Source organism: Pseudomonas sp. Root401 (assembly GCF_001425105.1).
Lineage (GTDB): Bacteria > Pseudomonadota > Gammaproteobacteria > Pseudomonadales > Pseudomonadaceae > Aquipseudomonas > Aquipseudomonas brassicacearum.
This window is the reverse complement of record NZ_LMDO01000015.1, coordinates 57,672-98,473: the sequence shown is the minus strand read 5'-3', so window position 1 is coordinate 98,473 and position 40,802 is coordinate 57,672. Positions and strand designations below refer to the sequence as shown.

Below are 40,802 nucleotides of genomic sequence, written 5' to 3'. Positions count from 1 at the left end.
CGGCAATAGCTACTTTGTTCATGGCAATGGTCTCCGATAGGCCCCCTGCGAAAGCTTAGTGGGCAATCGCAGGGGGCGGCGGGGGTAGCCATTTCATTAGGGGATCTGCGGCGCTTGCAAAAATGACTTTTCTAGCCTGAATGTGAGTCGCTCCCGATTCTTGATGTCGATCAATTGCAACCCTGCCTTTTGCCCGTACTCTCCACTGCATATTGTGTTTGAAGCTATCAAAAAGCCTATATGTAGTGTCTGGAGCCAAAATGCAGAGCACGTTGATCTCAGTAGGGTGTAACCGCTTGCACAAGCGCGATGGCAGTGTGGTTGCCTTTGATGCGGACAAGATCCGCCAGGCGCTGATCGCCGCCGGCAAGGCCACTGGCGAATATGCCGAAGTCGAGGCCGAGGCGTTGCTCGAGGCGGTGTTGGCGCGGTTGGAAGGGCAGACGCGGTTGAACGTCGAGCAGATCCAGGACCGTGTCGAACGGGTACTGATGGACGCCGGTTTCTTTCTCTCCATGCGTGCCTATATCGTCTATCGCGAGCAACACGGACGCCTGCGTCGGGATCGTCGCACACTGGTGGAAGTCGCCACGTCGATGAACGAATACCTGGATCGCGAAGACTGGCGTGTGCAGGCCAACGCCAACCAGGGGTATTCCCTTGGCGGGTTGATCCTCAACGTATCGGGCAAGGTCACCGCCAACTACTGGCTCGACGAAGTCTACAGCCAGGCCATCGGCGAGGCGCACCGCGAGGCTGACCTGCATATCCACGACCTGGACATGCTCGCCGGCTACTGTGCCGGTTGGTCCTTGCGCACCCTGTTGCACGAAGGCCTCAACGGCGTGCCAGGGCGGGTCGAGGCCGGGCCGCCCAAGCACCTGAGCAGTGCCTTGGGACAGATGGTGAATTTCCTCGGTACCCTGCAGAACGAATGGGCCGGCGCCCAGGCGTTCAGCTCGTTCGACACTTATCTCGCGCCCTATGTGCGCAAGGACCAGCTCAGCTACGACGAGGTCCGCCAGTCGTTGCAGGAGTTCATCTACAACCTCAACGTGCCGTCGCGCTGGGGCACGCAAACCCCGTTCACCAACCTGACGTTCGACTGGGTCTGCCCACAGGATCTGCGCGAACAGATCCCGATCATCGGCGGCGAAGAGATGCCGTTCGCCTACGGTGACCTGCAAGCGGAAATGGAGCTGATCAACCGCGCCTACATCGAGGTGATGCAGGCCGGCGATGCGAAAGGCCGAGTGTTCACCTTCCCGATCCCGACCTACAACATCACCCACGACTTCCCATGGGACAGCGAGAACGCCGACCGGCTGTTCGAAATGACCGCCCGCTACGGCTTGCCGTATTTCCAGAACTTCCTCAACTCGGACATGCAACCCAATCAGGTGCGGTCGATGTGCTGCCGCCTGCAACTGGACGTACGTGAGCTGCTCAAGCGCGGTGGCGGCCTGTTCGGCTCGGCGGAACAGACCGGTTCCCTGGGCGTGGTGACGATCAACTGCGCCCGCCTGGGCTATCTGTACAAGGGCGACACCAGTGCGTTGCTGCAACGCATCGATACCCTGATGGAACTGGCGAAAGAGAGCCTGGAGGTCAAGCGCAAGGTCATCCAGCATCACATGGATGCCGGCTTGTACCCTTACACCAAGCGCTACCTGGGCACCTTGCGCAATCACTTCTCCACCATCGGCGTGAATGGCCTGCACGAAATGCTGCGCAATTTCACCGATGACCAGCAAGGCCTGCACACCGAGCAAGGCCGGGAATTCGCCCTGAAACTGTTGGATCACGTGCGGGCCACGCTGTTGCGATTCCAGGAGGAAACCGGCCACCTCTACAACCTCGAAGCCACGCCTGCCGAGGGCACCACGTACCGCTTCGCCAAGGAAGACCTCAAGCGCTACCCGGACATCTTGCAGGCCGGCAGCCCGGTCGCACCCTACTACACCAACTCGTCGCAACTGCCGGTGGGCTTCACCGAAGATCCGTTCGAAGCCCTGGAGCTGCAAGACGAACTGCAATGCAAATACACCGGCGGCACCGTGTTGCACCTGTACATGGCCGAGCAGATTTCCTCCACGCAGGCCTGCAAGCAGTTGGTGCGCAAGGCCCTGGGACGTTTCCGCCTGCCGTACCTGACCATCACGCCGACCTTTTCCATCTGTCCGGTGCACGGCTACCTGGCCGGCGAACACGAGTTTTGCCCCAAATGCGACGAGGCCTTGCTGCTGCAACAACAGCGCCAGGGCAGCGTTCACTGATCCGATCCATCGACCGCAAGGAGCTTCACCCATGAATGCATCGCAAAGCCTTCCCCAAGCACAGCGTCAACGTTGCGAAGTCTGGACCCGAGTGATGGGTTATCACCGCCCGGTGGCGGCCTTCAACCCAGGCAAGCAGTCCGAGCATCGCGAGCGGGTGCACTTCACCGAACGCGCGGCCGGGCGTCCATGAGTCGAGTGCTACGGGTCGGGGGCATGGTGCCCCTGACCACTCTCGATTATCCGGGCCAACTGGCGTGCGTACTGTTTTGCCAGGGCTGTGCCTGGCGTTGTCGTTATTGCCATAACCCGCAACTGATCCCGCCGCGTGGTAGCGAGGAGGTGGAGTGGTGCCGGGTATTGGCCTTCCTGCAGCGCCGTCAGGATCTGCTCGACGCTGTGGTGTTCAGCGGCGGCGAGCCAACCTTGCAGGACGGCCTGGCGCCGGCCATGGAGGAAGTGCGGCAGATGGGCTTTCGCATCGGCCTGCACAGCGCCGGCATCAAGCCGGCGGCCTTCGCCAAAGTGGTCGGGCTTGCCGACTGGGTGGGTTTCGACGTCAAGGCCTTGCCCGAGGATGCCCTGGACGTGACCCGTGTCGAAGGCAGCGGTGCCGCCAACTGGCGCAGTCTCGACCACCTGCTGGCCAGCGGCGTGGATTATGAATGTCGCACAACGGTGCACTGGCATCTGTTCGACCCCGAGCGGTTGCTGACCCTGGCCCGACGCTTGAGCGAACGCGGCGTCACGCGGTTCGCCGTGCAACTGGTGCGCACTGCGCGGATGCTCGACCCCCACCTTTCCAGCGTTTCGGCACAAGCCTTGCAGCCTGAGCTGTGGGCCGCCATGCGCGAGTTGTTCCCCTCGTTCGTCTTACGCAGTTGAGCGAGCGCCGGGATGAACGACCGACAGCGGCCCGGGATGACCGGGCCACACTTTTTCAAGGTTTTCAAATGCGCTGCCAACCGGCAGGTAGTTGAACAGGGAGCATTTGATATGACCAGACTCACCACCGCCCAACGCATCGTGATCGGCTTTGCCATCGCGCCACTGGCCTTGATTGCCTTGGCGCTTTACGCCTTGAGCGACCTGGCGATGCTGCGCGACCAGGCCGAGCAGATCGTCAGGCAGGATTGGCCGAAGATCGACCCGATCATGGTGATCGCCACGGGCGTGCGCGATAACGCCAGGAATACCCGGGATTTGTTGATCGACAAGAACAACACGCAAGTCCAGCAATCCATCGACGCCACCCGACAACGGATTACCCAGGCCTTCGCCACGCTGGAGCCGCTGTTCGATCAGCCTGAAGGCAAGGCCGCCTATGCCGAGTTGAAAAAGCGTCGCGAGGCCTATGTGGCGGCTTTCGTCCAGGTGCAGGCGTTGATCCGCCAGGGCGCGACGGACGAGGCGATGACGCAGCTCAAGCAGGGCGTGATTCCGGCGGAGCTTGAGGTATACAAAAGCCTCGACGGGATGATGGCGATGCAGGGCAAGGTCTTTGTCGAACGTGAACAGTTGGCCCAGGCGCGCTACAACGATGCGCGGCGCAACATGCTGGCGTTGGTGCTGGCTTGCCTGGCCCTGGTAACGACCGTGGCGGTCCTGGTGACCCGCAGCGTGACCCGTCCCCTGGGTGGTGAACCCAATGACGCGGCGCGGGTGCTTAACCTCATCGCCCAGGGCGATCTGACGATCAGCGTGCCCGTGGGTGTCGGCGCCAATGACAGCGTGATGAGCAACATGCACGACATGCAGCAGAGTCTCAACAGCATGGTCCGGCACATTGCGGCCTCGGTGGATCGGGTGGCCAGTTCCTCCGAAGAACTGAGCGCGGTGAGCAGCCAGACCAGCAGCACGTTGCAGTTGCAAGGGCATGAAATCGAACAGGCTGCCGCGGCCGTGAACCAGATGACCGCCGCAGTGGACGAAGTGGCGCGCAATGCGGTGAGCACCAGCGAAGCCTCGCGAGTGTCCGAGCAAACGGCCCAGCGTGGTCGTGAACAGGTCCAGGAAACGGTGGCTTCCATTACCGCGCTGGCCGAAGGTGTGACAGACAGTTCCGGGCGAATCCAGCAATTGGCCGGACGGGTACAGGACATCAGCTCGGTGCTGGATGTGATCCGCAGCATTGCCGAGCAGACCAATCTCCTGGCCCTGAACGCCGCCATCGAAGCCGCCCGTGCCGGCGATGCCGGGCGTGGCTTTGCGGTGGTGGCCGATGAAGTCCGGGCGCTGGCTCATCGGACCCAGGATTCGACTCGGGAAATCGAGGGCATGATCGGTAACATCCGCCTGGACAGCGGGCATGCGGTGAGCTCCATGCAGCACAACAGCGAACTGGTGCAAGCCACGCTGCTAGTGGCCCAACGCTCCGGCGATGCCCTGGATGAAATCGCCCATTCGATCTCGCAGATCAACGAGCGCAACCTGATGATCGCCAGCGCCACGGAACAGCAGGCGCTGGTGGCGCGAGAGGTGGACCGTAACCTGGTGGGTATTCGCAACCTGTCCGAACAGGTCATGCTGGGCGCCCGGCATACTGATACAGCGGGCCAGGACCTGGCGCAGATGGCCGGCTCACTGCATGAGACGGTGGCGCGGTTCAAGGTCTAGATCGCTTATTGCGGGGCGAGATGTCCCTGGAAAAGATGGCTAAATAAATCATCCAAGACAGTTGCTCCCACAAGGACCTTGTATCGTGTCCGGATGCTGTGAGCCCCCACAATCCCCTGTGGAAGCGAGCCTGCTCGCGAAAGCGTTGGGTCAGCGTGTGGTGATGTGCAGTGCTGGCGTCATCGCGAGCAAACTCGCTCCCTCAGAGGAAACGCGGTCCTACCAAGAACCAGGTCGGCTATAAGGCCGCCTCGGGGTGGACGTTGATCTCGGGCGCCCCGTTAACCACGCTGGCCGAACGCAGGCATGCCGAGCCTAGGCGAGGCACCAAGTGGTGGGGCTGAAGCGCTTTGGTTACTTTCAACTGGGCCGGCTTCCGGGCTTTTCGAAAGTGACCCGCCGCTGGGTGGAACCATAAGCAGCGGTGACCTAAATAACGGATATTCACCCCAAGTCAGGAATGCTCCACAACCGGATTCGTAGCCCTCAACCGCGGCCCGACCGAACGACGAACCACACTAAGAACAGCCAACGTCGCAACCACCAACCCAGGCGAAGTCGCCAACAATACGGCCGTGGTCCCACCCCCAGCCGCCAGGATCTGCCCGGCAGCCAGAGGCCCGGCCACCGACCCCAGGCGTCCGATGGCCACCGCCGCACCAACCCCCGTCGCACGTACGGCCGTAGGGTAGGAGGGCGGCGCCAAGGCGTAGAGGACCAATTGCGCAGCCATGACAAACAACCCAGCGGCGAACCCGGCAATGGCCATCGGCACAATACCGACCGACAACCCGACCCCGGCCAGGGCGCTCAGCAGGCCGGCATAGACGAACAGCACCACCTTGATGCCATTGCAACGGTCCAGCAACAGGCCGCCGAGCAACGAGCCAAGCGCTCCGCCGATGTTGAACAGCATTTGCACCAGGCCGGCCTGGGGTTTGCTGAAGCCCTGTTCCAGCAGCAACGATGGCAGCCAGTTGAGCAACATGTACATCACCGTCAGGGTGAAGAAATAACTCAGCCACAGCGCCAAGGTGGTGCGGCCACGACCTTCACCGAACAGCGCCTGGGCGGTGGAGCCGCGCGATGAGCCGCCATCCTGCGCCTGGCGAAAGGCGCTTGATTCGGGGAGCCACAGGAGCATCAGCGGGACCACCAGCAAGGGCGCCAACCCACCGATGAAAAACGTCATCTGCCAGTGCTCGCCAAACAACATGGCGACCACTGCCGCCAACGCACCACCCAACGGAACGCCGGCATACATCACGCTGATGGCCGTGCCCCGGCGCTGCTCGCCCACGGCTTCGGCGCACAGGGCAATGAGGTTGGGCAGGGCGGCGCCCAAGCCCAGGCCGGTCATGAAACGCACCAGCAAGAGGCTGGAGAAGTGTTCGACATAAGCGGTGCTGAGGGAAAACACGCCGAACAGCAAGACCGCGGCGACGAGGATTTTCTTGCGACCGATGCGATCAGCGATCCAGCCACCGAAGAACGCACCTGGCAACAGCCCGATGATCCCGGCGCTGAATACCCAACCCATCATTTTCGGGTCGAGGGCAAACGTCTGTCGCAGCCCTGCGGCTGCGGTACCGGCTGACTGAAGGTCGAAACCCTCGATCAGCGCGACGATAAAACACAAGGCGATGGTCAGCGTCGCACGACGCGCCGGACGGTTCATGGCAAATCCTCTTATTGTTTTTGTGAGGGACACCGGCTCTGAGGATAACCGGCAGCTGCATTTAAGATTAACAAAGCTAACTAAAAAATGAATGATGCCGATGCGGAGTCATAAACTGGCCAGATCATTATAAAAATCAGGGGCTTGGTACGAATCTTCAAGTCAGTTGGTAAATTAGTTAATGATATTAATGTTCGATTATCGGTCATTGTTGATTGACGAAGCCCCCGTGCGGTTTCCATTCTTGGTTCCCACGGCCCTCAGCACCAAGGTTGGGCCGAACAAAACAACAATAAGTGGATATCGAACATGCCAAACCTTGCTAGGGCCGCCCTGACGGCGCGCCCTGTTTCATCGCTCGTTCATCTGCTGGCCTGTCTCGGGCTGAGCCTGGGGGCTGCCGCCTTGCGGGCGGAGGGCTTCATCGACGACAGCCACGGCACCCTGACTCTGCGCAATTACTACATGGACCGCGACTACAAGGACGACGGCGCCAAGACCGCGGCCAGGGAGTGGGCTCAAGGTGTGTTCATGAACGTCGAGTCGGGGTTTACCCCCGGGGCGGTTGGGTTCGGCCTCGACGTGAGGGGATTGCTGGGCATCAAGCTCGACTCGTCGCCTGACCGAAGCGGCACCGAACTGTTGCCGGTGTCGAGCAGCGACAAGCGCGCGGCGGATGAGTATTCGCGCCTGGGCGTGACCGGCAAGCTGCGTTTCGCGCAAACCACGGTGAAGACCGGTGATGTGTCGATCTTCCTGCCGTTTGCCTTTGCCAGCCCATCGCGGCTGCTGCCGCAGACCTTTCGCGGGACGACCCTCAGTTCCAAGGACATCGACGGCTTGACGTTGAACACCGGTTATATCGATCGCATCGCCCGGCGCGATTCCACCGACTACCAACCGATGAGCATCGCCTCGCCCAACCGTCGTTTCAACGGTGCGGCGACGTCTTCCCATATGGCGTACGTGGGCGGCGACTACCAGGTCAACAAAGACCTCAGCCTGCGGGCTTATCACGCCGAAGTGGCGGATTTGTATCAACAGAACACCCTGGCGTTATTGCATAACCTGCCCTTGGGCGATGGCGTCCTGACCACCGACCTGCGCAGTTTTTTCAGCGACGAAGACGGCGCGGCCAAGGCCGGCAAGGTGGATAACCGCAATGTCTCGGCGCTGGTCGGCTATCGCCTGGGTGGCCATCGCGTGAGCCTGGGCTACATGCATTCCAGTGGCGATACGGCCACGCCTTATGTGTCCGGCACCGAGCTGATGGGCTTGAGCGAAATGACCATGAGCTCGGACTTCCTCAATGCCAAGGAACGCACCTGGCAGGCGATCCATGACTACGACTTTGCCGCCGTGGGCGTGCCGGGCCTGCGGAGTCGGCTGCGTTATGTGCGTGGCGATCACATCGAACTGGCGGCCCTCAATGCCGAGGATCGCAAGGAGCGCGAGTTCCAGATGGAGCTGGGGTACGTGATCCAGGGCGGCCCGCTGAAAAACGTCGGGCTGCTGGCGCGCAAATCGATCTATCGCAACGACTTCCCGGGTACGGCGGCGTTTCGCGACGAGAACCAGACCCGATTCCTGGTGACGTACAGCGTGCCGATCTGGTGAGTTTACAGGTGCCAGGCTTGCTCTTGTGGGAGCAAGGCTTGCCCGCGATGAAAGCGCTGCGGTTTTTCAGGAATCGAGGTGCCTTCGTCGCGAGCAAGCTTTGCTCCCACATAGCGGGAGCAAGCTCCCTCGCCACAGGGGAGCGGTGTCCTTTATTGGTAAACCTTCTTCAACAACCGCAGCAACTCCTCACGCTCAGCTCCTGAAAGGGTCGCCGTGGAGTCAAGGTCACTCTGCGCGGCGATTTGTTTCAGTTCCTTGAGCAAGGTTTCGCCAGTCTTGCTCAGGAAAATCCCGTAGGAGCGTTTATCCGGCTTGCACCGCACACGCACGGCCAGGGCCCGGCTTTCCAACTTGTTCAGCAGCGGCACCACTTGCGGCGGTTCGATCGTCAGGGCCTTGGCCAGGTCGGCCTGCATCAGGCCGGGATTCTGGTCGATGATCGCCAGGGCCGAGAACTGGGCAGGGCGCAGATCGTGGACGGCAAGCCGGCCAATCAGGTTCTGGAACAGTTTCAACTGGGCGCGACGCAGGGCGTAACCGATCAGGTCGTCCAGCGCGGAGTCCAGCGGCGCTTGCGCGTCGGTACCAGCGGCCAGGGGCTCGGCGGGTTCGGCAAGCTTGGAAGACTTGGCCATCGAAGTGAACTTCCTCAAGGTAAGTGGTTAACAAGGCTATCCAGTTTGCCGGGGTTGCGGCGCCCTGGCTATGGGCTCGCGCATATTCGAGATTTGTAACCCTCGATCCAGGCCCGGAAAAATACAGATAAATCGATTAATAGTTAATTGACATAACTAATTTTCCGGTTTAGTTTTTGATCATCTTCAGCCAAGAACAAGAGAGCACGCATCATGAGCAATTACGAAGGTCGCTGGAAAACCGTCAAGGTCGATATCGAGGAGGGCATCGCCTGGGTCACCCTCAATCGCCCGGAAAAACGCAACGCCATGAGCCCGACCCTCAACCGCGAGATGATCGACGTGCTCGAGACGCTGGAGCAGGATCCGGCCGCTGGCGTATTGGTGCTGACCGGGGCCGGTGATGCCTGGACCGCCGGCATGGACCTCAAGGAGTATTTCCGCGAAGTGGATGCCGGGCCGGAAATCCTCCAGGAGAAAATCCGTCGCGAAGCCTCGCAATGGCAATGGAAGCTGCTGCGCATGTACGCCAAGCCAACCATCGCCATGGTCAACGGCTGGTGCTTTGGTGGCGGTTTCAGTCCGCTGGTGGCGTGCGACCTGGCGATCTGCGCCGACGAAGCGACCTTCGGTCTCTCGGAAATCAACTGGGGCATCCCGCCGGGCAACCTCGTCAGCAAGGCCATGGCCGATACCGTGGGCCATCGCCAATCGCTGTACTACATCATGACCGGCAAGACCTTCGGCGGGCAGAAAGCCGCCGAGATGGGCCTGGTCAACGAAAGCGTGCCCCTGGCGCAGCTGCGTGAAGTCACGGTGGAGCTGGCGCGCAACCTGCTGGAGAAGAACCCGGTGGTGCTGCGGGCCGCCAAGCATGGTTTCAAGCGCTGCCGCGAACTGACCTGGGAGCAGAACGAGGATTACCTGTACGCCAAGCTCGACCAGTCGCGCCTGCTCGACACCGAAGGTGGCCGCGAGCAGGGCATGAAGCAGTTCCTGGACGACAAGAGCATCAAGCCGGGCTTGCAAACCTATAAGCGCTGAAACGATAGGCGAATGGCAGGCCGCATCCCGCTGTTCGCTGCGTCGCCCTGGCGTTACTGTTACACCGCTGCGATGTATTCCCGATAAAGACAATAAAGAGGAATCACCATGCTGGACGTGCCCCTGTTGATTGGCGGCCAGTCGTGCCCGGCCCGTGACGGCCGGACCTTCGAACGCTGCAACCCGGTGACGGGTGAGGTGGTGTCTCGCGTGGCCGCCGCCACCCTGGAAGATGCCGACGCCGCGGTAGCTGCTGCCCAAGCGGCGTTTCCCGCCTGGGCCGCACTGGCGCCCAACGAACGCCGGACGCGGCTGTTGCGCGCCGCCGAGCAGTTGCAAGCCCGCAGCAGTGAATTTGTCGCCGCTGCCGGCGAAACCGGTGCCATGGCCAACTGGTACGGTTTCAACGTGCACCTGGCGGCGAACATGCTGCGCGAAGCCGCTTCCATGACCACCCAGATCAATGGCGAAATCATTCCTTCGGACGTGCCTGGCAGTTTCGCCATGGCCCTGCGTCAGCCTTGCGGCGTGGTGCTGGGCATCGCCCCCTGGAACGCTCCGGTGATTCTCGCCACCCGCGCCATCGCCATGCCCCTGGCCTGCGGTAACACCGTGGTGCTCAAGGCTTCCGAGATAAGCCCGGCGGTGCACCGGCTGATCGGCCAGGTCTTGCAAGACGCCGGGCTGGGGGACGGTGTGGTCAACGTGATCTGTAACGCACCTGCCGATGCGCCGGCCATTGTCGAGCGGTTGATCGCCAACCCGGCGGTGCGCCGGGTCAATTTCACCGGTTCGACCCACGTCGGGCGCATCGTCGGCGAACTGTCGGCGCGCCACCTCAAGCCGGCCTTGCTGGAGCTGGGCGGCAAGGCTCCGCTGCTGGTGCTGGACGACGCCGACCTGGACGCCGCGGTGCAAGCGGCGGCCTTCGGCGCCTACTTCAACCAGGGCCAGATCTGCATGTCCACCGAGCGACTGATCGTCGATGCCCGTGTGGCGGATGAGTTCATCACCCGCTTGACCGCCAAGATCGCCACCCTGCGCGCCGGCGATCCGACGGCCGCTGATTCGGTGTTGGGCTCGTTGGTCGACGTCAGTGCCGGCCAGCGCATCAAGGGGCTGATCGACGATGCCCTGGCCAAAGGTGCAACGCTGGTCACGGGTGGACAGTTGGAAGGCAGCATCCTGCAACCAACCTTGCTCGACGGCGTCACTGCGCAGATGCGCCTGTACCGCGAAGAGTCCTTCGGGCCGGTGGCGGTGCTTCTGCGCGGTGAAGGCGATGAAGAGCTGCTGCGCCTGGCCAACGATTCCGAGTTCGGCCTGTCGGCCGCTATCTTCAGTCGCGACACGAGCCGTGCTCTAGCCTTGGCCCAGCGGGTCGAGTCGGGCATTTGCCACATCAACGGGCCGACCGTGCACGATGAGGCGCAGATGCCCTTCGGCGGGGTCAAGTCCAGCGGTTACGGCAGCTTTGGCGGCAAGGCGTCCATCGAGCATTTCACCCAGCTGCGTTGGGTGACCTTGCAGAACGGTCCCCGGCATTACCCGATCTGAAACCCGTCGCATCGCGGGCGGTCGAGCCTTGAACGCCGTCGCCCCTGATGCAGGCCAGAATAATAATGACAAGGCCGCAGCCTAGTGCTGCCACGCTCCGCTCGCATCGCGACCCGAGTGTGCCTTGGTGGAGGAAATGTACGTGAGTTCCGAGTCCAGATCGTCCTCCCGACCCGAGGCCGGGCGGTATCGCCAGGTGTCGATTGGTCATCCTGCCGTCGAAGTCCGGGAAGAGCGTGGCATCTTGCACATGCGTTCCCTGGAGCCCCTGGCCCCGCTGCCGACGCGATTGCTCGAGCGCCTGGTGCACTGGGCCGAGGTGCGCCCGGAGCAGACGTTTATCGCCGCCCGTGAAGCCGGCGGTGACTGGCGTCGCGTCAGTTATGCCCAAATGCTCGACAGTGTCCGGGCCATCGCCCAAAGCCTGCTCGGTTACGGTTTGTCGGCGGAAAAACCCTTGGCGCTGCTCTCCGGCAACGACATCGAGCACCTGCAAATGGCCCTCGGCGCGATGTACGCCGGTATTCCCTATTGCCCGGTATCGCCGGCCTATTCATTGCTGTCCCAGGATTTCGCCAAGCTGCGTCACGTCTGCGATCTGTTGCAACCGGGGCTGGTATTTGTCAGCGAAGCCGCACCGTTCGATCGGGCAATCACTGCCGTATTGCCGGCGGACGTGCCCTTGATCACGGTGCGTGGCGAGATAGCTGGCCGGTCGAGGACAAGCTTCGCCAGCCTGCTGGCCCAACCCGGTGGCGTGGAGGCCGAGCAGGCGTTCGCCGCCACCGGCCCGGACAGCATCGCCAAGTTCCTGTTTACCTCGGGCTCCACCAAACTGCCCAAGGCCGTGATCACCACCCAGCGTATGCTTTGCGCCAATCAGCAGATGCTGCTGCAGACCTTTCCGGTGTTCGGCGAGGCGCCGCCGGTGCTGGTGGACTGGTTGCCGTGGAACCACACGTTCGGTGGCAGCCACAACGTTGGCATCGTGCTGTACAACGGCGGGACGTTCTACCTGGATGACGGCAAGCCCACCGCCCAAGGCTTCGCCGAAACCCTGCGCAACCTCAAGGAAATTTCACCGACCGCCTACCTGACCGTGCCCAAGGGTTGGGAGGAGTTGGTCAGCGCCCTGGAGCGGGACGGTGAGTTGCGCGAGCGCTTTTTCAAGCGCATCAGCCTGTTCTTCTTTGCGGCGGCTGGCTTGTCCCAAAGCACCTGGGACCGGCTCGACAAGGTCGCCGAACAGCATTGCGGCGAGCGTATCCGCATGATGGCGGGCCTGGGCATGACCGAGGCGGCGCCGTCCTGCACCTTCACCACCGGGCCGTTGTCCATGGCCGGCTACATTGGCCTTCCAGCGCCTGGCTGCGAGGTGCGGCTGGTGCCGGTGGATGGCAAGTTTGAAGGGCGTTTTCGCGGGCCGCACATCATGCCCGGCTACTGGCGCTCGCCGCAGCAGACTGCCGAAGTGTTCGACGAGGACGGTTTCTATTGTTCGGGGGATGCGATCAAGTTGGCCGATGCCAGCAATCCGCAACTGGGGTTGATGTTCGATGGGCGGATCGCCGAGGATTTCAAATTGTCTTCCGGTGTCTTCGTCAGCGTCGGGCCGTTGCGCAACCGGGCGGTGCTGGAGGGCACGCCCTACGTCCAGGACCTGGTGATTACCGCCCCGGATCGCGAGTGCCTGGGGGCGCTGGTGTTCCCACGGCTTGCTGAATGCCGGCGCTTGTCAGGCCTGGGCGCGGACGCCAGCGACGCCCAAGTCCTCGCCAGCCCGCCTGTGCGCCAATGGTTCGCCGACTGGCTGCAACGCCTGAACCGCGAAGCCAGCGGCAACGCCAGTCGCGTGGAGTGGATCGCCTTGCTCGATGAACCGGCGTCCATCGACCGCGGTGAAATCACCGACAAGGGCTCGATCAACCAGCGGGCGGTGTTGCAGTGGCGGGCGGGGAAGGTCGAGGCGCTGTATCGCGGGGAGGATGTGTCGATCCTGCGGGCGGGACCTGTGGCTTAAAGCAAGACCTTGTGGATGTTCATAAGTGGCAGGCTCATCCACAAACTCCTGTGGGAGCAAGCTTGCTCGCGATAGCGGTGGTGCAGCAGCAGAGATGTTGCCTGACACACCGCCATCGCGAGCAAGCTCGCTCCCACATGAGGTCTGGGGCTGGTTTGTGATATTTAACGCCGTCCTAGCAACAAACCCACCACCAGCCCGAAACCGGCGGAAATCGCCACGGTCTGCCAGGGGTGGCCGCCAATATAGACTTCAGTGGCGTCGACCATGGGGCGGGTGCGCTCCCGTGCGCTGGCGACCGAATCAAGCGCTTGTTGCAGTTTCTGGGAGATCTGGCCGCGCAGGTCGTCAGCTTCTTCACCCACCAGTGAGGCACTGCTTTTGAGCAGCTTCTCCGATTCTTCGATCAACGCCTTCAGTTCGCTGAAGGCTTGATCCTTGATTTGCTCTCCATTCGCTTGCACGGTGCTTTTACGGGCCATTGAAGTACTCCTTGCTGATGATGGCATTGATCAATGGAGTGCTGCGCTTGTGCAAAAGTTGCAACGTTTGGCCTTGTCGGCGCAGCCCACCACAAATCGTGGTTAAGACGTTTCCCTCCAAGGTGTAAGATGGCGCCTATTTACGCAACAGGTAATTTCCATGAGCTTCAATCTGGCTGACAAGCCCCTGGCCGAGCGCGCCGCGCTGGAAGACGAAAAATCCCGACTTTTTGAACTGTGGCAAAACAACCTGGGCAAAGCCAAGGGCGATGCTGCCCGCTTGTTCGGCGAACGCTCCAAACGCAAGGGCAAGTGGGCCGAGTGGGTGCGTGCCGAACTGGACGGCATGTCGCCGCCGGAGTACGCCAACATGGTGCGCAGTGAGGTCAATCGACTGATGGCTGCCAACAAGTAAGCCTCAGGCGAATGTTGCCGTAATGGCCTCGCGAACCTTGAGCATTGTCGGCTCCATTTGCGTGTGGGTTCGCCATCCCAGTTCGATGGGGTAGCGGGGCAATGCCAGGGGGCAGGGCAGCAAGGCCAGGCCGCTGAGGTCGGCGATGGCCCGGGCGGCATGGGTCGGGATGGTCGCCACGGCTTGGCTGCCCTTGAGCAGGAACGGCAACGCGGCAAAGTGGGTGGTCGAGGCGCAGACTCGCCGACTCAGGCCAAGCCCGGCCAGCCCTTCGTCGGTGATGCCGATGAAACCACCCGAAGACACCAGCAGATGTTCTCGGGCCACGAACGCCTCCAGGCTGAGGGATTGTTGGCCCTGCGCCAGGCTCGCCGGGTCCAGGAGGCAGGCGTAATCGCCTTCGCCCAACACCTGGCGGCTGAGCAACCGCTGGGCGAAACCGCCCGCTGTGATCGCCAGGTCAAGGTCACGCTCCATCAGGGCCCGGCCGACGATCTGACTGTGGGTCTGGCGGAAAATCAAGCGCAGGCCCGGCGCGCGGTGGGCCACTTCTTCGATCAGGCGTCGCCCATGGGCAATCTCGAAATCATCCGACAGGCCGACGATGACCGAGCGGCCTTCGTAATGGCTGGCATCCGGGTCGACCATCGCCAGGCTCTGGCGGCATTTATCCAGTGCTTCGCTGATCACCGGCTTCAGTTGGTTGGCCCGCAGCGTCGGCGCCAGGCCCCGGCCGGTGCGCACGAATAATTGATCGTCATACAAACCGCGAAGCCTGCGCAGCGCTGCGCTGATGGCCGACTGGGTCACGCCCAGGCGCACGGCGGCGCGGCTGGCGCTGGATTCGTCATGCAGGGCTTCGAAGGTCTTGAGCAGATTGAGGTCGATGTCGGCGATATTTATAAGGCTCATATCATTTAGCAGCATTCGGGGCTTTATTCATGATCGGCCGCTGCTTGAGAATCAGCAACACCTGATGATCAAGGAGTTGAAAAACCATGCCCAAATCCATTGTGGCTGCCCTGCAGATCGGCTCGTTGCCTGGCGGCAAGGGCGAGACCCTGGCACAGATCCTTTCCTACGAAGAGGCCATTCGCGAGGCTGGCGCGCGCTTGGTGGTGATGCCTGAAGCGCTGTTGGGTGGCTATCCCAAGGGCGAGGGGTTCGGGACTCAACTGGGTTACCGGTTGCCGGAGGGGCGCGAGGCGTTTGCCCGCTATTTTGCCAATGCCATTGACGTTCCCGGCGTTGAAACCGAAGCGCTGGCCGGGCTGTCGGCGCGTACGGGGGCGAGCCTGGTGCTGGGCGTCATCGAGCGTGTCGGCAGCACCCTGTACTGCACCGCGCTGTATTTCGAACCCGATGCAGGCTTGGTGGCCCGGCACCGCAAGTTGATGCCCACCGGCACCGAGCGGCTGATCTGGGGCAAGGGCGATGGTTCGACCTTGCCCGTGATCGACAGCCAGGTCGGTCGGGTCGGCGCGGCGGTGTGCTGGGAAAACATGATGCCGCTGCTGCGCACCGCGATGTACGCCAAAGGCGTGGAAGTCTGGTGTGCGCCGACGGTGGATGAGCGGGAGATGTGGCAGGTGACCATGCGCCATATCGCCCACGAAGGTCGCTGCTTTGTGGTCAGTGCCTGTCAGGTCCAGGCCTCGCCGCAGGCCCTGGGTATCGAGGTTGCGCATTGGCCGGCCGAGCGGCCGTTGATTGCCGGTGGCAGCGTGATTGTCGGGCCCATGGGCGATGTGCTGGCCGGGCCGCTGAAAGACACGGCGGGGTTACTGACCGCTGAAATCGACACCGATGAACTGGTGCGGGCGCGCTACGACTATGACGTGGTGGGGCATTACGCCAGGCCGGATGTGTTCGAGTTGGTGGTGGATGAGCGCGCCAAGCCCGGCGTGCGCTTCACGGCATGATTCACCAGCTGGCGGCGGAACCCGGCAGGTCGAGGGTTCCACGGTCAACGAAGCGCAGGGTGCCGAATACGCCGCCGGCGAGCTTGCCCTTGAGCACATAGGGCAGGTTGTCCAGGCTTTGGGTCTGGCTCAGGCCCAAGGTCTGGCGCAACACCGAAAACGCCGAAATGCTCACCGGGACACTGAGGATCGCCTCGGAAAAGCGCGGGATCGAACCGCTCTGGTCACTGACCCCCGTCGCCAGCGTACGGTCGTTGACCTCCAGGTCCAGCGCCACTCCGTTGTAGTCGATGGCGGTTTCGTTGGGGTTCTGCACGCGCAGTTTCACAGCGAAACGCACCTCCAGGCCCTCGTTGGGCAAGGGTTCGATGCCGACCACGTTGATGTTCAGCGGGTCACGGTGCGGGAAGAGGGCGCAGGCGCTCAGGCTGAGCAGTATCAGGAAAATGGAAAAGCCGAGGATTCTGCGCATGGATAGACTCTCAAGAAAGGAAAAAACTCGGAAACGATTGACTACGATAACCCACAGCGGCCCATGACAACGGCAAGCCACCCTGTGGGAGCAAGGCTTGCCCGCGATGAAGGCGATGCGGTCTTTCAGGAACCGAGGTGTCTGTTTCGCGAGCAAGCTTTGCTCCCACAGCCTTGCGGGGGCAAATTCCACCTTGCTCTGGGTCCAAACAAGGATCATGGCTCCTGACAGTTTCTGACACCAGCCTCTGCTAATCTGCGTCATCTTTTTCTTTGCGGACTGTCCATCGTGTCGCGTACCACACGTCTGCTCACTTTGCTGCAAGTCCTGCGCGGCAAGCGTTGCCCGGTCACCGCTGCGACGTTGGCGGGCGAACTGAACGTCTCCGAGCGCACCTTGTACCGCGACATTGCCGAACTCACCGCCCTCGGCGCGCCGATCCAGGGCGAGGCGGGCATCGGTTATGTCTTGCGCAGCGGCCTGTTCCTGCCGCCACTGATGTTCACCGCCGATGAAATCGAGGCCATTGTGCTGGGCTTGCGCTACGTCGACCAGCGCGCCGACGAGGTGCTGGGCAAGGCCGCCGCCGACGCCCTGGCGAAGGTCGCCGCAGTGCTGGCCCCCGATGTGCGAGACGCCTTGCGCAACCCCACGGTACTGCCGGGCCCACCGGGTTATGGCTATCCGCAGAACACGGTGGAACTGAATGTGTACCGCCAGGCCATTCGCGCCCAGGCCAAGCTGCATATCGATTACGCCGACGTGAACAAGACCCCGAGCCAACGCTTGATCTGGCCGCTGGCCCTGGGCTTTTTCAATGAAGCGCGGGTGGTGGTGGCCTGGTGTGAATTGCGCAGCGCCTATCGGACTTTTCGCACGGACCGGATTGCCTCTGCCACTGAGCAAGGCGAGCGCTATCCAGGCCGACGCAGCGACTTGCTGCGCGATTGGTTCGCGCTGATGAAGCTGGACGAAACCGGGCGTTTCACTCCTGACAAAAACTGACACAACGCTGTTCTAGCATGGTGCCAGATCGATAAAACAAGGAGCCGTACCATGTCCAATCCCGTCTCTTCCCTGGCCCCGGCCATCGCCGGCTACATCGCGGCCGCCAATGCCCGTGACAGTTCGGCGGTGACGCGTTTCTTCGCCGAGGATGCCAACGTGTTCGATGAAGGCCAGCACCGTGTTGGCACCCAGGCCATCGCCCAATGGATGGAAGACACCGCCCAGCGCTTCCAGCCGCGGGTGGAAGTCCTCAATGTGCAGCAACGCACTGGCAAGGTGCTGGTGCAGAACCTGATCTCCGGGACATTCCCCGGCAGCCCGTTGGAGTTGCGCTACACCTTCCGGCTCGATGAGCAGGGCAAGATCAGTCGGTTGGATATCTCAATCTAGGTTCTGCACCCAAGTATGTGGGAGCAAGCCTTGCTCCCACAGACCATTGCTCCCCTGCAATCGCCTGCCATGGCATACTCCCCACCTTCGTTTTCCGGACCCGGGCCGTATGACTTTCGACTCCCCCTTGAGTGCCTGGCAGCATGCCATCGAACACCACGGCTTCGTCCAGGACGAGGCCCAGGAACTGGCCATCATGACACTGGAGCAATGCCACCAGGCGTTGCACGAAGGTCGCAAATCGATCAAGGGCGTTTATCTCTGGGGCCCGGTGGGACGTGGCAAGACCTGGTTGATGGACCGCTTTTATGAAAGCCTCAAGGTGCCGGCCCGTCGACAACACTTCCATCATTTCATGGCATGGGTGCATCAGCGTTCGTTCCAGCTCACAGGCACACCGGATCCTTTGCAGGCCCTGGCGCGGGAGTTGAGTGCTGAAGTCCGGGTGCTGTGTTTCGACGAACTGTTCGTCAACGACATCGGCGATGCAATCATCCTCGGGCGCCTGTTCCAGGTGATGTTCGAGCTGGGCATGGTGATGGTCAGTACCTCCAACCTGCCGCCGGAAGAACTCTATGCCAACGGCCACAACCGTGAGCGTTTCCTGCCGACCATCACCGCGATCAATCGATATATGCAGGTCGTGCCGGTGAACGGTTGGCAAGACCATCGCCAGCACCCAGGCCAATTGCAACAGCGTTATTGGCTGCGCGATCCCGGGCAACCTGATCCGCTGGCCAATGTCTTCATCCAGCTGACCGCCGGGCAAGCGTCGAACAGCGCGCCGATCGAGGTCGGTCATCGCCTGCTTGAACCGGTCCAGGCCAGCGATACCGTGCTCTGGAGCCGTTACTCCAACCTATGCGAGCAACCGTTCTCGGCGCTGGACTTCATGGCGCTGTGCGACCGCTTCAGCGTCATCCTGCTCAGTGATGTGCCGTGCCTGAGCGCCGAACAACGCGAAGGGCGCATTGCCCGTGGCACCGAAGACGGTGTCGAACGGGTCGAGGCCGGTGATCGCGAATTGCCGCAGTTGTCGATCCATGACGATGGCGTACGGCGCTTCATCGCGCTGGTCGACGAGTGTTACGACCGCAAGGTGCCGTTGTGCCTTTCGGCCCAGGTGCCGATGGATGAGTTGTATACAGAGGGCTATCTGCAATTCCCGTTTCGCCGTACCCTCAGCCGCCTACAGGAAATGCAAATGCAACGTTTTGGTCAGCAAGCCTGACCCGTGTCTGGCTGACGGTATCGAGCCACGGTACTTCAGAAGTGTGAAATGAAAAGTTTATCGAGGAGGCTCGGCGATGGGGCTGAGGTATCTGCCAAATCGGAAAGCTTTCATTCGGAGTTTCCTTTAGGTTGAGTTGATTTTGGCCGAGCTGTATAGACCGAAAAAATCGGCAGTAGGGAAGGGCGCGAACGTTTGACATCACCCCTTTAAAGCATTTATTTTTCAGCCGCAGATACCAATTGGCCAGCTTTAATTAATAATAATTGTCATTTTCGTGGCCGATTAGGAGCAGTAACGTTTGCGCCCCATTTGGGTGCAGAATCAGCACACGCATGGCCGCATTGATGAGCTGCTATGACTGCCTGGCATTAGGACATCAGGATGCAACATTCAGAGGGAACGGAAATTGCTGGCTTTAGGAGAGTTTAGTGGGATTTTACAGTCGAGTACTGAAAAGCAATGGTTTGAGGAGTTAACCCGTTACGCGAAAAACTTGGGCTATACGGGGATTTTGTTCGGCTTGAAAAAAACAGGCGCCGCCCCCTTGGCATCAGCCGTCATACACTCCAACTATGATGAGGCTTGGAGAAGAAAATATGATGGGTCGGGTTACGCTTTCATTGACCCGGTAGTGGAACATAGTTTTACGAAGGTATTCCCCATTATCTGGCTTGAAAGTATCTACGAGACAAGTCAACAGAAAAATTTCTTTGAAGAGGCTTGTGTGCATGGACTTCGGAGTGGCATTACCCTTCCACTGCATGGCCCTGGCGGGGAAATGGGTACATTCAGCTTGAGTCTGGATAATATTCAGAACACGCCCCAGACGATCCGCCATATCTCTGATACTCTTCCGCAGCTTATGTTAATCAAGGAGTTGGCCCTGGGCAGCTATTTGCCTTACTTTCACACATCGAATCCACTGACCCAAACAATTTCGGAACTTTACCCTCTATCAAAAAAGGCGATAGAAATTCTAAAGTGGTGCGCCATAGGGAAAACCTCGTGGGAGATCGCTCGCATTTGTGTTTGTACAGAGGCGAATATTAACTTCCACTTGAACAAGGCGCGTCAGATTCTCGGTGTTAATAGTCGCAAGGCAGCGGTCGTTAAGGCTTATTCTCTCGGTATCATCGATATTTAGTCCGGCTCTTTGAACAGGTATTTTGGACCGCATTACGACACGGGCAATATATCGCTAAAGCGCAGCAGTCGACACTATCATTTTTGATAGCTGATCGATGAAATTATTTGAATTATTCTCCTCGGACATTTCGGCGAGGGGAAACAAATGCATTACTCATTGGGTTATAAAAACGAATTTGACAAGCAAGCCATTATTTCCATGTACAAGCTACGTGCTGATGTATTTAAAGTACGTAAAGGCTGGGCCATCGAAACTATAGATGGCATGGACATTGATGGTTACGACGCATTAGATCCTATTTACATGCTCATCAAGAGAACGTCTGAAGATAATGAGGTGCAAGGCTGCTGGCGTATTTTACCCACGTCGGGACCGTACATGCTCAAGCACACCTTCAGCGAGTTGCTAAATGGGGAAGAGGCGCCCTGTGCGGAAAACATCTGGGAACTAAGCCGATTTGCCATTAATGCTGAAAACAAACGAGTGATGAATTTTTCAGATATCACCGCCGAAGCGATAAAAACCATCATTGCCTTTGGTTTCGAGCAACAACTGGAAAGCTATGTAACCGTGACGACCGTCGGCGTAGAGCGAATGCTCATTCGTTCGGGCATTCATATCCAGCGACTCGGTCCGGCTCTGAAAATCGGCGTAGAACGTGCCGTTGCTCTGAAAATTCACCTATCGGAACAAACCAGAAAGGCCATATTGGAATAATACGACCTACCTGCCGAATAGAGAGCTTGCATGACGCGTGCACGCTCTCTCCTCAGCCTGGGTAGCTGAACGGCACAGCACCATTGCTTAAAAGCGTTGCGTTGAAACGACTCAAATCGAAACGGTTACCGTACTTCGCGCACGCATCGGAATGAAGCTTGCGGATCGTCGCGAGCCCTACTTGATAGCCCGCTGCTTGAGCGGGAACCGCTAGATAACGATCGATTTCGGCGGCAGCGTCGTCCGTGTCGAGCCCGGCCGTCTTCTCCAAAAAGGTTATACCTTGGTTGCGCGTCCATCCCTTGGCGTGCAGTCCGGTGTCCGCGACGACACGCGCAGCCCGTAACTGCTCGGTTCTGATGTGCGAATTTTCGCCACTGACCGCGTCTGTATACAACTGGAGCGTTGATGCGAGCCCTTCAGCATAAGTCGCCCAGCCCTCGATAAAGGTGTTGAATAGACTTAATTGGAGTAGCACCGGCAGTGCATGGTTCTGCCTCGCGACGCAGAACTGCAAGTGGTGTCCAGGTACCGTCTCGTGAAAAGCTACCACCTCCAGAAAACTGATAGGCATTTGTCGAACCTTCGCCGCGTTGACCCAGAAAATGGCCGGCGTTTTTTTTCCCGCAGGGGTGTACTTGGCAAACGGTGCCGAAGCCTCTAGCGCCGGTGGTATTGCTTTGAATGACAGATCTTCAAGATTCACGCCCTTGACGCAATCATCTGCCAGCGCGCGTGCCCGTTCGTTGAGTTCTTCCAGGTAGCTCAATAGGGCCTGCGTAAAATCAAACGATTCCAGGCTTCGCCCAGAGCGGCGCAGCAAGTAGCTTTCCGTCGTTTCAGCGTCCAAAAAATTAGCTGAAGACCGTGCCAACCGGTGATTGATTGCTTCTATCTGTTCCAGCCCGAATTGGTGAAGCAACGTACCATCGAGGCTATTGGCCTGATAGCGCAGGGCATTTTGGTAGTACTGGCTTCCACCGGGAAGATCAAGGACCGAATAGACAGGCGCATGGTCCGAAGAAAGAAAGCGCTCCACCGTATCGATAGCCACTGAATACGCCGGGTAAATGGATGATTTCAGGACGGATTCAGCATGGTTCAAAAAAGACAGCCGGCTATCAACTGTAATTGCTTCACAAAGCTTAAGTTTATGCTCGAACGAGGCGTACAAAGGGTGCAAGTTGAAGGGTGAGGAAATATAACATTTCAATGTGTCGACGGCTCTAGCCAAAATGGTGTCAGGCGCATACCAGCCCTGTTTCCGATCATGCTCGAATTTGTCCACTACACTCGCAATCATGTGACTCAGCGACGTCAATCGCTGTACGTAAAAAATCGCATCTGCTTCGCTCGTCACCGCAAAACTGTTGGCCAATGCTTCAGGTATATCAATGAGGGGGCCGTTGATCTGATTAATGATGAAGGGTATATGACCTGCCCAAGTATCAATGTATCCAACCGGCGCATCTGTGTACCCGGCGAAGATATCGAGTTGCGAGGACAGTGCTTGCAAGCGGATTTTCCAATCGGCTTCTATTCCTGGTTCGATCTGCTTCCGTATAGCGCTGGCCATGCTGCGCATCTCGGACCGCAACGCCGTCTCGCAAGCGACAGTGTAGTCTTCGACTTTCGAGGCTGACGCCGCGCGCTCACTTGCCTCGTAAAGATCGTAAAATAAAGCTGTGCTCGGCCGATATTCAAGATATTTTGCCAACGATCGCTGGCCTATTTCGTGCAGCAAACTTCCTTGTACAAGAGCGTTCATCCCGATACCTGTGGCCGTTATTTTATCGTGGGTTCACATTGAATTTCAAAATTCACGGAGTTAGCCAAAAAGCACTCGTGATGCGCTTCGTCATGCAGTTTAATCGCCAGTTCCTTGTCGGAAGTCGGCGTCACCTCAACGTGTGGATGCAGTATCACCTTGGTGAAGTGGCCTTTACGCGTAGGATGTTCATCCACCATGTAGCCTACCGCTTTATCAACATAGCTGGTCACAACAATGTTGTTGACGGCGCACAAATGCAGATACCACAGTTTATGGCACGCCGAAATTGATGCGACCAGCAGGTCCTCGGGATTCCACTTCGCAGGATCTCCCAGGAACGCAGGGTCAGACGATCCTTGCAAAACAGGTTTTCCCTGGGATATGGCAGTAAAATCGCGACCATAAGCTTTATAGGCAGAGGTGCCCGTTCCGCGATTCCCGGTCCAGGAAATTTCGACTTCGTAATGATGTTCACTCATGTGTGGCGCTCTTGTCGGTCAAAATTTTGAATTGGCTGAAGGCCGTTTGAAAAAAAGCTTCTTCGTCTGAGTTTTTAAATTTGGAAATAAAATAAGCCGGGCGATCATAGTAGCCAGTCGCCGGATTGATGTCATCCCCCTCTTTGACCCCGATTTTATGCTCCAACAGTGTTTCGATAAACGCATCACTTAATGGCGAGACCGAGGCGATCCGGCCTGCCGAAACCGTTGAGAATTTAACGGCCGTCACTTGAGCATGCGTGCGATTGATATAAGGCAGTGTGCCAAAACACAAAAAGTCGGCGTACTCAAGAAATACCTTATTGCCCGACGAATACTCAATAAGCTTGGTGATGAAATCCCCCCCAAAGCGGCTATGGAGCTCAATGATTTCCAAGCAGCCATCGACAATCTTGAATTCGACGTGGAACGGGCAGATGGACATCCCAAGCGACTGGAAAATTTCTTTCAGAGCAGGATGCAGCCAAGGCAACAAGCGATGGTTGCTGTCAAAACGATGGCCGGTTTCGACAAAGTATGGCTGCTCCGTTGTTTCTTTTTCGGTCACGCCATAAATATGAATCTCATTATCAAGCAGCAGCCCTTCGACGCTAAATTCCGCCCCTGGCAAAAAACTTTCAACGATCAGTTCACAGCCGTTCGCGTACGCATTGTTCTGCAGCCGCTTCGAATAATCGGCAACGTCCGCGATCTCCTTTATCAGCTGCACGCCGATGCTGCCCGTCAAGCTCACCGGTTTGACGATCACGGGAAGATCGAATCGAGCAAGCACATCCGGTAATTGACTAATGGAGCTTTTTGCAAATTGAACCTTCGTCAAACCTGACTCGGCCAAGGCAACGCGCATCGCGTGTTTATCGACCGAATTCTTCTCCACCTTGGCCCCATGCCCGCGCATGGAAAGTTGATCTCTGACTTGGGACGCAGGCATTAACCCAAGCTCGGCCAATGAAATCAAATTATCCAACCGCAGATCAACGGATAGCGCTTGGATACAATCGACCGCATACGAGTCGCACGCGACGAAATGGAGATTGGAAGGCAGCACGAATTCTTTCACGGTCGAAATGCGGGCGTCGGTATCGATAAGAAAAACGTGCCCATTGAAATGTGAAAGCTGTGTCGTGATTTGCTTCAAAATGTCCAAGTTATAAGGTAGCTGAAGGATACCGAGCCGTGTCATCTGCGCCTGCCTTTTTAGTGAACGCTAATAGCGAAATCGAAAATATGAAAGCCAAAATTCCTACGCCGAACGCCAGGCCCCAACCTGAATTGATCCCATAGACTGCAGCCAGACCTGTGGTGGTACTGATCGACAGGATTTTCCCGAGCGTCAGTACTACTGGGATCAACGAAAACAGTTTCGCGCGGTACCGCACAGGGGCGTTTTTGGAAATGAACACACTCATATACGTAGCGCCCAGTATCTCTCCGATACTCCATAGCACGACCAGTGCCAATACCGGATACAGACTGCCGAAAAAATAATGAATGCCGAATCCAAAACCGTAAAACAGCGCCGCTATTCCCATATTCATAATGGGGTCGATGGCCGACGTGACCTTGACCACATATTTGGTCAGCAGCAATACAATCGCAGCGTTGACTATACCGATGGTGCCGAACAGGACCGAACTTGAATCCTTATTTAAACTGTCCAGCCAGACCGGCAATTGGTATTCACGCTGAGCATCGAGGAACGCCAAACCAAAAAACAGGATGAAACTACAAACGATTATCGCGGGTAGGGTGCCGGCCTCTACTGGCATGGAGGCGACACTGCCCGACATAGACGAGCTTGTAACTGGTTTGAGCAGCAACGCAGTACACAAAAAACTCAAAGCACTTAGGACGGTAAAAAAGTACAACGGATACTGGGCTCCACGTGCCAAGAGGAAGCCGCCGACAATAAAAACAACGGCAATCCCGATATTGTTCGCCAAGTACAGATTGCCGAACGAACTTTCGCGATTTGACTCGTCAACGCTGTTGGACAGATAGTTGCTCAATACCGGATTCGCTGCCCCAGCCATGATGGCAAAAAGTGAAATAGCGGTAAATGTAACCGTCGCCGGAAGTCCTAGTGAGCCAATAATCATGGCCAACAGGGAGCAAAAAGAGAATAACAGCAACAACGAGCGCGATTGAAACTTGTCTCCCAAGTACCCGCCTGCCAGATTACCGACCAAGTAGCTCACCGATAATATGGTCACCATCGTCGCCAATGCACTGGCGTCGAAGTCATAACGTTTGCTGACGAAGAGTGCTGAAAACGGAATTACGAAATTGCTGGCGGTAAACAATAATTTGACAATACATATTCGCATGGCGTTGGTCATGGTTTTTCCTCAAGCGGAGCCAGCCAGTCCGCCACCATCGACGACCAGCCCTTCTCCGGTAATAAACGATGAGTCATCGGACGCCAGAAACAAAACGGCGTTGGCTATTTCACTAGGCAGGCCGGCTCGACCTAAGGGGCGGGACACAGCGGCATCGACCAGCGAATTTTTTTCGAGTCCCAGTTGCTCAGCTTCGTTGAACAACATGGGCGTGAGCGTATCGCCAGGGCAAATGCAATTGACGCGGATATTATCGGCACCATGATCAATCGCCATCGCTTTGGTCAGGAGTACCACGCCGCCTTTCGATGCACAGTAGCTTGCCGCCTTGGCGCCACCAACCAAGCCCCATCCGGACGCGGTGTTAACGATATTGCCCCCGCCTTGACGTTGCATGTGAGGAATCGAAAATTTTGACATGAGGAAGATGGATCTCAAGTTGACATTGATTACCTGATCCCATTCTTCAACCGTCGTATCCACCACCGAAGCACGCCGGGTAATGCCTGCGTTATTAAACAACACATCGATGCGGCCATATTTCTGGATAATATTCTCGATCAACCCCCGACACTGTTCCGCGTCTGCAACATCCACGGCATAGGCTGATGATTCTGTTCCGGCGTCAATAAGCGTTTGCAAAAGATTTTCATCAATAACTTTATCAACCAACACGACATGTGCGCGCTCGGCCACAAAGGCTCGTGCGGTGGCGGCTCCGATACCGCCATTGCCGCCGGTAATCACTACTACACGGTCATCAAATCGCGAACGCATGCTCGATCTCTTCTTCTGCATATAAAATGTCGGCAGTATTTCCGAAGGCGAACGACTCCCGATGATCGAACGCCATATTGATGACTCGTCGGCGCGAGGAGTTATCAGAGATAGGGGTGACTCGATGCAGGTTTTCACCAGCATTCAATATGTAACAATCGCCGGCTTCCAGATGCACGCTTTTGATAAGGTCATGACGCTTGGCAAAATTTAATCCCAAGTCCACTTGCTTGTACGGATCGATGGCCAAGTGGCCGCACAGTTCTTTCCATTTTGATACATATTCAACACACCCACCGCTGCCGGCGGCGGGTGCATCCAGAACGATGATCAGCGCATAGGTTGGATCGTCCAGATGCCATCCGTGCGTCTGCCCCCGGCCATCAAGATAATTCGCGACAATGCATTCTTCCTGATGTTTGACGGTATACAGTTTATTTTGCGTCAGCAGCGACAGGACTGTCTGCAACTGGTGGTGCACATATAAACTCGGGATAAAAATCGTGTTTTTCAGAATTTTTTTGCCGCCTGCCACCGATAACACCCGTGGCGTTTCATATCCTGCCATGACGAAGTCACGTTTCGTACTTAAGTCATGCAATTTGAACGTTTCGTCGTTCAGAAGACTGAAGACGTCTTTGGATAAAAAATTCCGTAAGGTTAAATAACCATCTTGTTGGAACTGAATGCTTAGCTTTTGCAAATAATTTTTATCGAGGTACGTTGGCTCCACCACGTCGGCGAGCACTAGTGATTCCATCATTGATCAATCCCTGTTCGCATAATAGATTCAAGCCAACTCAAGATGCGCGCTTGCTTCTTGATGATGGGACGCGGCGTCATGTTTTTTCATATCTGCCAGGATGCCGTCCCACAAAGCAATACGCGCACTGATTGCTTGTTGCGCTGCCTGCAACGCAGCAGCTTCGGCATGCTCGTCGATGATCAGGTCCGACAAAATCTTCATCGCTGCCGGCCCGTGCTCGTCGCCGTCCAGATCAATATGCCGTTGCAGATAATGAACAAATCGTGGAGCCGATTCTTTTTTCAGGCCCCATTGATCAAGTAGCGCCTGGAACATCTGTGGAATGGCATCCTCTCGACCGTAAAAGAAGCTACTCGCGGCTTCTTCGGCACGACCATCGAGTGCGGTAGCTATCGTTTGGCGAACGAATTTAATGACGTAACTCGGAACGTCGGCTAATTCGAGGGCCCGCTCCAGATCCGTTCCGCTGCGGTAATGTTGCTCAAATAGGTCGAATTTGTGTCTCGAACAGCCCATGTCGGCCATGGCCGCCAAATACATATCAAAGTGGCTGGCAGGTAGACCGTCGTCTCCCAGGTCACTTTCCTCGCCCAAGATGATTTCGTTGATAAAACGCGCCTTTTTGGCATCCTCCGGCGTGAACCACGGCAAACGGGTGCAAGTAAGCTCAATTTGCAAGCGTTTCGCCAGGCTCATGAAGTCCCAAACAGCGAATACGTGGGATTCCATGAAAATTTTCAGATGAGCTGGAGTTTTGATGTAGTTGTAAATTTCGTGGTTTTCGAGTGTTGTTTGCAGCTGATTCAGTTGTTGTTTGAACATATGCACGTCCTTTTCAATTGGTTTCGACAGCGATCGGCTGATCGGTAGGCGTGGTATTTTGTTGAGCGGTTTTGGCTTCGATTTCGCTATCACCTTTGCCAGTGAAATCACGGTACATACGCTTCAGCACTTTAGGTGTCGGAATTAAAAGAGCGGTATCATTTCGATATTGCTGCCAGGATTCGCCAATCATTGCCAGACCTCGCAGGTCCTGATGATAAGTACCTAAGTAGAGATAGATGGTGGCGCCGATTGCCAGGAACAACGTGTCCAGGGTCATTACAGGGTGAGTCCAGAACAGCAGGATTAAACACGTGTGATGCGGAAACCGAATGTATTTTTTTATACCCTGTTGGCGAACACGATAATACGCTGGCATTTGTTCATTTTTAAGCCTTGCCGCAACTTGGCGAACACCCAACCATTGCCAGAAAGACGTAGTGTATTTAAAGCAAAAAAAGAAGAAAAAGAGCGACGCCGCCAGCGAAATGGTCATAAGGTGAAACGGAATGCTCCCTGGCGTCAGGTAGAAAATGTACACACCCGATGGCGCCCAAAAATGGAAAGCCAGCAAGAGTGTAATGACGGACATGATGCTGTAGCTTATGTTCCAGCTCCAAGCGGGTAATATGGCGTTGTATCCGCGCACCAAAACCTTTGTCGTCAACACGGTATGTTGCAATCCGTAGGCGAGCATTATTAGAAGATCCACCATCCACCAAGTCATTATTTCTATCCTTAATTAATCGTGTAGCGAGTCAGTTTGGGTTTTGGGGCGAATTGCATAAATGGGTCATTCGCCACATTCAAGCGCACCGTTATTTTATAATTCGGAAATTCTTTTGCTAATTTCAAGTGCACCTCGTCGATTATTTGATCGCTGCCCAGTGCAATCAGGTCGATGTTAATGCTTTGCTCGGTTTTAGAGCAGGTTGCAACGTAGTTGAAAACAGGTTGTTCTAAGCTGTAAATTAACTCTTCCAATCGGGCGGAACAGGGGTAGCCTTCTTGCAGGTTCACAATGCGGCCCAACGGTTTGAACTTGAACGGGTGATTTTTTTTGACCGTTACTTCAAACACATCGTTGGTGTTATAACGTTTTATGGGTAGCAACCCACCTTTAAGCCAAGTTACATGCAGCTCTCCCTTGACCATATATTCTTCGGGGTTCGCTATCGTGACCTCACCGTCGACGATTTCAAAGATAAAATCTTCGTGGAAGGGGAGGTATTGTCCGTTACCGATTCCATACATCAAGCTAGCTGTTTCGCTGCCACCGTATACGAAAGCGACGACCTTACAATCCGCACCCAGAATTTTCTTAAAATTTGCTTCGCAGGCCTCTGTGATCAGTTCCCCGGTCAATAGCACCTTGTTGAGCTTTAACTCCACGCCCTCGTCAAGCTTCTTGATCTCGTATAATATTTTCAAAGCCAGGGATGGCGTGGTCATGATGGTAGTGATTTCATACCTCACCAAAACATCACGGATGCGGCGATAATCACAGATACCCTCGATCGGGAAGACTTTGACGTAACCGACTTCGAGTTTTTTCAAGGCAAATGTAGTGGCCTCGATAAACGGGCTCAACATGCCTGGATGAATGATTGCAACTCTGTCCTGCTTTTTTTTTAGCAGTCTGGAGTACGCGTACATCTGGTTCTGCGTATTCCACCTAAGCTCGATATTGCCGCGTGGTGTTTGAAGCGGTTTGCCTGTTGTTCCCGAGGTTTCGCTGAATAACACCGCATTCTCTAGAAACGAGTCGCGATGCTCGTCGGCATAATCAATCAGGTCACTTTTTTTCTGAATGGGAATATCTTGAAGCATATTCTCCAGATCAACTTCATCGAAATGATTCTGAGGATGATTTTTCCCTTCCTCGTTCGTTGAAGCTAAAAATTCAGCGGCTTTCCTTCGGTTTGCCGTGATGACTAAATGCATAACATCCCTTACTTGATTGTCCGTGATCCTGGGCCAGAAGATGTCATTCCATAGTTTTAATCGCAACTATCAAAACTATTAGTTTTTCTGCTGCCTGCTCTGTAGGAACTCGTTCGAGGGGGCATGGCCGGACGTTGCACAAAATAGGGCGTAGTGGCGTCAAGACGACGAAGGCGGGGTAGTTTAAGAGTGCTTTGAAATAGCCGGATGTTTCGGGGTTTGCCTGGTGCTGCTTGAAGGGAATGCCGTGGCCCGGTAGCTGCGCCACGTTCGGCCTGTTCGGCCGGGGCCCAGGGTCTACGGTGCTGTTGCTCGAGCCTCGGTGAAAGCTGATGGCGGGGGATCAAAAGCTGGGGCAGTTGACCCCAGCATTTATTCAGAGGCAGCGATCGCGTGCTGCCTGTTTGCACATAAATGCGCGCCCTCGTCAAATCAGGCCGGCGATAGCTGCCTGGATTTTGATCTTGGGCGCTCCGTTAAGCCGCTGGCTGAGCCTCGCGGGTTGCGGTTATTTCTGCACGACTTCAGCCAACGGCGCCTTGGGTTTCATCAGGCTGAAGTCTATCAAAGCCTTGCGCGGGGTTTGATACGGGTCGCCGATGAGCAGCGGACGGGGCTTGAAATCATCGCTGACCAGGCTCTTGCTGTGGTCCAGCTCATCAAAACTCAAGCCAGCCATGTCCGCCCAGGTGTGAATCAGGTGCGAGCTACTGTAGGGGCGCGACAGGTCGCCGGCAAAGTTCCAGTCATGGCTTTCGCGCCACTTGGGCGAGGCCCAGGCCATGAAGGGGATGGTGTACATCGGCGCGGTCGGCTTGCCTTCGTTACGGCCCAGGGTGCCGTGGCCCGAGGAGTCGAACACGTCTTCACCATGGTCCGACAGGTACAGCAGGAAGCCGTTGGGGTCGGTCTTGGCGTAGTCCTTGATCAGGCTGGACACGACGAAGTCGTTGTACAGCACCGCGTTATCGTAGCTGTTGTAGGTCGGGACCTGATCATCACGCAGGCCCGCCGGTACGCCTTGGCGGTCGGTGAACTTGTTGAAGGTCGGCGGATACCGGTACTGGTAGCTCATGTGGGTGCCGAGCAGGTGTACCACGATCAGCTTGCGCGGGGCGCTGTCGGCCAGGGCCTTGTTGAATGGCTCGATCACGTCGCCATCGTACTGCGCGGCATTCTGGTTGCGGTTGTTGTTCAGGTACACCTGCTCGTCGGCCTGTTGGGAAAAGGTCGTGAGCATGGTGTTGCGCTTGGTCATGGTCTGCTGGTTGGTGATCCAGAAGGTCTTGTAGCCGGCCTGTTTCATCATGCTGACCAGCGACGGAGTGCTCAGGTACAGATCCGGGTTCTGTTCGTCGGCGAACGTCAGCACCTGCTGCAGCGCTTCGATGGTGTAGGGGCGCGGGGTGATGACGTTATCGAACACCGACAGCTGGCCCTTGAGCTTGTCCAGCTCCGGCGTGGTTTCCCGCGGGTAACCGTAGAGGCTCATGCGTTGGCGGTTGGTGGATTCGCCGATCACCAGCACCAGGGTTGCCGGCTCGTTGGCCATGGCATCCTTGAGGTTGCGCAAGGGGGCGATCTTGCTGGCGCTGTGGAGCATGCCTTGCATGTTCTCCAACTGCTCACCATAGCGACGATACGCCACCAGCATCTGCCACGGCACCGCCGGCTCGATGCGATCTTCGAATTTCTCCAGGCCACCGGCAAAGCTGCCGGTACGCTGGGTCTGCTTGATCAGCGGATAACCGACCACGGCCAAGACAATGGCGAATGCTGCGACCATGGCCTGGCCCCGGGGCAGGTACACCGGGCGCAGGCGGGTCCAGAGCCAATAGCCGACGGCGGTGTGGGCCAGGAACGCCGCCACCATCCACCAGGCAAAATACTGTGTCAGGTATTCGCCGGCTTCAGACACGTTCGATTCGAACATGATGAAGATGACGCTCTGGGAAAATTCTTGCTGATAAATGAAGAAGTAGCCGAGGCTGGCCATGGAGCAGGCCCACAGCACCACGCCGATCAAGGCAGCGAGCACGCGCGTGCGGGCGGGGAAGAGCAGCATGGGCGCCAACCACACCGCGCTCATCACGAACGCTTGGCGAAAGCCGGTAAAGCCGGAGGTGTCGCTCACCAGAATGAGCAGTTGGGTGATGCCAGAGAAGTACCAGAAGAACAGAAACAGCCAGCCAAACCCGGCCCAGTCGAAACCTTTCGCAGTCGTTTTGCTGCGTTTGAACAAACTCATCAAGCGCTCCAGCCTTTATCGACGACGCTGTCGGCACCGGATTGGTGACCGCAGGCATACGCCGAGCAACCTTAAAGGCGGGGAGTATCGCGAGTCGGTTGTGAAAAGTTTGTGAGTTTTTCGGATACAAAATGCAGGAAAGGGGATGAGCCGGTAGCGAGACAGGCAAAGAGGCGCCCCATCCTGGGGCGAGAGAGCTTGCGCCCGCTAGCCTGCGCCTGTAGGAGCTATGTAGGAGCTATGTAGGAGCTGTCGAGTGCAACGAGGCTGCGATCTTGCCCAGACAGTTAAGTCTCAGCGAAAGATCAAGATCAAAAGATCGCAGGCTTCGCCAGCTCCTACCCTCTGGGGCGGTTACCGAGCCAGGGACTGGCTCTGGTGGGGCAGCTGTGCGTGTTGCAACTGCATGCGCAGCTGCGTCACTTCATCAAGCAGTAGATCGCGTTCTTCCTTGAGTAGGCGCAATTCATCGCGACGAATGGTCACATAAAGGGTTTGGGGAGGACGTGCGGTAACGACAGGGCCCATTGCTCACCTCGCAAATGGCGTACATCAACTATAGAGATGTCGCCAGTATTTGGTCGACACCTCTACTATCGGCGCCGATTCTGATTTCTTTTGCTTGTGATTGGAACTTTTTTATTTTTCATGGTCGCTGTGTCTTCGGCCGGATCTTGAGCGTTATCCCTTGTGATCGCTCGAATTACCCGGAAACTATGCAGCAATGCTCTGGACTAACCTCCACGTGTCGTACGAGCTAAATTTTTGACTTACCTTTATTTGTAGTAGGGAGCATCAGCACATGCAACTCGGGATCATTGGACTGGGCCGCATGGGCGGCAATATTGCGCGGCGCCTGATGCTCAATGGGCACACCACCGTCGTCTATGACCGCAATGCCGCTTTTGTCGAAAACCTGCGTCAGGAAGGCGCCACGGGCGTCGCGGACCTGCCGGCACTGGTCGCCGGCCTGGAGAAACCACGGGCGGTCTGGGTCATGCTGCCGGCCGGCGCACCCACCGAAGACACCATCAACGTCCTCAGCGAACTGCTGGAGCCGGGTGATGTGATCATTGACGGCGGTAATACGTACTACAAGGACGACATCCGTCGCGCCCAGGCCCTGTCGGAAAAAGGCCTGAGCTACATCGATGTCGGCACCTCCGGCGGCGTTTGGGGCCTGGAACGCGGTTACTGCATGATGATTGGCGGCGATGCCGAAGTGGTGAAGCGCCTGGACCCGCTGTTCGACAGCCTGGCACCGGGCATGGGCGACATCCCGCGCACCCGTGACCGCAAATCCGACGATGACCGCGCCGAACGCGGCTACATCCACGCGGGCCCGGCCGGTTCGGGGCATTTTGTGAAGATGATCCACAACGGCATCGAATACGGAATGATGCAGGCCTTCGCCGAGGGCTTTGACATCCTCAAGACCAAATCCAGCGAAAGCCTGCCACTGGAGCAGCGCTTCGACCTGAACGTGGCCGATATCGCCGAAGTCTGGCGTCGCGGCAGCGTGGTGTCGTCCTGGTTGCTGGACTTGACCGCCGACGCGTTGGCCAGCGATCCGAAACTGGACGGTTTTTCCGGCGAAGTCGCCGACAGCGGTGAAGGGCGCTGGACCATCGAGGCTGCCATCGAGCAAGCGGTGCCGGTTCCGGTCCTGTCCAGTTCGTTGTTTGCCCGTTTCCGCTCGCGCCAGCAAAGCACGTACGGTGACAAAATGCTCTCGGCCATGCGCTTCGGCTTTGGCGGCCACGTGGAGGCGCCGAAAAAATGACCTCGATCGGCAGCAAATCCAAGGCAGAACCCGCGCCTCCGACCACGTTGTTTCTGTTCGGCGCCCATGGCGATCTGGTCAAGCGTCTGCTGATGCCGGCGCTTTACCACCTCAGTCGCGACGGTCTGCTGGGCGATGGGCTGCGCATCATCGGGGTTGACCACAACGCCATCAGCGATGTGGATTTTGCCAAGAAACTCGAGGATTTCATCCGTAACGAAGCGGCGAGCAAGGGCGGCGAGGCCGACCGGGCGCTCGATCCGGTGCTGTGGGCCAAGCTGGCCCGGGGCATCAGCTACGTCCAGGGTGATTTCCTCGATGAGAGCACCTACCAGGCGCTGGCGGCGAAAATCGCTGCCAGCGGCACCGGCAACGCGGTTTTCTACCTGGCGACCGCGCCGCGCTTTTTCAGTGAAGTGGTCAGCCGCCTCGGTGCGGCCGGGCTGCTTCAGGAGCAGGAGGGGGCCTTCCGGCGGGTGGTGATCGAAAAGCCGTTCGGCTCCGACCTGCACACCGCCGAAGCGCTGAATGCTTGCCTGCTCAAGGTCATGAGCGAGAAACAGATCTATCGCATCGACCATTACCTGGGCAAGGAAACGGTGCAGAACATTCTGGTCAGCCGTTTCTCCAACAGCCTGTTCGAGGCATTTTGGAACAACCACTACATCGACCACGTACAAATCACCGCCGCCGAAACCGTCGGCGTGGAAACCCGTGGCAGTTTTTATGAACACACCGGCGCCCTGCGGGACATGGTGCCCAATCATCTTTTCCAACTGCTGGCGATGGTGGCCATGGAGCCGCCAGCGGCGTTTGGCGCCGACGCAGTGCGTGGGGAAAAAGCCAAGGTCGTGGGGGCGATCCGGCCCTGGTCGGCGGAGCAGGCCCGGGCCAACTCGGTCCGCGGCCAGTACACTGCCGGTGAAGTCGGCGGCAAGGCGGTAAACGGTTATCGCCAGGAGGCCAACGTGGCGCCTGACAGCAGCACCGAGACCTACGTCGCCCTCAAGGTCATGATCGACAACTGGCGGTGGGTCGGCGTGCCGTTTTACCTGCGCACCGGCAAGCGCATGAGCGTGCGGGACACGGAGATCGTCATCTGCTTCAAGCCCGCGCCCTACGCGCAGTTTCGCGACACTGACGTCGACGAACTGCAACCTACGCACTTGAGAATCCAGATCCAGCCCAATGAAGGCATGTGGTTCGACCTGCTGGCCAAGCGGCCGGGGCCGGCACTCGACATGGCCAATATCGAATTGGGATTTGCCTACAAGGATTTCTTCGTAATGCAGCCGTCCACAGGTTACGAAACCCTGATCTACGATTGCCTGACCGGCGACCAGACGCTGTTCCAGCGCGCTGACAACATTGAGAACGGCTGGCGCGCCGTGCAGCCGTTCCTCGATGCCTGGCAGCAGGACGCGGCGGTCCAGCCCTACAAGGCCGGCGAAGATGGCCCGGCGGCCGCCGATGACTTGCTGACCCGCGACAGTCGCGTCTGGCACGATCTAGGATGAGTGATCTGGTGAAGCATCCCATCCGTTTCCTGCTCAGCGACATGGACGGCACATTGTTGTTGCCCGACCACAGCCTGAACCAGCGCACCATTGAGGCGGTTCGCTCATTGCGCGAGGCCGGTGTACTGTTCAGCCTCGCCACCGGGCGGCCGCCGCGGGCCATGTTGCAGCAGATCGAGGCCCTGGGTGTCGACCTGCCCACGGCGGCGTTCAATGGCGGCACGCTGGTTCATCCCGATGGCAGCTTTCTTGCCGTCCACTACCTGCCACCCGAGGCAGCGCTGGCCACTCTGGCCCTGTACGCCGATCAGCCTGGCATCGAAGTCTGGGTATTTGCCGATGGCGACTGGCTGGTGCGCGACGCCGACGGTCCGATGGTGCCGGTGGAGACGCGTGGCCTGGGCTACCCACCGGTAGAAGTCGAGAGTTTCGAGCCGTACCTGGAGCGGATCGACAAGATCGTCGCCACCAGCGCCAACACCGACCTGCTGGTGGAGCTGGAGGCGCGGTTGCATCCGCTGCTCAAGGGCCAGGCCCAGGTGTCGCGTTCGCAACCGATCTACCTGGATGTGACTGCGATGAAGGCCAACAAAGGGGAAGCACTGTCGACCCTGGCAGCCTTCCTTGATGTGCCATTGGAGCAGACGGCGGCCATGGGGGATGGTGGTAACGACCCGGCGATGTTCCATCGAGCGGGATTGTCGATTGCAATGGGGCAGGCGGAGGAGGCGATCCGGCGCCAAGCGGACGTCGTGACCGCCGCGGTTATCGACGACGGCGCGGCGCTGGCGATCGAACGCTACATCTTGCCGCGATAGGATGCCCTGGCCTTTGGTGGCAGGGGAATTCATTCTCACTGTGGGAGCAAAGCTTGCTCGCGAAACAGGCGCCTCGGTTCCTGATAGACCGTATCGCCTTCATCGCGGGCAAGCCTTGCTCCCACAGTGGGATCTCCTTGCCATCGATGTTCCAAGTTTTTTACAACCAGTAAGTCACCGCATACCAGCCCAAGCCACCCATTACCACGGTGTAGGGTATGGCCATCCAGACCATACGGCCATAGGACAGGCGAATCAGCGGGGCGATTGCCGAGGTCAGCAGGAACAGGAATGCAGCCTGGCCGTTGGGTGTGGCGACGCTCGGCAGGTTGGTGCCGGTGTTGATGGCCACCGCCAGGGTCTCGAACTGTTCGCGGCTCATGTGGCCGGAGATGAAGGCCTGTTTGACCTCGGTAATGTAGATGGTTGCCACGAACACGTTGTCGCTGATGGCCGACAGCAGGCCATTGGCAATGAACAGCATGCCGGGCTGCTGGTCGGCGGGCAGGCCCAGCACCCACTGGATCAGCGGCGTGAACAATTGCTGGTCGTGAATGACCGCCACCACCGCAAAGAACACCACCAGCAGCGCGGTGAACGGCATGGCGTCCTTGAACGCATTGCCAAGCCTGTGCTCGTCGGTGATGCCGGTGAAGGCCGTAATCAACACGATGACCATCAGGCCGATCAGGCCGACTTCGGCAATGTGCAGGGCCAGGCCCACGATCAGGATCAGCGCGGCAATGCCCTGGACGATCAGGGCGGCGCGTTGGCGTGAGGTGCGTTCACGATTGTCCTGCTCGGCATAATCGGCCAGCACGGCACGTACGTTGTCCGGGAGCAGCGTGCCGTAACCGAACCAGCGCAGTTTTTCCAGGGCTACGCAGGTCACCAGGCCGGCCACCAGCACCGGCAGCGACACCGGCGCGACTTTCAGGAAGAAGTCGACGAAATGCCAGTCCATCTCATGGCCGATCAGCAGGTTCTGTGGTTCGCCTACCAGAGTGCAGACGCCGCCCAGCGCGGTGCCTACGGCGCCATGCATCAGCAGACTGCGTAGAAACGCCCGAAACTGATTGAGATCTTCATGATGACTCGACGGCAGATCGTGGTCTTCATCGACATTGCTGTCCTGGCGCGGATCGTTGCCCGAAGCCACACGGTGATACACCGCATAGAAGCCGACCGCGGCGCTGATGATCACCGCGGTGACGGTCAATGCATCAAGGAACGCAGACAGGAACGCCGAGAGAAAGCAGAACATCAAGGACAGCAGCGCCTTGGAGCGCACGCCCAAAAGCAGGCGCGAGAACAGGAACAGCAGCAGGTCCTTCATGAAATAGATCCCGGCCACCATGAACATCAGCAGCAGGATCACCGGGAAGTTGTGCAGCAGCTCATCGTACAGCGCTTTGGGCGTGGTCATGCCCAGCGCAAGAGCCTCGACCATCAGCAGCCCACCAGGCATCAGCGGGTAGCATTTAAGAGCCATGGCGAGGGTGAAGATGAACTCCACCACCAGCATCCAGCCGGCAACGACCGGGCCCAGGGTCCACAGCACCACGGCGTTGAGGATCAGGAAGGTGATGATGCACGCTTTATACCAGCGCGGTGAGTGCCCCAGAAAGTTATGCGCAAAAGCCTGAGCCATTGAACCGGACATCGGCTGCTCCTTTTAATTAGAAGCGCGCAACTTGCCGTAAGAAATGAGGAATATCAAGCGTAAGAATAAATACCGTTCACCCGCGACAAAACGACTCAGGCCCAATACCGCGCAACCACCGCTCGATAATGCCCCTGGAGCGAATAACCGCCCACCAGAATTCTTCCATCAGCCTGCATAGCCAGGGTGGTGGCGGTGTCCAGGCTGTAGCCGAGTCGAGTGCGAACCCAGCCTTTGCCCTGACCGAAATCCGGGTCGAGACTGGCATCCGGCAGATGTCGGGCAAGTATGAAATCGGCCTCGATACCGCCGATGGTGGCGCCGGCGGTCACCAGTTTTCCGTCCGCTTGAAGCTGGGCGGCGGTCCACTGACTGGCATTGCGCCCGATCGCCATGAGCTGGCACTGGCCCTGGTTGCAATGACGGTCCGGCTTGCCGTCGGGGCGTACCTTCAGCGACAGGCTATGCATCGGATCGCGGCTGCTGCCGAACACCTGAAGATCACCGCTCGTATCCTGAACGATTTGGCTGACCATCACGCTGTGCCCCTGCGCCAGGATGGACAGGAAGCCATTTTCGCCGAAGCTGTCATCGAGTTTGCCGCTGCTGTCATAACGGGCAATCAAGCCATGCTGGGGCAAGTCGATGGCGCCGCCGACGACAATATGACCGTCAGCCTGGAGCAGCAGGCAGCCGAGCCAGGTATTTTTCAACAAGCGTCGGACCATCACGAAACCGCGACCGTTGAACGAAGGATCCAATGCCCCGTCGGGCAAGAGCCGGATCAGCACGCCGACATGATCGGAAAATTGATAGTGGTGGTTGGCGAGCACAAGGATCCGGCCATCGGCCTGTACTTGCATGTCGCAAGCCTCAAGCCCCGGCACGCCGGGCGGTAGCCAGGGGTCGCGCAGGCCTTGGGAGAGATTGCCGCAAAGCCTGATGATGTGTCGGCCGGCGTTGCCGAAGCTTTGAACGGCGCGGCCTTGCTGGTCGAACAGCGCCAGGGCGGGAAGGGTGTGGTCGTTGCTTTCGTAGTGCAGGCCGGACAGCAGGATATGCCCATCGGGCAACACGATCACCTTGCCTGCCGTCGCTTCGAAACCGTGTTCAAACGCGCCGATCACGTAGCCACGGGTACCGAAGTCCGGGTCAATCTCACCGTCGTGGTTGAGTCGCGCCAGCCCGAACCGACTGCCGTGGGCCGTCTCGACCCTGGCTGCAACCAGGATTTGTCCGGCGTGATCGAGGGTCAATCCGGTGGTCAGGCTCGAGGTACTGTCTTCGAAATGAACCCAGGCTTTGCCGTTGGTGGCAAAGCCTGGGTCAAGTTGGCCGGCGTGGGCCATGGCCCTGGGGGACACAAACGCGAACTGATCGAGCATGCCTGCCTCTCCTTGCGTGTCGAGCAGCCCGAAGGGGCGACGACTGCATGAGGGCAACATTCAATCCCTGAATGTGACAATGCACAACTGTCATGTTCTACGGATACAGCGGCGATTCGTGCCATAACGATGGCTTTACAACCCAGAGCCAAGCCTGCAATCGATAACAGGCTTTACCGGCGGTTATTCAGGCATCGACCAGGATTGCAATGTGTAGCCTTCCTGGCTCAGTTCATCCCGGGCCTGTTTCAACAGATCGGCCAGTTGGACCGGGTCGGTATAGGCGCTGCTTGGAATCTGGGTGCGGCCAATATGGGTATTGGTGCGGTCGACGACGGTCAGGCTAAGTTCACCGTTACCGTCTTGTGGAGCCCAGGCCACGCAGTGGAAAGGACGGAATGCGCGGTCGGCAATCAAAAGAGCTTCGTTGATACGGAGCGGGGCGTTCATGGCGTTTTCTCTTAAGTATGCCCAAACAAATGATGTGCCGTCGGTTGGGCGTACCGTGCGGCTGGTTACTTGTACTGATGTCCCGAACCCGCAAGCGGGTCACACATTATTTAAATAAATTTCGATTTTCTTTCAGACCAGGCTTTTGGACTTTTGTTTGAAAGCACCCTGAAACAAACAGACCTGCGCTAACTAACGAAGCGCTTGCTTATAACCAGTTTGACGCAATCTCGATAATCAATTGATACAAGGGAGCGTCAACTTCTTGCTACTGTTACATGCAGGTTTGCCAAACGCCTGTTTCTAATCATATTTCCTTATTTTGGCGCCAAGGATCAGTCATGATCGAAGCCAGTACGTCACGTCGTCTGCTCGTGGTTGATCCCTGCGATGATTGCCATCGCCTGTTGCCAGGTCTGCGCACCATTGGTTGGGATGTGGACAGTTGCGCCCTCGAACACGCCAGCGATCGGACGTGTGACGTTGGCCTTTTGCGGTTGCAGCCTTTTCACCTGGAGCGCCCGGAAGCGGTCAAGGAGCTGATCAGCCGTAGCGGCACCGAATGGATCGCTGTGCTCAACCAGGAAGTGTTGCGTCTGCAAAACGTCGGTGATTTTGTCTGCGAATGGTTTTTCGACTTCCATACCTTGCCGTTCGACGTATCCAGGGTCCAGGTGACACTGGGCCGGGCGTTTGGCATGGCGCGCCTGCGGGGGCAGGGTTCGATCCATATCGATCAGCCCGAACATCAACTACTGGGCGACAGCAAGCCGATTCGCGAACTGC

The 40,802-nt window shown here is 57.8% G+C and carries 38 protein-coding genes (1 of these 38 only partly in view); 19 read left to right on the top strand and 19 right to left on the bottom strand.

Annotated features, from left to right (window positions below; genetic code table 11):
- The first annotated feature begins 260 nt into the window (after positions 1–260).
- From ASC85_RS14695 to ASC85_RS14680, 4 genes are all read left to right on the top strand, one after another.
- Positions 261–2,276: a ribonucleoside triphosphate reductase gene (locus ASC85_RS14695; RefSeq protein ID WP_057449998.1), complete on the top strand. Its 2,016-nt coding sequence runs from the start codon at positions 261–263 to the stop codon at positions 2,274–2,276.
- Positions 2,277–2,307: 31 nt separating this feature from the next.
- Entirely contained in the window at positions 2,308–2,469 is a 162-nt protein-coding gene (gene nrdD / locus ASC85_RS14690) for an anaerobic ribonucleoside-triphosphate reductase (RefSeq protein WP_003202433.1), read from the top strand.
- Complete coding sequence (locus ASC85_RS14685) at positions 2,466–3,161, top strand: anaerobic ribonucleoside-triphosphate reductase activating protein (protein WP_057449996.1); 696 nt, start codon at positions 2,466–2,468, stop codon at positions 3,159–3,161. Before nrdD ends, ASC85_RS14685 begins: the two co-directional genes overlap by 4 nt.
- A 111-nt stretch (positions 3,162–3,272) precedes the next feature.
- Complete coding sequence (locus tag ASC85_RS14680; protein WP_057449994.1) at positions 3,273–4,892, top strand: methyl-accepting chemotaxis protein; 1,620 nt, start codon at positions 3,273–3,275, stop codon at positions 4,890–4,892.
- A gap of 454 nt (positions 4,893–5,346) precedes the next feature.
- On the opposite strand, the gene mhpT is transcribed toward ASC85_RS14680, so the two are convergent.
- Positions 5,347–6,570, bottom strand: a complete 1,224-nt coding sequence (gene mhpT, locus ASC85_RS14675) for a 3-(3-hydroxy-phenyl)propionate transporter MhpT (RefSeq protein ID WP_057449993.1) — start codon at positions 6,568–6,570, stop codon at positions 5,347–5,349.
- Positions 6,571–6,879: 309 nt separating this feature from the next.
- Here mhpT and ASC85_RS14670 point away from each other — a divergent pair, with 309 nt between their 5' ends.
- Entirely contained in the window at positions 6,880–8,187 is a 1,308-nt protein-coding gene (locus tag ASC85_RS14670; protein WP_057449991.1) for an OprD family porin, read from the top strand.
- A 152-nt stretch (positions 8,188–8,339) separates the two neighbouring features.
- Here ASC85_RS14670 and ASC85_RS14665 read toward each other — a convergent pair whose 3' ends face one another.
- The gene (locus ASC85_RS14665) at positions 8,340–8,825 is read right to left on the bottom strand and encodes a MarR family winged helix-turn-helix transcriptional regulator (protein ID WP_014338127.1); all 486 of its coding nucleotides are present in this window, start codon (positions 8,823–8,825) and stop codon (positions 8,340–8,342) included.
- Positions 8,826–9,038: 213 nt separating this feature from the next.
- On the opposite strand from ASC85_RS14665, the gene ASC85_RS14660 reads away from it, so the two are divergent.
- The 3 genes from ASC85_RS14660 to ASC85_RS14650 all read left to right on the top strand — a co-directional run bounded on the left by ASC85_RS14660 (position 9,039) and on the right by ASC85_RS14650 (position 13,446).
- Complete coding sequence (locus ASC85_RS14660; protein WP_003202420.1) at positions 9,039–9,869, top strand: p-hydroxycinnamoyl CoA hydratase/lyase; 831 nt, start codon at positions 9,039–9,041, stop codon at positions 9,867–9,869.
- A 108-nt stretch (positions 9,870–9,977) separates the two neighbouring features.
- On the top strand, positions 9,978–11,426 hold the full coding sequence (locus ASC85_RS14655; protein WP_057449989.1) for an aldehyde dehydrogenase: 1,449 nt from the start codon (positions 9,978–9,980) through the stop codon (positions 11,424–11,426).
- Between the two features lie 142 nt (positions 11,427–11,568).
- Positions 11,569–13,446, top strand: a complete 1,878-nt coding sequence (locus ASC85_RS14650) for a feruloyl-CoA synthase (protein ID WP_057450002.1) — start codon at positions 11,569–11,571, stop codon at positions 13,444–13,446.
- Positions 13,447–13,610: 164 nt separating this feature from the next.
- Here ASC85_RS14650 and ASC85_RS14645 read toward each other — a convergent pair whose 3' ends face one another.
- Positions 13,611–13,928, bottom strand: a complete 318-nt coding sequence (locus ASC85_RS14645; protein WP_014338130.1) for a DUF883 family protein — start codon at positions 13,926–13,928, stop codon at positions 13,611–13,613.
- A 160-nt stretch (positions 13,929–14,088) separates the two neighbouring features.
- On the opposite strand from ASC85_RS14645, the gene ASC85_RS14640 reads away from it, so the two are divergent.
- On the top strand, positions 14,089–14,343 hold the full coding sequence (locus ASC85_RS14640; RefSeq protein WP_003181187.1) for a hypothetical protein: 255 nt from the start codon (positions 14,089–14,091) through the stop codon (positions 14,341–14,343).
- Positions 14,344–14,346: 3 nt separating this feature from the next.
- On the opposite strand, the gene ASC85_RS14635 is transcribed toward ASC85_RS14640, so the two are convergent.
- Complete coding sequence (locus tag ASC85_RS14635) at positions 14,347–15,255, bottom strand: LysR substrate-binding domain-containing protein (protein WP_057449987.1); 909 nt, start codon at positions 15,253–15,255, stop codon at positions 14,347–14,349.
- A gap of 86 nt (positions 15,256–15,341) precedes the next feature.
- On the opposite strand from ASC85_RS14635, the gene ASC85_RS14630 reads away from it, so the two are divergent.
- Positions 15,342–16,265, top strand: a complete 924-nt coding sequence (locus ASC85_RS14630) for a carbon-nitrogen hydrolase family protein (protein WP_003202409.1) — start codon at positions 15,342–15,344, stop codon at positions 16,263–16,265.
- A 1-nt stretch (position 16,266) separates the two neighbouring features.
- Here the strand turns inward: ASC85_RS14630 and ASC85_RS14625 are convergent, their stop codons facing one another.
- On the bottom strand, positions 16,267–16,737 hold the full coding sequence (locus ASC85_RS14625) for an LEA type 2 family protein (RefSeq protein WP_057449985.1): 471 nt from the start codon (positions 16,735–16,737) through the stop codon (positions 16,267–16,269).
- A gap of 288 nt (positions 16,738–17,025) precedes the next feature.
- Here ASC85_RS14625 and ASC85_RS14620 point away from each other — a divergent pair, with 288 nt between their 5' ends.
- The 5 genes from ASC85_RS14620 (at position 17,026) to ASC85_RS14600 (ending at position 21,233) form a co-directional block, all read left to right on the top strand.
- Positions 17,026–17,742, top strand: a complete 717-nt coding sequence (locus ASC85_RS14620) for a helix-turn-helix transcriptional regulator (RefSeq protein ID WP_018601589.1) — start codon at positions 17,026–17,028, stop codon at positions 17,740–17,742.
- Positions 17,743–17,793: 51 nt separating this feature from the next.
- Positions 17,794–18,135 carry a nuclear transport factor 2 family protein gene (locus ASC85_RS14615; protein WP_003202401.1) on the top strand — a complete coding sequence of 114 codons (342 nt, stop codon included), beginning with the start codon at positions 17,794–17,796 and terminating at the stop codon, positions 18,133–18,135.
- 109 nt (positions 18,136–18,244) lie between these two features.
- Entirely contained in the window at positions 18,245–19,366 is a 1,122-nt protein-coding gene (gene zapE / locus ASC85_RS14610; RefSeq protein ID WP_057449983.1) for a cell division protein ZapE, read from the top strand.
- 409 nt (positions 19,367–19,775) lie between these two features.
- Positions 19,776–20,513, top strand: a complete 738-nt coding sequence (locus ASC85_RS14605) for a helix-turn-helix transcriptional regulator (protein WP_057449981.1) — start codon at positions 19,776–19,778, stop codon at positions 20,511–20,513.
- Positions 20,514–20,660: 147 nt separating this feature from the next.
- On the top strand, positions 20,661–21,233 hold the full coding sequence (locus tag ASC85_RS14600; protein ID WP_057449979.1) for an acyl-homoserine-lactone synthase: 573 nt from the start codon (positions 20,661–20,663) through the stop codon (positions 21,231–21,233).
- A gap of 52 nt (positions 21,234–21,285) precedes the next feature.
- On the opposite strand, the gene ASC85_RS14595 is transcribed toward ASC85_RS14600, so the two are convergent.
- The 11 genes from ASC85_RS14595 to ASC85_RS32620 all read right to left on the bottom strand — a co-directional run bounded on the left by ASC85_RS14595 (position 21,286) and on the right by ASC85_RS32620 (position 32,928).
- On the bottom strand, positions 21,286–23,001 hold the full coding sequence (locus ASC85_RS14595) for a DUF885 domain-containing protein (protein WP_057449976.1): 1,716 nt from the start codon (positions 22,999–23,001) through the stop codon (positions 21,286–21,288).
- A gap of 17 nt (positions 23,002–23,018) precedes the next feature.
- Positions 23,019–23,483 (bottom strand): OsmC family protein, encoded by a 465-nt coding sequence (locus ASC85_RS14590; RefSeq protein WP_057449975.1) that lies wholly within the window; start codon positions 23,481–23,483, stop codon positions 23,019–23,021.
- The gene (locus ASC85_RS14585; RefSeq protein WP_057449973.1) at positions 23,476–24,687 is read right to left on the bottom strand and encodes an ATP-grasp domain-containing protein; all 1,212 of its coding nucleotides are present in this window, start codon (positions 24,685–24,687) and stop codon (positions 23,476–23,478) included. The genes ASC85_RS14590 and ASC85_RS14585 overlap by 8 nt, the downstream gene beginning before the upstream one ends.
- Entirely contained in the window at positions 24,653–25,843 is a 1,191-nt protein-coding gene (locus tag ASC85_RS14580) for an MFS transporter (protein ID WP_057449971.1), read from the bottom strand. Before ASC85_RS14580 ends, ASC85_RS14585 begins: the two co-directional genes overlap by 35 nt.
- 9 nt (positions 25,844–25,852) lie before the next feature.
- Positions 25,853–26,620, bottom strand: a complete 768-nt coding sequence (locus ASC85_RS14575) for an SDR family NAD(P)-dependent oxidoreductase (protein WP_057449969.1) — start codon at positions 26,618–26,620, stop codon at positions 25,853–25,855.
- Positions 26,604–27,383: a HalD/BesD family halogenase gene (locus ASC85_RS14570; RefSeq protein ID WP_057449967.1), complete on the bottom strand. Its 780-nt coding sequence runs from the start codon at positions 27,381–27,383 to the stop codon at positions 26,604–26,606. The genes ASC85_RS14575 and ASC85_RS14570 overlap by 17 nt, the downstream gene beginning before the upstream one ends.
- Positions 27,384–27,410: 27 nt before the next feature.
- Entirely contained in the window at positions 27,411–28,208 is a 798-nt protein-coding gene (locus ASC85_RS14565; RefSeq protein WP_057449965.1) for a DUF3050 domain-containing protein, read from the bottom strand.
- 13 nt (positions 28,209–28,221) lie between these two features.
- The gene (locus tag ASC85_RS14560) at positions 28,222–28,935 is read right to left on the bottom strand and encodes a hypothetical protein (RefSeq protein WP_156395643.1); all 714 of its coding nucleotides are present in this window, start codon (positions 28,933–28,935) and stop codon (positions 28,222–28,224) included.
- Between the two features lie 11 nt (positions 28,936–28,946).
- Entirely contained in the window at positions 28,947–30,152 is a 1,206-nt protein-coding gene (locus ASC85_RS14555; RefSeq protein WP_156395642.1) for an AMP-binding protein, read from the bottom strand.
- A 508-nt stretch (positions 30,153–30,660) separates the two neighbouring features.
- Complete coding sequence (locus ASC85_RS14550) at positions 30,661–32,400, bottom strand: phosphoethanolamine transferase CptA (protein WP_057449959.1); 1,740 nt, start codon at positions 32,398–32,400, stop codon at positions 30,661–30,663.
- 354 nt (positions 32,401–32,754) lie between these two features.
- Positions 32,755–32,928: a DUF6026 family protein gene (locus ASC85_RS32620; protein WP_164488483.1), complete on the bottom strand. Its 174-nt coding sequence runs from the start codon at positions 32,926–32,928 to the stop codon at positions 32,755–32,757.
- Between the two features lie 250 nt (positions 32,929–33,178).
- Here ASC85_RS32620 and gnd point away from each other — a divergent pair, with 250 nt between their 5' ends.
- From gnd to ASC85_RS14535, 3 genes are read left to right on the top strand one after another with little or no spacing between them, the layout of a single operon-like run.
- The gene (gene gnd / locus ASC85_RS14545) at positions 33,179–34,183 is read left to right on the top strand and encodes a phosphogluconate dehydrogenase (NAD(+)-dependent, decarboxylating) (protein ID WP_269085258.1); all 1,005 of its coding nucleotides are present in this window, start codon (positions 33,179–33,181) and stop codon (positions 34,181–34,183) included.
- Positions 34,180–35,700 (top strand): glucose-6-phosphate dehydrogenase, encoded by a 1,521-nt coding sequence (gene zwf / locus ASC85_RS14540; RefSeq protein ID WP_057449955.1) that lies wholly within the window; start codon positions 34,180–34,182, stop codon positions 35,698–35,700. The genes gnd and zwf overlap by 4 nt, the downstream gene beginning before the upstream one ends.
- A complete protein-coding gene (locus ASC85_RS14535) occupies positions 35,697–36,518 on the top strand; it encodes a Cof-type HAD-IIB family hydrolase (RefSeq protein ID WP_057449952.1) in 822 nt (273 codons plus the stop codon). The genes zwf and ASC85_RS14535 overlap by 4 nt, the downstream gene beginning before the upstream one ends.
- Before the next feature lie 160 nt (positions 36,519–36,678).
- On the opposite strand, the gene nhaB is transcribed toward ASC85_RS14535, so the two are convergent.
- From nhaB to ASC85_RS14520, 3 genes are all read right to left on the bottom strand, one after another.
- Positions 36,679–38,181, bottom strand: a complete 1,503-nt coding sequence (gene nhaB, locus ASC85_RS14530) for a sodium/proton antiporter NhaB (protein ID WP_057449950.1) — start codon at positions 38,179–38,181, stop codon at positions 36,679–36,681.
- Positions 38,182–38,276: 95 nt separating this feature from the next.
- The gene (locus ASC85_RS14525) at positions 38,277–39,566 is read right to left on the bottom strand and encodes a hypothetical protein (protein ID WP_057449949.1); all 1,290 of its coding nucleotides are present in this window, start codon (positions 39,564–39,566) and stop codon (positions 38,277–38,279) included.
- Positions 39,567–39,749: 183 nt separating this feature from the next.
- Positions 39,750–40,016: a hypothetical protein gene (locus ASC85_RS14520; protein WP_057449947.1), complete on the bottom strand. Its 267-nt coding sequence runs from the start codon at positions 40,014–40,016 to the stop codon at positions 39,750–39,752.
- A 341-nt stretch (positions 40,017–40,357) separates the two neighbouring features.
- On the opposite strand from ASC85_RS14520, the gene ASC85_RS14515 reads away from it, so the two are divergent.
- Positions 40,358–40,802 carry the beginning of a sigma-54 dependent transcriptional regulator gene (locus ASC85_RS14515; RefSeq protein ID WP_057449945.1) on the top strand. 881 nt of this gene lie beyond the right edge of the window, so the window shows 445 of its 1,326 coding nt (coding positions 1–445); its start codon is at positions 40,358–40,360; its stop codon lies off the right edge, out of view.

Bases quoted from the DNA above. Each gene is read 5' to 3' on its own strand.
- ASC85_RS14695 (WP_057449998.1), top strand. From the start codon at position 261: ATGCAGAGCACGTTGATCTCAGTAGGGTGTAACCGCTTGCACAAGCGC.
- nrdD (WP_003202433.1), top strand. From the start codon at position 2,308: ATGAATGCATCGCAAAGCCTTCCCCAAGCACAGCGTCAACGTTGCGAA.
- ASC85_RS14685 (WP_057449996.1), top strand. From the start codon at position 2,466: ATGAGTCGAGTGCTACGGGTCGGGGGCATGGTGCCCCTGACCACTCTC.
- ASC85_RS14680 (WP_057449994.1), top strand. From the start codon at position 3,273: ATGACCAGACTCACCACCGCCCAACGCATCGTGATCGGCTTTGCCATC.
- mhpT (WP_057449993.1), bottom strand. From the start codon at position 6,570: ATGAACCGTCCGGCGCGTCGTGCGACGCTGACCATCGCCTTGTGTTTT.
- ASC85_RS14670 (WP_057449991.1), top strand. From the start codon at position 6,880: ATGCCAAACCTTGCTAGGGCCGCCCTGACGGCGCGCCCTGTTTCATCG.
- ASC85_RS14665 (WP_014338127.1), bottom strand. From the start codon at position 8,825: ATGGCCAAGTCTTCCAAGCTTGCCGAACCCGCCGAGCCCCTGGCCGCT.
- ASC85_RS14660 (WP_003202420.1), top strand. From the start codon at position 9,039: ATGAGCAATTACGAAGGTCGCTGGAAAACCGTCAAGGTCGATATCGAG.
- ASC85_RS14655 (WP_057449989.1), top strand. From the start codon at position 9,978: ATGCTGGACGTGCCCCTGTTGATTGGCGGCCAGTCGTGCCCGGCCCGT.
- ASC85_RS14645 (WP_014338130.1), bottom strand. From the start codon at position 13,928: ATGGCCCGTAAAAGCACCGTGCAAGCGAATGGAGAGCAAATCAAGGAT.
- ASC85_RS14640 (WP_003181187.1), top strand. From the start codon at position 14,089: ATGAGCTTCAATCTGGCTGACAAGCCCCTGGCCGAGCGCGCCGCGCTG.
- ASC85_RS14635 (WP_057449987.1), bottom strand. From the start codon at position 15,255: ATGAGCCTTATAAATATCGCCGACATCGACCTCAATCTGCTCAAGACC.
- ASC85_RS14630 (WP_003202409.1), top strand. From the start codon at position 15,342: ATGCCCAAATCCATTGTGGCTGCCCTGCAGATCGGCTCGTTGCCTGGC.
- ASC85_RS14625 (WP_057449985.1), bottom strand. From the start codon at position 16,737: ATGCGCAGAATCCTCGGCTTTTCCATTTTCCTGATACTGCTCAGCCTG.
- ASC85_RS14615 (WP_003202401.1), top strand. From the start codon at position 17,794: ATGTCCAATCCCGTCTCTTCCCTGGCCCCGGCCATCGCCGGCTACATC.
- zapE (WP_057449983.1), top strand. From the start codon at position 18,245: ATGACTTTCGACTCCCCCTTGAGTGCCTGGCAGCATGCCATCGAACAC.
- ASC85_RS14600 (WP_057449979.1), top strand. From the start codon at position 20,661: ATGCATTACTCATTGGGTTATAAAAACGAATTTGACAAGCAAGCCATT.
- ASC85_RS14595 (WP_057449976.1), bottom strand. From the start codon at position 23,001: ATGAACGCTCTTGTACAAGGAAGTTTGCTGCACGAAATAGGCCAGCGA.
- ASC85_RS14590 (WP_057449975.1), bottom strand. From the start codon at position 23,483: ATGAGTGAACATCATTACGAAGTCGAAATTTCCTGGACCGGGAATCGC.
- ASC85_RS14585 (WP_057449973.1), bottom strand. From the start codon at position 24,687: ATGACACGGCTCGGTATCCTTCAGCTACCTTATAACTTGGACATTTTG.
- ASC85_RS14580 (WP_057449971.1), bottom strand. From the start codon at position 25,843: ATGACCAACGCCATGCGAATATGTATTGTCAAATTATTGTTTACCGCC.
- ASC85_RS14575 (WP_057449969.1), bottom strand. From the start codon at position 26,620: ATGCGTTCGCGATTTGATGACCGTGTAGTAGTGATTACCGGCGGCAAT.
- ASC85_RS14570 (WP_057449967.1), bottom strand. From the start codon at position 27,383: ATGATGGAATCACTAGTGCTCGCCGACGTGGTGGAGCCAACGTACCTC.
- ASC85_RS14565 (WP_057449965.1), bottom strand. From the start codon at position 28,208: ATGTTCAAACAACAACTGAATCAGCTGCAAACAACACTCGAAAACCAC.
- ASC85_RS14560 (WP_156395643.1), bottom strand. From the start codon at position 28,935: ATGACTTGGTGGATGGTGGATCTTCTAATAATGCTCGCCTACGGATTG.
- ASC85_RS14555 (WP_156395642.1), bottom strand. From the start codon at position 30,152: ATGCATTTAGTCATCACGGCAAACCGAAGGAAAGCCGCTGAATTTTTA.
- ASC85_RS14550 (WP_057449959.1), bottom strand. From the start codon at position 32,400: ATGAGTTTGTTCAAACGCAGCAAAACGACTGCGAAAGGTTTCGACTGG.
- ASC85_RS32620 (WP_164488483.1), bottom strand. From the start codon at position 32,928: ATGGGCCCTGTCGTTACCGCACGTCCTCCCCAAACCCTTTATGTGACC.
- zwf (WP_057449955.1), top strand. From the start codon at position 34,180: ATGACCTCGATCGGCAGCAAATCCAAGGCAGAACCCGCGCCTCCGACC.
- ASC85_RS14535 (WP_057449952.1), top strand. From the start codon at position 35,697: ATGAGTGATCTGGTGAAGCATCCCATCCGTTTCCTGCTCAGCGACATG.
- nhaB (WP_057449950.1), bottom strand. From the start codon at position 38,181: ATGTCCGGTTCAATGGCTCAGGCTTTTGCGCATAACTTTCTGGGGCAC.
- ASC85_RS14525 (WP_057449949.1), bottom strand. From the start codon at position 39,566: ATGCTCGATCAGTTCGCGTTTGTGTCCCCCAGGGCCATGGCCCACGCC.
- ASC85_RS14520 (WP_057449947.1), bottom strand. From the start codon at position 40,016: ATGAACGCCCCGCTCCGTATCAACGAAGCTCTTTTGATTGCCGACCGC.